Consider the following 57,671-nt stretch of genomic DNA (forward strand, 5'->3'; position numbering starts at 1 on the left):
GCAATAGGTGCCTGTTTCACCATGAATTCAAAACAGACCCTTATTCACCATTGTTGCGCGGTGTACAGAACCGGCGCTTTTCATCTTCCAGCATGAACGACGTCATCGTCTGCACACCTTCAAACTCAGCGTACTTGGTCCGCGCAATCTCAGCACGAGCACGCAACGTACCCTCTTCACTGTTGAAGACTTCCTTATACGCACCGCGCAGGGCGTGGATTTCTTCGCGAGAGAAGTTGCGGCGCTTCAAACCAATCAGGTTCAGGCCTGCAAGACGCGCACGATCACCAATCACAGATCCATAAGGGATCACATCAAACTCAACACCAGTCAGACCGCCAATGATGGAATGAGCACCCACACGGCACCACTGACGTACAGCAGACAGGCCGCCAAAGATCACATGATCTTCAACTTCAACATGCCCGGCAAGCGTCGCGTTGTTGGCAAGAATAACGTTGTTTCCCACAATGCAATCATGCCCGACATGAGTACCCATCATGAACAGGCCGCCATTCCCAACACGCGTCACACCACCACCGCCGGCAGTGCCAGGGTTCATGGTGGAGTGCTCGCGGATCTGATTGTCTTCACCGATTTCCAGTAGCGTATCTTCACCGGAAAACTTCAGATCCTGAGGCTGATGCCCCAAGCTGGCAAACGGGTAGACCTTCGACCGGGCGCCGATCGTTGTCCGTCCAGCGATCACCACATGGGAAACAAGCTCTACATCATCGCCAAGGGTTACCTTGGGACCCACCATGCAGTAAGGACCGATCTTGACATTCTCTCCAAGTACGGCCCCATCCTCGATAATCGCGGCGGGATGAATCTGTTGCATCAATGACCTCAATTCGCCTCGTCAGAATCGACAAGCATTGCGCTGATTTCCGCTTCAGCAACCTTCTGCCCGTCTACCATTGCAACACCTTCAAACTTCCAGATGGTCGCGCGGTTGCGGACTTTTTTCACGTGAAAGTGCACCTGATCACCAGGAACCACAGGCTTGCGGAACTTACACTTATCAATGGTCATGAAGTAAACCAGAGAAGGCACATCTTTCTTTTCACGACCATGGACGCAAAGCGCACCAGCAGTCTGAGCCATTGCTTCGATAAGCAACACACCTGGCATTACAGGCTGGCTTGGAAAATGCCCCTGAAAATGTGGCTCATTGATGGTTACATTCTTAATACCAACACCTGAGTTGTCGCCGTCCATATCAACGATACGGTCAATCATCAAAAACGGATAACGATGGGGCAAAAGCTCCATAACCCGCATGATATCAGCGCTTTCAAGTGTTCTGGTCTCTACATCACTCATAATAATGCCTCAGCAATATCGGTTTGACTGGCATATGTCTCACTTGGAGCATCTGAGGATACGCCCTCCTCATTCACCAGCCAATCTAGTTAACTATCGGGATCAGATCCCGGGTCTAATCTGTTATTTCTTGCCGCCTTGAGCGGTCAGGCGGCGAAGCGCCGTCATTTCCTTGAACCACTCACGGATCGGCCGTGCCGGTACACCACCATAACGCCCACCTGGCGCCAGATCGTCGTGTACAGCACTCACGCCAGCAACTTGCGCGCCCATTCCAATGCGAACGTGCCCGGAAACACCGGTCTGTCCACCAAGAACCACATAATCCTCAAGGCTGGAACTTCCAGAAATCCCTACCTGAGAAACAATAACGCAATGTTTGCCGATATTAACGTTGTGACCAACCTGAACCTGATTATCAATCTTGGTTCCATCACCCACAGTCGTATCACGGTTTGCACCGCGGTCTATACAGGAGCCAGCGCCAATTTCAACATCATTTCCTAGCACAACTCGGCCCATCTGGGGAACCTTGATATGTCCACCTGGTCCCATCGCAAACCCAAAGCCATCCTGCCCTATGCTAACGTTTGGGTGAATAATGACACGGTCACCAAGCACTGCGTGCTGCAAACTGGAATTTGCTCCAATGGAGCAATTCTCGCCCAGCTGACAATTGGCAGCGATCACTGCATTGGGACCAACACAAGATCCAGCCCCAATCACCACATGCGCGCCAATGACAGCACCAACTTCAACAACAACACCTTCACCCAGCTGCGCGCTCTCATCAACAAAAGCACGCGGACTGACAGACGTCTCGCTGGTTACCGAAAGTGGCCGCATTGCGGTTGGGTAAAGCTCAGCCAAAACTTTCGCCAGTGAGCGGTACGGCTCCTTGGCGAGCAAAGGCACAACGCCGTCAGGCACCTTGTCGACGTGCTTTTTGCTCACGAGACAAGCTGTTGCCTTCGTGCTCTCAAGCTGATCCAGATATTTTGGATTATCGATGAACACAAGCGTTCCGGGAACGCCTTCATCCAGAGGAGCAACACCAGTAATGGCAAGCTCACTATCACCACGAACAATCTCCGCCCCAGCCCATTCAGCTACTTGTTTCACTGTTATTGATCGAGCTTCAGGGAAGAAAACCGGGCTAACTTCAGATTGATTTGATGGTTCTGTCATAGGATCCTACAAAAAAACGGCCGCCGAGGGTATCGGCGACCGATTATAATCAAATTTTCACTAGATCAGAAGCGTGTACCACCACTGAGCTTGAATACCTGCGTTTCATCAACATCGTTTTTGAGCACAGGCCAAGCAAAGTCAGCACGCAGCGGCCCAAACGGCGACTGCCACAACACCCCAACACCAACGGAAGCACGAAGATCGAAGTCTTCAGACTGGATACCTGTTCCAATAACAGAAGCCAATTCGCTATCCACGCCCCAGAGAGAGCCCGCATCAGCGAAGACTGCGCCCGACAAACCAAGTTCTTCAGGGAAGACTGGGAATGGGAACTGGCCTTCAACAGTACCTGCAACGTAGTATTTACCACCCAAAGCATCGCCACCGTTTTCATCACGAGGGCCATAACCATTGGTCGCAAAACCACGAATTCTGTCAGGTGAACCCTGGAACTGATCAGTCACGCGCAGACGGTTACCGATAGATTCGATGTAACCAGCAGAACCTTTCACAAAGCCAACAAGACCCCATTCAGCGTAAAGCTCTTCAAATGCACTGCCCTTAAACTGACCACGAACATACTGAGACTCTCCACCGAGGCCAGCAACTTCCTGCTCGTAGGAAGCAACATAACCGTCACGTGGGTTCAGGTTGTTGTCCAGAGTATTGTAGACGAGCGAGAAGCCCGCAAGTGAAGTCGTGTACTGCCCAAGGGAGTCACAAACACCAAGTGAAACGCCGTCAGCACACTCACCAACACCAATACCAGTAGAGTCACTACGTGTCAGATCGCGCTGGTAAAGCTTGTAGAACAGGTTAAGCGTCAGTTCGTCTTCGCGAAGCGGAAGGCCGAAGTTAATCGCACCACCAGTTGTCTGCTCTTCGTAAGCACGCGAGCTGTTCTGATCATATACACGGCGGTACACATCCAGACCTGCAGAGATACGACGACCCATGAAGAATGGCTCAACGAACTTGAACTCATACTTCTGGTTGTCGGTACCACCACCAACAGCGGCCTTAACGTACTGGCCACGACCAAGGAAGTTGCGCTCGGTGATGGAGATATCACCAATCACACCATCAGAGGTGGAGTAACCCACACCGAATGAAACTTCACCAGTTGGCTGTTCTTCAACATCCACGTTGATGATCACGCGGTCAGGAGCACTACCCTGCTGACGCGTAATGCGCACATTCTGGAAGTAACGCGTATTGCGCAGACGACGCTCAGCCTTATCCAGAAGGATACGGTTGTAAGCATCACCTTCAGCGAGATCGAATTCACGGCGGATCACATACTCACGTGTACGGTCATTACCACGAACGTTGATACGCTCAACATAAACGCGCGGACCTTCTTCGATCAAATAAGTGATCGAGACTGTCTTGTTCTCATAATCACGCTCACCACGAGGGCGAACCTGAGCAAACGCATAACCTGCCTTGGAAACTTCCAGAGTCAGAGCTTCAAGCGTCTTTTCAACTTCCAAAGAGTTGTAGGTATCACCAGGCTGAGTGCGCAGATACTGACGCATCGCCTCTGGGTCAACAGCAGACAAAGACGTATCAATTTCGATATCGCCGAACTCGTACTGCTCGCCTTCATCAACAGTGAAAGTCACGTAGAAGATGTTTTGCTCGCGGTCCAGATCGGCAACAGCGGAAACAACGCGGAAGTCAGCGTAACCCTTCTGATAGTAAAACTGACGCAAAGATTCCTCGTCTACGTCAAGACGATCAGGATCATAAACATCAGTCGTACGCAACCAGCCAAGGAAGCCACTTTCGCGGGTCTGAATCTGCTCACGCAAATAACCGTCGGAGAATGCCTGGTTACCGATGAAGGAAATACGGGCCACACCCGTTTTATCACCTTCTTCGATTTCAAAAACCAGATCCACACGATTGTTAGCGCGCTCAATGATCTTCGGCTCAACAGACGCACGATAGCGACCGGAGCGACGATAAGCTTCCAGAAGGTTCTGAGCATCAGACTGAACACGCGCACGTGTCAGCATGGATCGTTCAGAGGAACGAACAACTGATTGCAGAGCTTCGTCTGTCAGTCGTTTATTACCCTCAAAGGAGATTTTGCCGATAACTGGATTTTCTTTAACGTCAACAACAAGAGTACCACCGCGCTGCTCGATGGAAACATCAGCGAACAGACCAGTCGCATAAAGCGTGGTCAGGCTCTCGTCGATATCAATTGCAGAAAACGATTTTCCTGGACGGATAGTCAGGTAGTTGCGAACTGTTTCGCTTTCGATGCGCGTTGCACCGTTAACGACAATCTTGTTAACCACCGCGGCCTCGGCAACACCTGCTCCGATAAACGGAACACCAACCGGAGCAACTGTACTAGTAGCTGCAACGGCCATTGCCAAAAGCGACACACGTGACAGGTTCTTAAATGACTGCATAGAACTGCTATGCCTTTTATTTTCAGCCTAAAGTTGCATTAGTCCCCTGATCCTCAGATCACTAATGCGCCTCAGGGTAATGGATAGAATCTGAAACACCTAGGAACTTTGTACAAGGTTTTCAGAGTAAAGCAAGGCGACACAACTGGATTTAATGCAATTTGCCCAATCCTTTGCCCAACCTTTGGTTACGCAACTTACCTAAGAGCCGATTATCGACCGCAGATCATTCCAGGTCGCAAAAACCATTAGAAGCAGAACCAGAGTGATCCCTATCCGGAACCCGAAATCCTGCAGTTTTTCACTCAACGGCTTACCCCTTACGATCTCGATAATGTAGTACAGCAGATGCCCGCCATCCAGCATGGGAACAGGCATAAGGTTGAGTAAACCAATAGAAATTGACAAAACTGCGGTAAGGTTAATTAGCGGTAAAATACCATGGGTCGCAACTTGCCCGGAAATTTGCGCTACGCGAATCGGACCACCTAGTTGGTCCGGATCTTCTTTACCGAGGAAAAGACCGCCAATATAACCTAATGTCCTATCAAGAATGTACCATGTCTCTTTTACCCCTTCACCCACGGCTTCCAGTGGGCCAAAACGCTTGACTATGACATCTTCTTGGGAAGTATTTCGCTGAATTCCGAGAATTCCAACCTTCTGCGTATTGCCAAAACCATCACTGATTTCCTGTAGTTCTGGCGTTGCAGTAAGGCGCTCAACCGCATCCCCGCGCTCCACATCGATCTGCATGGGAACGCCCGCACTCGCCGTCACGACCCGCTGCACATCATTGAAACTTTCTACAGGATTGCCATCAATGGAGAGGATCAAATCTCCTGGCAAGATGCCGGCCATTTCTGCTGCACTACCAGGTCGAACCTGATCCACACGTGGCAATGTTTCGAATTTTCCTAAAAATCCAAACATTCCTGCAAAGATAAGAATAGCGAGGATAAAATTAGCAATAGGCCCTGCGGCCACAATTGCGGAGCGCTGCCACGGGTTCTTCGCAAAGAACGCAGTCCGGCGCATCTCCTCATCCATTTTGGCTTGCTCGTCACGGTCCGGCACGCTTGCAGCATTCTCATCCCCTGAGAACTTCACATAGCCACCCAGCGGAATGGCACAGACCTTCCAGCGCGTCCCATGCTTGTCATTGCGACCCAACAGTTCCGGCCCGAACCCGACTGAGAATGCAAGAACCTTCACCCCGCACCAACGCGCGACGAGGAAATGCCCTAGCTCATGGAAGAAAACCACCACAGTAAGCACAGCCAAGAAGGGAATGATGACTCCGAGCGAACCACCAACAACTGAACTCAGAACGTCCATGCGAACAGCCTTACCTTATTTTTTAAAGGAAGCGCCGGATTAGGCGGCCATCTTCCCAATAACTTCGTTTGCAACTCGACGCGCTACCTGATCCAACTGAAGAATCTCCTCCAGCTGATCTGAACAATCTAGCATATTTTGCGTATGAAGCCGATTCAGAACATCCTCAAGAAGCTCTGGGATCTGGAGGAAACCGATCTTCCGTCCAAGGAAGGCGTCCACCGCCACTTCGTCAGCTGCGTTAAAAATCGTCCCTGCTCCATCGCCAAGTTCCATCACTTTACGTGCAAGTGACAGCGCAGGAAAACGCTCAAAATCGGGCTTTTCAAAGTCCAGGCACCCAATCATCCCCAGATCGAGATCCGCAATCGGAGCTGTCTTTCGGGTTGGGTATGCCAAGCAATGAGCAATCGGCCCGCACATATCTGGAACAGCCATATGGGCCAATAATGACCCATCACAATATCTAACCATACCATGGACAATTGATTGTGGATGGACAACCACATCCAGCTGATCAGCAGTAATAGGGAACAGATGATAGGCCTCAATCAGCTCAAGTCCTTTGTTCACCATCGAAGCACTATCGATGGTAATCCGCTGCCCCATAGACCAGTTCGGATGCTTCAGCGCCACCTCAGGCGTCGCAACACGCATCTCTTCTAGCGTCGAAGTTCGGAACGGCCCACCGGAAGCTGTGACAATCACTTTGTCGACAGCTTTGGGGTCATCCTGCTCAAACACCTGAAAAATCGCATTATGTTCTGAATCCATTGGCAGCAGTTTGGAGCCATGCTTTTCAGCCAACTCACACACAATCGTGCCCGCACAGACCATGGTTTCTTTATTGGCAAGGGCGATATTGCTACCGGCCTTGATCCCCTCAATGGTCGGCTCCAGCCCTGCGGCTCCGACCATGGCAGAAACCAGCACATCCACCTTCTGGCTGGCCGCTTCCAGAACAGCCTCACGACCTGCAGAAACCTCTACGCCTGTGCCAGCGAGAGCTGCTTTAAGATCTTCGTATTTAGAAGCATCACCAATGACGGCGCGCTTTGCCCCGGTCTCTCTGCACGCCTTTGCAAGCGCATTAACATTACGGCCTGCAACAAGTGCATTGACGTCATAACGTTCAGGGCTGTGCGCAATAACTTTGAGCGTACTGGCTCCAACCGATCCGGTTGCTCCCAACACCGTGAGAGATTTTGTCATATCAACAACCCTTGCAAATCAACAGAACCGTGGGCAAAGCACGAAAATCAGCAGTATCAGGATGCAAACAGCATCAACCCTGCATTTGGATCAAACAGCTGACCGCCAAACACTACACCAACCACATAGGCAAACACAGCGGCGGCGACAAGACCATCAACGCGATCAAGCAACCCACCATGCCCGGGAATGAGGCGACTGGAGTCTTTCACCTTAAAGCGGCGCTTCATGGAACTTTCAAACAAATCTCCAAGCTGAGAGACTGCAGAAAGAACAACAGCAAGCCCAAACGCCCAGATCAGCTGAGAGCCACCGGCAACAGCAACAAAGCCCATTCCTAAAAGCGAAGAAAAGACGACGCCGCCAATAGCACCGCTCCAGGTCTTATTTGGAGAAACAGCAGGCCAAAGCTTAGGTCCGCCAAAGCTGCGACCACACACATAGGCCGCAATATCGGTCCCCCAGACCACAAGGAAGAGATAGATGATAAAGAACAGCCCTTCATCCCCTTCCCGTAGCGCCAGCAATGAAACAAATGTCAGGCCAGCGTAAACGTAGCCCTCACTCACCCAGCGCGCCGTCCGGTCAAAGCCACCAGCACCGTAAAGTACCGCAGCACCAGCAATCAGCGTTCCGGCAATCCAGAGCGGCTGCGCCTGAAAGTAACTAAAGCCAATGAAGAGAAGAAACAGATAGCCCAGCAGCACAACAGGTCGCTGAGCGTTTTGCAAAATGATCTTGTACCATTCCCAGTAAACAATCAGCATGCCAACAAGCACGAGGCCAGCAAACCAGAAACCACCTGCCCATGTTAGCGCCAGCGCGACAGGAGCAAGAATAACTGCAGAAAGAGCGCGTACCAGCAAATCAGGATTTGCATTTAGCACGCGCCGGATAATTCCTCCGGAAGCGCCTTCAGAATTGTTCTGATTGTTTTTGTCAGGCATTACGTCCCAGTCGCGTCAGAGCTCAAACCCCCATACCGCCGGTCACGGTTAGAGAACGCCAGCAAAGCATCATCAAAAGCATCTGAGTTAAACTCAGGCCAGGGCGTAGGAGCAAAATAAAATTCGGCATAAGCAGCCTGCCACAACAGGAAGTTGGAAAGTCGCTGCTCTCCACCTGTGCGGACTATGAGGTCTGGATCCGGAATATCACGGGTATCCAGACAAGTACTGACATCATCCTCCCCAATGTCAGCAGCTCTCAACTCACCAGCTTCCACGCGCTGCGCCAGTTGCCGTGCAGCTCGGACGAATTCGTCCCGCGCTCCGTAGTTAAAAGCAATAACCAGCACCAACCCTGTACAATGAGCAGTCTCTCGTTCCGCATCATTAAGCAGCGTCAGCATGGATTTATCGAGATTTTCTTTGGACCCGATGACACGAACTCTCACGTTAGTCTTGGTGAGTTCCTTAATGTCATCGCGCACAAACCGGCGCAGCAGTGCCAACAGGAACGAGACTTCCTGTTGCGGGCGCGCCCAGTTTTCAGAAGAAAAACTAAAAAGCGTCAGGTAGGAGATCCCGCGCTTTTGTGCGTGTTTAACGGCTTCGCGCAGTGTTTTCACACCGCGCCGATGCCCTTCGGTACGCGGAAGGCCTCGGCGAGTTGCCCAACGGCCATTACCATCCATAATGATGGCGACGTGACGAGGCACACTCAAAAGTCCGATTTCGGAATTTGCATCAATTGCCTCAAATTCAACGCTCGCCGCCATATAGCCCCCGCATGCAAACAGGATTAAACCTGCTTGATTTCCTGTTCTTTTTTGGCAAGTACAGAATCAACTTCACCAATAATGTCGTCAGTCATCTTCTGAACCATGTCAGAAGCTGAACGCGCATCATCTTCCCCCATCTCACCAGCTTTTTCGAGCTTTTTGATGGTTTCCATGCCATCGCGGCGAACATGACGTGCAGCGATCTTCGCTTGCTCGGCAAATTTATGCGCAACTTTGACAAGTTCTTGACGACGCTCTTCATTAAGCTCAGGAATTGGCAAACGCAGCACCATTCCGTCTACAACCGGGTTCAGACCAAGGCTGGATTCACGGATAGCTTTTTCAGTGGCCTGCATCATCGAACGATCCCAGACCTGAACAGAAATCATGCGCGGCTCTGGAACACTGACTGTCGCGACCTGGTTGATCGGCATTGGAGCGCCATAAGCCTCCACAGTGATTGTGTCCAGCATACTTGCAGAAGCACGACCAGTACGAAGACCAGCAAATTCATGCTTCAAAGCTGTGATCGCACCATTCATGCGGCGGTCAAGATCGTCATAGTCCAGCTCTGACATAATTTCCTCTTTCACCTATCATTTTAACGGACCGGCATTCCAAAACTAAAAACCGGCCCGGGTCAAAATCCGACAGTTAAGACACCAGCTGATGCCTGTTAGTCTTCAATGACCGTAAACAGCCCCTGCCCGCGCAGCACATTAACAAGCGCGCTGGAGGTCTTGATGGAAAAGACAACTACAGGAATAGAGTTGTCCCGGGCAAGTGCAATCGCGGTCGCATCCATGACTTTAAGGTTCTTTTCAAGAACTTCCCCCGGTGTAAGCGTGTCAAAACGCTTTGCATCAGGCTTAAGCTTAGGATCAGCGTCATAAACGCCATCAACACTGGTACCCTTGAGGAACACATCACACTGCATCTCTGCCGCACGCAGTGCCGCACCAGAATCAGTGGTAAAGAACGGATTGCCCGTACCACCGGCAAACAGAATAACGTCCCCGTCTTCCATGTAACGCTCTGCGCCGCGCTGAGTAAAGCTCTCACAAATCGACGGCACCGGAACAGCGGAAAGCACACGGGCCTGAATACCGCGCTGACGAAGCGCATCGGCAAGCGTGAGCGAATTCATAATGGTTGCCAGCATACCCATATGGTCGCCGGTCACACGGTTTGCGCCTTTGGCTGCCAGAGCCACACCGCGGAAGATGTTACCGCCACCAACAACAATGCCGAACTGGGCACCCAGATTTACAGCCTCTGAAATTTCCGCTGCTACCCGTTCAACCACCTTTGGATCAATACCAAAGTCCTGGTCGCCCATCAGCGCTTCCCCTGAAAGTTTCAGAAGAACTCGTTTCCAGCGAACACCCTCAGACATAGTAAACCTCTTTTCATGCATCCAGATACAAAGAGGGCGTCGACTGAGTCGACGCCCTCAATAAATTAGTTACCAGCAGCAGCAGCAACTTCAGCTGCGAAGTCTGATTCTTCTTTTTCAATACCTTCACCAAGGGCGATGCGAACAAAGCCGGTGAGTTTGATTGGAGAACCGATTTCTTTAGCTGTTTCTTCAACGGCCTTCTCTACAGTCAGATCAGGGTTGATAACGAAAGACTGCTTAACCAGTGTAACTTCTTCATAGAACTTACGCAGGCGACCTTCAACCATCTTCTCGATGATGCTTTCAGGCTTACCAGACTCACGAGCCTGTTCCATGTAAACAGTGCGCTCACGCTCAACAGCGTCTGCGTCCAGCTCATCAGTGTTCAGTGCCATTGGGTTGGTCGCTGCAACGTGCATTGCAATCTGTTTACCCAAAGCTGCCAGTTTGTCTGCATCACCTGCAGATTCAAGAGCAACCAGAACACCGATTTTGCCAAGGCCGTCACCAGCAGCGTTGTGCATGTAAGAAGCAACAACACCTTCGGAAACAGACAGACCAGCAGAACGACGAAGGGTCATGTTTTCACCGATGGTGCCAACAGCTTCCTTCAGTTCGCCTTCAACGCTCTTGTCAGAACCTGGGTAAGGTGCTGCAGCAAGCTTTTCAACGTCACCATCAACAGTAAGCGCGGTTGCAGCGATATCGCGAACCAGCTTCTGGAAGTTTTCGTTACGAGCAACGAAGTCTGTTTCGGAGTTAACCTCAACAACAACAGCTTTGTTGCCATCTGCTGCAACTGCAACAAGACCTTCAGCCGCAACGCGGCCAGCCTTCTTAGCAGCCTTTGCAAGGCCTTTGGTACGCAGCCAATCAACAGCTGCTTCCATGTCGCCACCTGTTTCTTTCAGGGCAGCTTTACAATCCATCATGCCAGCACCGCTTGTTTCGCGGAGCTCTTTTACCATAGCAGCGGTAATGCTCATCGTACGCCTCATGGACGGGAGTGTGTCATAAAAAAATCAGAGGAAGCCGACTTCCCTGCGGATTCATCCGATTTATCGCATAGCGACCGTGACCCTTCGCAGTAAAACAAACGAAAAATCACATAGAAACTGGAGGGGAAGCGCATAAATGCGCTTCCCGAGAGAAAACCTTAGCCTTCGCTCTTGTCAGCTTCAGCTGCAGGAGCAGCTTCTTCAGCAAGAACAGGCTCTTCAAGGAGTTCTTCAGATTCGCCGAGATCGATACCCATAGAACCGGATGCGCGTGCGATGCCGTCAATAGCAGCGCGTGCGATCAGGTCTGTGTAAAGAGTAATTGCACGACCAGCATCATCGTTACCCGGTACAGGGTAAGTAATGCCATCTGGATCACAGTTGGAATCCAGGATCGCAGCAACCGGAATGCCCAGACGACGAGCTTCCTGAATTGCGTTAGCTTCGCGGTTGGTGTCGATAACAAAGATTAGGTCGGGAATACCGCCCATGTCTTTAATACCACCAAGGTTGCGCTCAAGCTTCTGACGCTCACGGTCAAGGAACAGACGCTCTTTTTTGGTCATGCGGTTTGCATCACCACCGTCGAGCAGTTCTTCAACTTTACGCAGACGCTGGATGGACTGAGAGATCGTCTTCCAGTTGGTCAGCATGCCGCCGAGCCAACGAGCGTTTACGTAGTACTGAGCAGAGTTGCGAGCAGCTTCTGCAACAGCTTCCTGAGCCTGGCGCTTGGTACCAACCAAAAGCACGCGACCACCAGCAGCAACAGTGTCAGACACAGCTTTAAGAGCCTGGTGCAGAAGCGGAACTGTCTGACCAAGATCAAGAATGTGAATGTTGTTGCGAACACCGAAGATGTAGTTGTTCATCTTTGGGTTCCAGCGGTGCTTCTGGTGACCAAAGTGGACGCCTGCTTCAAGAAGCTGACGCATAGTAAAATCAGGCAAAGCCATGCCTTTATTCTCCTTAGTTTTCCGGTTTAATCCTCCGCAGGGCAGCACAACCGTGCAACTCTCTAACCGGATGGAGCTCGCCACAAGGACAAACCCCGCCCTGCGTGCGGGATGGGGCGCTTATAGAACCCCTTTTCAAGAAGATCAAGCACTCAAGGATTAAGATCAACACATAGGCCCGAATTAGTAAAACAGATGCTCTCCAGCCCTGTTTGCACAACTCCAAATTTTATCATCTCTACCACAGCAACCAGACACCAAACCAAACTGCGGGTATGCGCATTACATATTAGTAATTCCGAAAAGTTATAGTTAACAAAACATCAACAAAATGACTCAATTCGGACACATTTTAAAATGGCACCAAACAAACTGATAGTAGCAGCACTTGTGGCTTTGACATTGGGTGGCTGCGCCAAAACCGTCAAGCTCTCGGACATTGATGCAAAGACGGTCTCCAAATCCTCAGTAAAGCCCATCAAAAACCGACATGTGAGAGAAGGCCACATCAACACCCATGGCATCCAGCATGGTCTGCTGGGTATTGTTGTGACCACAGCCATGAATGCAGCCTCTGGCGCCTATGGCGAGATGGCCTCCATTCCCGCAGCGAAGCACGATCCACAAACCGCCATGCGCGACCGGTTGACCAAATATCTGCAGAGCACCCACAAGTTCCGCTTTAAGGGCACGATCAAGGGCCCATATAGCAAACCGATCATCAGCAAGGAGAAACGCGCAAAAGCTCTCACAAAGCTCGCCAGAGAAACCGGTTACTCTGGTTATTACTTGGATGTATCGACAGTCACCTATCAGTCAGAAATGCAGGGCGCAGGCTGGTTCGCAAATCTCGCTTATCGCTACCGCGGACGCGCACTCCTGGTTTCCGCCAAGGATGGCAAAATCCTCGCTGCCTCAACCTGCAACGTTACTGATCATGCCGATTTAACTGATCTGGCTGAGAAAGGACAAAAGAGCGTAGACCGCTTCGCCAAAAACCTTGGTTACTCCTGCGCTGAACAGGTCATACAGAAAATCTTTTAGTATCGGAGCAGCTGGCATGAACACCAATAAACGCAACATGCTCTAAAATAGAAAACCCCGCCGAACATCTTCCGCGAGGTTCTTTTTTGCCTATACCGAAGCATCCTAGGACATCTGGACGTCCATCACGCCCGGTAGGGTTTTCAACGCACCAGACAGTTGCGGTGAAAGCTGATAATTGCCGGGGAGTTTGACCTCCACTTCGCGCTGACCGTTATCCAGCAGCACAACGCAGCTCACGTCACCATCACCACCGCGGCGCAGCTGGCGTTGCAGGCTCTGGATCGGCTCACTAGATCCGAGGAAAATCCGCAGGGTTCGATGTACCCTGCCCGCCACTTTCTCCAGCGGCTCTACCTGTGAAATGCGAACACTGACTTCCTCATCGCGCATATCTGCCTGCACCAGCAGCACAACAGATTGCCCCGGCTCCAGCAAATCGCGGCACTGGTTCAGTGTCTCAGAGAACATCACCGCTTCATACTGCCCGGTCGGATCAGAAATACGAACGATGCCCATCTGGTTGCCAGTACGGGTCTTACGCTCCTGCTTTGCCGTCACAGTTCCTGCAAGGCGCCCCGCAGAAGACCCAGCTTTCACAGAGCGTTCAAAATCTTTCCAAAGCTGCACGCGCAACTTGGTAAACAGCTCGCGATACTCATCAAGCGGATGGGCGGAAATATAAAAGCCTACCGCTGCATATTCTTTTTGCAGCCGTTCGGATGGAAGCCACGGATCCGTCGGGTTGAGGATCAAAGACTCAGGCGCATTGTCTCCGCCAAAGAAGTCGTTTTGACCGGACGTCTTGTTCTGTTCTGTTCGCTGCGCCATGCCGATGATGCGATCCAAACCATCAAGCAACTGCGCACGGTTCGAATTAAGTTCATCAAAGGCACCAGCGGCAATGAGGTTCTCGATTGTGCGTTTATTGAGAACCTTTGGACTTATGCGCGTCGCAAAGTCACCCAGATCCTTAAACGGCTCATCTCCGCGCACCTCGACAATATGCTCAACCGCCTGCTCGCCCACACCTTTGATCGCGCCCATGGCGTAAACAATCTTGCCATCCAGCACATCAAAATGAACACCGGACTTATTGACAGAAGGCGGCACCACCTCGATGCCCATACGCACCGCTTCCTGACGGAAGTCACTCAGCTTATCTGTATTGCCCAGATCAAGCGTCATGATACCAGCAAGGAACTCAACTGGATAATTCGCTTTCAGCCATGCGGTTTGATAGGCCACAAGCGCATAAGCAGCCGCGTGGGATTTGTTAAAGCCGTAGTTCGCGAACTTGGCCACCAGATCGTAGATCATCCCGGCCTGGTTTTTATCCACCTTCTGCGCAACTGCCCCCTCAACAAAGCGGGCACGCTGGATCTCCATTTCAGCAGCAATCTTCTTACCCATCGCACGGCGCAGCAAATCCGCTTCGCCAAGAGAATAACCAGACAGCACCTGCGCGATCTGCATCACCTGTTCCTGATAAACGATAATGCCGTTTGTCTCAGTCAGGATTGGTTCCAGCAACGGATGGAGATAATCAGGCTCCTGCTCGCCATGTTTTACCGCGTTGTAGATCGGGATATTATCCATTGGGCCCGGGCGATAAAGCGCCACCAGAGCAATGATATCCTCAAACCGGTCAGGCCGCATACCAGCAATAGCTCGGCGCATGCCCTGACTTTCCAGCTGGAACACACCAACCGTCTCACTGGCAGCCAGAAGCTTATAGGTCGCAGGATCATCAATCGGTATTTCTTCGATCTTAACTTCAATGCCGCGCTTCTTGATATGCGAAACCGCAGTATCAATAACCGTCAGCGTCTTCAGACCCAAAAAGTCAAATTTGACCAGACCGGCAGCCTCAACCCATTTCATGTTGAACTGAGCAACGGGCATGTCTGAGCGAGGGTCTCGGTACAGTGGGACCAACTGCTCCAGCGGGCGGTCACCAATCACCACGCCCGCCGCGTGGGTGGACGCGTGACGATAAAGGCCTTCCAGCTTTTGCGCCATCTTCAAAAGGCGGTCGACAACCTCCTCCTGCTTAGCAGCTTCACGCAGCCGTGGTTCCTGCTCCAGCGCCTCAGGCAGCGTGCACGGGTTGGCCGGGTTGCCGGGCACCAGTTTACTTAGGCGATCCACCTGACCATATGGCATCTGCAGCACACGGCCCACATCACGCAGCACAGCCTTGGCCTGCAGCGTTCCGTAAGTGATGATCTGCGCCACCTGCTCGCGGCCATACTTGCGCTGCACATACCGGATTACTTCTTCACGGCGGTTCTGGCAAAAGTCGATATCAAAATCCGGCATGGACACACGGTCCGGATTCAGGAAGCGTTCGAACAGCAACGAGAACCGCATCGGATCAAGGTCAGTAATGGTCAGCGACCACGCAACCAGCGACCCTGCACCGGAACCACGCCCCGGTCCCACAGGAATATCTTCGTTCTTCGCCCACTTAATGAAGTCTGCAACGATCAGGAAGTACCCAGGGAACTTCATGCGGATAATGATGCCGAGCTCATAATCCAGACGATCCCAGTAATCTTTCTCTTCAAGATCCGGCGCCAGACCATGCAAATCAAGACGCGCTTGCAAGCCTTCCTTCGCCTGCCGCGTCAGCTCTTCCGCCTCGGCACGCTCTGCTTCTCCAGCATCAGCATCCGCACCTGCAAAGCGCGGCAGGATAGGATCTCGCTTCAGCGGGCGATAATGACAACGCCGCGCAATCGTCACAGAGTTCTCAAGCGCCTCCGGAAGATCGGAGAACAGCTCCATCATCTGCTCACGGGTTTTGAAACAATGATCCGGAGTCAGCTGGCGGCGGTCGGTCTCGACAAGAACACGGCCTTCGGAAATCGCGATCAGCGCATCGTGCGCTTCATAGTCATCCGGGTTAGGGAAATAAGCCTCGTTGGTCGCAACAATTGGAATATTCAGGTCATAGGCAAGGTTCAGGAGCGCAGGCTCAACATCTTCCTCACCTTTCATGTTGTGGCGCTGCAATTCCACATAAAGACGATCGCCAAATGTGGCTTGCAAAAGTTCCAGACGAGACTTGGCAAGATCAACATGGCCTTCTCGCAGCTGCGAGTTGATCGGACCGTCACTGGCACCAGTCAGCGCAATCAGACCATTGGACTTGTCCAGCACACGTGAAAGAGGAACATTGGCTTTGAACCCAGGCTCTGTATCAAGAAAGGCTCTTGAAACAAGGTCCATGAGGTTTTCATAACCTGTCTCATTCACCGCGAGAAAAACCAGATCGCTGACGGCTTCATCTCCAACCGCATCAGGCTGGTCTTCAAAGTTCACCGATATCTGACAACCGATGATTGGCTGCATACCCGCGCCAAATGCCTTTTCAGAAAATTCGAGCGCCCCGAAAAGGTTCCCGCTGTCAGTGATAGCCAGCGCCGGCTGCTCATCCTTGGAAGCAAGATCAAGCACTTTTCCAATTGGTAGAGCCCCTTCCAGCAAAGAGTAAGCCGAGTGAACACGGAGATGGACGAAACCTGGAGATGACATCTGGAGCCTTTTGGTTCGCAAGGTATGTGCGACAGTAGCACCTCATTTGGAGGACCCAAAAGCAAAATGCAATTGCCTGGCAAATCGCACCACCGGTTATCCCGAGTTTCCCAACCTCTCTTCCTCAGTATTTTCTAAGGAAGCATCCGGGTCAGTGCATCACCCCACATCAGGCAGCTGCTTGCAAAAAGAACGATAGAACCGAATGCTGCTGCTTCACGAAGTACAAATGACATAACAAACATCCTTATTTTGAACCCTATTTGTATCTGTTATGTTCTATCAATGTTCTCATTCTTTCAACCCTTAATTTGGCTGGGTCAAACTCATAGTTAATGAGTGGTATACGCATTACTCCCCCAACATCACCAGACAAACACAGCAAAGTATTTCCCTCAGCAACTCAATAAGTTGCTGAATCAATCAGCGTTAACGCCGCAGGTAAATATCGCGGAACACCAGCCTCGCTTGAACGATCAGACAGAGAGAACAACAGGTATCAAAACAAGAACATCCCCTCAAAACAAAAATGCCAGCGAACAGGTCGCTGGCATTTGATTCTCAATGGAACGCACTCTCATTTCCAATTTAAGGAAGCTCGACCACCTTGCCTTCGCGCAGTGTAATCCGTCGGTCCATCTGTTTTGCAATTTCCAGATTGTGGGTTGCCAGCAAGGCCGCCACACCGGAGGCACGAACCAGCGCAGTCAGCGCCTCAAACACATACTGCGAGGTGTTCGGATCAAGGTTCCCCGTTGGCTCGTCTGCCAACAGAACTCGCGGTGCATTAGCAACCGCACGCGCAATCGCAACACGCTGCTGCTCACCACCGGAAAGCTCCGCCGGACGATGAGTTTCCCGCTCAGATAAACGCATATAAGAGAGCAGCTGGCGTGCGCGCTCTTCTGCATCCTGACGTTTCAGTCCACAAATCATCTGCGGCAACGCAATGTTTTCCAGCGCAGTAAATTCAGGCAGCAACTGATGGAACTGGTAGACAAAGCCCACCTCAGTCCGCCGAATGGCTGTGCGCGCATCATCATTGAGCTTGGAACATTCCCGCCCGCCAATCAGCACCTCACCGCTCTGCGGCATTTCCAAAAGGCCAGCCAGATGCATCAGCGTAGACTTACCTGCGCCGGAGGGCGCCACGAGCGCAACCATTTCCCCTTCATAGAGGTTAAGGTCAGCGCCCTTCAGAATTTCCAGTTTGCTGTTGCCCTCAACATAACCTCGGACAACATTCTTCAAACTCAGAACAGGAACGCGTTCCTCACCCTTAAGCGAAACACCAGCAACCGGTTTTGTTGGTTTATTCATCATTCGTAGCGCAAAGCCTCAACAGGATCGAGCCGGGCTGCGCGCCAGGCAGGGTAAATCGTAGCAAGCAGGCTCAAGACCAAAGCCATAATAACAACACTGGTCGTCTCGCTTGGATTCATTTCAGCCGGCAGCTTTGAAAGGAAGTAAAGCTCAGGCGAGAACAGCTCGGTTGAAGTGAGCCAGGAAATCCCCTGCCGAATGCTCTCAATGTTCCAGCACACCACAGTACCCAGAATAAACCCGGCAAACGTGCCGATGGTTCCAATGCTGGCTCCTGTGATGATGAAAATCCGCATCACGGCACCGCGGGTAGCACCCATGGTACGCAGCACGGCAATGTCACGGCCCTTGTCTTTTACCAGCATGGTCATGCCGGAAATGATGTTCAAAGCGGCCACAAGAACAATCAGCGTAAGGATCAGGAACATCACGTTACGCTCAACCTCAAGCGCTGAGAAGAACGTCATATTGCGCTGACGCCAGTCAGAAACGAACACAGGACGCCCGGCCTCTTCTTCAATGACAGGTCGCAGCGGACCAACAGCATCCGGGTCATCAGCATAGACCTCAATGCCCGTCGCCAGACCTTCCTTGTTGAAATAGAGCTGCGCCTCATCAAACGGCATGAATGCAATCGTGCCATCATACTCGCTCATGCCAATCTGGAAGATCGCAGAGACGGGATAGCCCTTCACCCGCGGGGTCATCCCCATCGGCGTGATGCTGCCACGCGGAGTAATCACGCGCACCGTATCACCAACAGTAACACCCAACTGGCGCGCGAGACGGGAGCCAATGGCGACACCTTCGCCATCATCAAATCCATCCAGCGTTCCAAGCAGAACGTTCCCGGATACCAGATCCAGCTTATCAAGATCAGCCTTGTGAACACCACGGAACAAAGCACCCAGATCAGCGCTTGGTCCGGAGATCATCGCCTGCCCTTCAACAAACGGCATTGCAAAATCAACACCGTCGATGCCAGCCAGCTTGACCGAGGTCGCCTCATAGTCATTGAGCGGGCTATCGATGGGCTGCACAAGCACGTGCCCGTTGATACCGAGGATTTTGGTCAGCAGCTCCGTGCGGAACCCATTCATCACCGCCATAACAATGATCAGAGTTGCGACGCCCAAAGTGATGCCCAAAAAGGACAGGCCGGCAATAATAGAAATGAAAGTTTCTTTGCGTCTGGAGCGCAGATAGCGCCCTGCCAGCATCCACTCAAAGGGTGCAAACCACCGGTTCTTTCCGGGATGAGCCGCCTGAATCTCTGCCGTCATACTAGACTATTCTCCGTTTCCGCCTGTTCAACTACCCCGTGGAATATAGGGAGCATGAAGAGCAAGTGCCATAAGCTCTGGCAAAAAGGCCCGGCAGCGGAAAGGCCGCCGGCACCTAACATACCATTGAAGCTGTTGAGTTACCCCAAGCTTCGCTGATATCAGCCTTTTAAGGCAGAAATCAGTTTGTTGACAGCCGCTTCCGGGGTCAACATTTCGCGATCACCAGTTGCACGGTCTTTGACTTCCACTTCACCAGTCTTCAGACTACGAGGGCCAACAACCAACTGATACGGCAGACCAATCAGATCCATGCTTGCAAATTTCTGGCCTGCACTGGTCTTGCGGTCATCATAAAGAACCTCAACGCCAGCCTTTTCCAGCTCTGCGTAAACGCTCTCACAAACTTCATCGCACTCAGAACCAACCTTCATGTTGATCAAACCAACATGGAACGGCGCAACTTCTTTTGGCCAGACAATGCCATCATCATCATGGCACGCTTCAATGATCGCACCCAGCAGACGAGATACACCAATGCCATAGGAACCCATATGAACAGGCTGTTCCTTGCCTTCAGCAGTCATCACCTTCGCGCCCATAGGCTCGGAGTATTTGGTGCCGAAGTAGAAGATGTGGCCAACTTCGATACCGCGTGCAGAAACCTTTTTGTCTTCTGCAACAGCCTCAAAGGCAGCTTCGTCATGCATCTCATCAGTGGCAGCGTAAGGCGTGGTCCACTGCTCAATAATGCCGGAAAGGTCACCATTGAAATCAATGTCTTCCGCCGGAGTTGGCAGGCCAAGAATATCCTTATCAAGGAACACTTCGCTCTCACCAGTAGACGCCAGCACGATGAACTCGTGAGACAGGTCGCCGCCGATCGGACCAGTGTCCGCCTTCATAGGAATTGCAGTCAGACCCATGCGGGCAAAGGTGCGCAAATAAGCGACGAACATGCGGCGGTAGGCTTCTGTTGCCCGCTCTTTGTCCAGGTCGAAGGAATAAGCATCCTTCATCAGGAACTCACGACCGCGCATCACGCCGAAACGAGGACGCACTTCATCGCGGAACTTCCACTGTATATGATAAAGATTCAGCGGCAGGTCCTTGTAGGAGCGCACGTAGCTGCGGAAGATGTCAGTGATCATCTCTTCATTGGTTGGACCAAAGAGCATTTCCCGTTCATGACGGTCTTCAATGCGCAGCATTTCTTTGCCGTATGCATCATAGCGGCCACTTTCGCGCCACAGGTCAGCAGGCTGAATGGTTGGCATAAGCAGCTGGACAGCACCGGAGCGGTTCTGCTCTTCTTCAACAATACGCTGAATCTTGTTGAGCACACGGTGGCCAAGCGGCAGCCATGCATAAATCCCGGCTGACTGCTGACGGACCATACCCGCACGCAACATCAGGCGGTGCGATACGATCTCGGCTTCTTTCGGAGTTTCCTTCAAAATAGGCAGGAAATATCGGGACAAACGCATTAGTTTAACTCTTCAGGTTTAAAGGCACGCAAGCTCTGGCTCACCACCAAACATCATTTCTATGTCTTCTTAGCAAGCAGAACGCCTGTTGTAACTGCCAACATGGCTATATGCCAATTTTCTAAGACATATTTCCCCATACACGCAGCTTTTTGCCTACACCTTTGGGTTCAACTCATGGAATCTCCGAAAAATTATAGCTAAAATTTTAGGCAAGCAAAAAATTGCGGCGAATTGATACAAAATGATGACAAACTAATGTGATTACGTTAGTGTCTGTTCAACAACAAAAACAACACCCTTAAGCGGTGTTGCAAGGTATCGCGATCTTTAGTCTTGGGAGGAAGGTTCTCGGGCGCCCGTTTGGTTGCAGCCGGCACTCTACGCAAGTGCAAAGAGAACATTTAGACGCGGAACTCGTTCTAACAGCAAGGCTTCGGCCTTGCTTTTTTTTCGCCAATTTCTGCCGTTTTCACTGAATGGAATTCTATGAATGACGCATTCAGGTTACTCATATCAAAATACCCAGCAGATCCTGAACACAGCAGAGACAATTGCCTTTTCCAACACTCCCCTCTAAACGCAAAAAAGCGATTCCTGAGAATCGCTTTTTTGGCACTTGATGGTTTTGCTCTGTAACTCGCTGATTTTACGCCACACAATTGATGTGCAAAACCAAAATCAGGAAGGAGCGTTGCCCATTAATTGATCAACAAGTGGAAACAGATGCGCACCAAGTCCGGACTCAAGGAACCAATAGAAGGCAACGAACACAATTGTCGTTACAATCGTGTTGATGATCACCTTCTTCAACATCTGAGGATTCTTGGGCGCGCTCTCAGTCGTTCCCGGAACCACTTCGCCCTCTTCCGCCTGAGTGCGAACACCAAACGGTAAAATGGCCAGGAACAAAATCCACCACATCATGAAGTAGAGTGCAACGAGTAGCGGCGTAGCCATAAATGTGCTCCTGGAACGTTCTTGTTTCTTCTGCGGCTGGTCACCTTACTCTTGTATCACAAAGCAACCAGTGCACTACAGGTTTTTACCTACAAGAATTAGGCCCGAACCGAAAGCCTTCCAGTTTTCTCAAACCACAAGTCTTTCACTGCAAACTTAAGCCTGTTCCAACTCGGTCAATGTTCCAAGAAAATCTTTTGGGTGCAAAAACAACACCGGCTTGCCATGTGCGCCAATCTTCGGCTCACCATCACCCAGAATACGGGCTCCATTGGCAACCAGCTGATCGCGTGCAGCAAGAATGTCATCAACTTCATAACAGATGTGATGGATACCACCTTGCGTGTTACGCTCCAGAAACTTGGAGATCGGAGAGTTCTCGCCAAGCGGCTCCAGTAGTTCGATCTTCGTGTTCGGAAGCTCGATAAACACGGTCGAAACACCATGCTCCGGCTGCGCCACTTTTTCTGAGGCAATGCCGCCAAGTGCATCGCGATACACTTTCAGGCCTTCTTCCATATCCAACACGGCAATCGCAACGTGGTTCAATCGTCCAATCATGACGGTCCTCCCAATAACCCTTTGTTCTAGAGCGCGTTCCATTCGATTGCACACAATCAAATGACAAGAAGCTGCTCAAACAAAATGTCAGAGCACAGCACGTATCTGCAGATGAACGCCTATGAGTTCTAAGGAACAGATTTCATTCACAAAGTCCATTGGATCAAAAGTCAAAGGCCGCAGATGATATGCTCATTTGCGGCCTTTGATTATCTCGAAAAATGTGCCTGAGGATCAGACGCGTTGCACCAATGCCTTACAAAGCGGCTTCTTGCCCCAATGCTCAACAACAGCATAGCGGCCCGCCCGTCTGGCAGCTTCCCGCACCAGTTCCACATCACGGCGGCGGCTCTTTGGAATGGAGATCACCGCACCATAAACGGCATCACGAACGGCGTCCTCAAACGGAGTCCCGTTCTCAGTCTCATCCGGCATCCCAAACAAAACCACGTCGATATCGCCAAGCAACTCGCCGCGACCATCCACGATCAGCGAAACCGTCACGCAGCCGCCATAAGAAAGCTTCCGGCGTTCCTGAACACCAGTTTCTTCTGGCGCAGCAATCAAATGGCCATCGCGAACCAGAATACCGGCAGGCGCTTCATCAATGACCTCAAGCCCACCCGGATGCAGGCGCACCATGTCGCCATCACGGATGATCTTAACGTCCTTCACGCCCTTGCTGACAGCAAAGTCCTTATGACACTGCAGGTGCAGCGGCTCACCGTGAACAGGCAAAACCTTCTTCGGGCGTACAAGATTGTAAACCTGATCCAACTCACCACGACGCGGATGGCCAGACACATGCACTAGCGCGTCACGGTCTGTCACCACCTGCAACCCTTCGTGGGTTAGCTGGTTGATAATGTTGGAAACAGCCTTTTCGTTACCTGGAATGGTACGGCTGGAGAAGATAACCATATCCCCCGCAGACAGCGCGACCTGGCGGTGTTGATCGCCAGCAATGCGTGCCATAGCAGCACGTGCCTCGCCCTGAGACCCGGTGCAAAGAGCGACGACTTTATCACGCGGCAAAGATCCATAAGTCTCTTCATCACGGAACGGCGCCAGCCCATCAAGATAGCCCAGATCACGTGCAATCTCGACGGTACGCTGCATAGAGCGGCCAATCACAACAATCTCACGCTCTGCCGCCATTGCCGCTTCAGCAACTGCACGCATACGTGCAACGTTGGAGGCAAACGTGGTCACAGCAACGCGGTTCCGTGCCTCTTTGATGATCCGTGTCAGTTCTTCCTTCACATCCGCTTCACTGGGGCTGACCCCGTCACGGACTGCATTGGTGCTGTCACAGACAAAGACATCCACGCCTTCATCTCCCAGTTCACGCAAACGCTGAAGGTCGATCGCTTTACCAATGCCCGGTGTCAGATCGATCTTCCAGTCACCGGAATGCAACACCAGTTGACCACCAACACGAATAGCCAGAGCACACGGCTCCGGGATCGAGTGGGTCATAGTCACCATCTCAATATCAAAGATACCGGCTTTGAAACGATCTCCCTGATTAACAACGGTCACCGGAATCTGATAATCTGCACCATCACCAATCAGCTTGGCTTCCAGAAGGCGAGCAGTGAACTCAGTCGCATAGACCGGCAGTTCCAACCGCTTCCAAAGATAGGACAATGCGCCGTAATGATCTTCATGAGCATGCGTGATGACGATGCCATCAATACGGGAACGCTCTTCTTCCAGAAAACGAATATCTGGCAGAACAAGATCAACACCCGGCATCTCCGGTCCGGCAAATGAGACACCAAAATCAACAATCAGCCAGCGACGGTCGTCCTCAGGTCCATATCCATAAAGACCAAGGTTCATTCCAATTTCGCCAACACCGCCCAAAGGCAGGAATACGAGCTCTTGAGTGCTCGACATCTAAGACTCCTTCAAAGCGTATTCCGAAAAATGCTTCCATTTTCGAAAACAAGAATACGCGTATAAACTCTAGAGCGCGTTCCGTTTGATTGGCTTCAATCAAGCGACAAGAATTCGCTCAAACAAAAGAACTGAGAGCGAGATGCGTCAATACGAATGAACGCAACTTGCTCTACGTCCCGACAGACATGTGGCTTCAATGATCAAAAAAGCCAGCAGAACATGCTTTGCACGTCTTCAGGAAAAGAAAACATCTCCGGCTGTCACCAGCCGCTCGCCCCCATGATCCATTTTTACGATCAGGCGGCCCATTTGATCGATGTCCATAAAGACACCGGAAAACTCTTCATTGCTCAGGCGGACACGGATCGGTTTCCCGCGCCCTACGGCGCGTCGCAGCCATGCAGATCTGATCTCTTCAAACCCACTGGCAGCTTTCCACGTTTCCAGCCATCGTGCAAAACTTTGTGCAAGAGCATCAAAGACCTGTTGCGGCTCACACATGTACCCCATGCTGCGTAAATCTGTAACAGCATAATCACCCAGATCCGGATGATGAGACACGTTGACGCCAAAACCGCACACAAGGCACAGCTCACCATTAGGCCCACTTTCGCTCTCAAGCAATATGCCAGAGACTTTTTGTCCGTCGATGAGCACATCATTCGGCCACTTCAGCTGCACCAGATTGTGCGCACCGGTTGCCCGTTCAATAGCCTCTCCAAGAGCAAGAGCAGCCACAAAGGGCAGCTGAACGATCTTCTCGTTCTGTACACCTACGCGCAGCAAAACCGAGGCAAACAGATTGCCGGTCTCCGAAGTCCACGCCCGTCCACGACGCCCGCGCCCGCTCAACTGAATATCGGAGCGGACCCACAGATTACCCGGGTGCCCTTCCCGTGCCTTGTGTAGGCCGTGGGTATTGGTAGACCCGATCTGGTCGTAGTACTCAAAACAAAAGCCCGGTGCAGATCGCACCGGGCCTTCGTCTTTTAATTGTCCAAGGTTCATCATAGGAAACTAGAATAGAACGCCAGCCGCATTGGCAGCCGCATTCATGATTGGTTCCGGCATGATGAAGAACAGTCCGACAACTGCGCTGGAAAGACCAAGCACAATTTTCATTTCACCGGACATTGGCAGGAATTCGCCAGTTGCATCATCAAAGAACATGACCTTGATCACACGCAGGTAATAGTAAGCAGCCACAACGCTGGTCACTAGACCAATCACGACCAATGGAGCAAGACCTGCATCCATCGCAGCGATGAACACGTAGAACTTACCAAAGAAGCCGATGAGTGGTGGCAGACCGGTCAGGGAGAACATGATCACTGCAAGCAACACTGCCATTGGCAAGTTGGTCTTGGAAAGACCAGCAAGATCGGAAATCTCTTCAACCATACCTTCCTTGCGGCGCATGGACAGGATGCAAGCAAACGCACCCAGTGTCATCGCAAGGTAAGCTGTCATGAACACGATCAGACCGTGGACACCAGCTTCAGTACCAGCTGCCAGACCAACCAGAGCGTAACCCATGTTACCAATGGAAGAGTATGCCATCAGACGTTTGATGTTCTTCTGACCAATCGCAGCAAAGGCACCAAGACCCATGGATGCAATAGCGATGAACACAACGATCTGCTGCCAGTCAGTGGTCACATTGCCCAAAGGCTCAACCAGCACACGGATCAGCATACCGAACGCAGCAATCTTAGGTGCTGCAGCAAAGAACGCAGTAACCGGTGTTGGTGCACCCTCATAAACATCCGGGGTCCACATATGGAATGGAACCGCAGAGATCTTGAAGGCAATACCTGCCAGCATGAACACGATACCAAACACCAGACCAAGGGATGCGCGATCGTCTGTCAGAGCAGCTGCGATGCCAGTAAAGTCAGTGTGGCCGGTAAAGCCGTAGATGAAGGACATACCGTAAAGCAGCATACCGGAAGACAACGCCCCAAGGACGAAGTACTTCAGGCCAGCCTCAGTAGAGCGAACAGAGTCACGGTTAATCGCAGCAACCACGTAAAGAGCCAGAGACTGCAGCTCAACACCCAGATACATGGAGATCAGATCGTTGGCTGAAAGCATCAGCATCATACCAACGGTCGCGATCACGATGAGGATCGGGTATTCAAAGCGGTCAAAGTTCTGAGAACGTGCGTAAGCAACGGACATCGCAATCGCAAAGCCGGACCCGATCAGCACCAGTATCTTCATATACTGGGAGAAAGCGTCCTGTACGAATGCGCCGTCAAATGTTGTGCCGTAATGCGGGCTCACCAGCAGGATCAGACCCGCAACAGTAAGCAACGCAACGCAGATACCCGTTACCAGCGGAGTGGATTTCTCTCCACCAAAAGCTCCAACCATCAGCAGGACCATTGCGCCGAGAACCAGAAGGATCTCGGGCAATACCGGCATTAGATCAGGAATAGCTAGAAGCTCAGCATTCATGAGTGCACGGTCCCCTGTTAATGGCTAGACACTGCAGCGGCTGCATGGGCAAGACCCCCTGCATCAAGCGCGGCATTGTAGTTTTCGATAAGGGCACCAACGGACGCGGACGTCACATCCAGCACGGCTGCTGGGTAGAACCCGAAGAAGATAGTCAAAATGATCAGCGGAGCAAGGATCAGCTTCTCACGACCTGTCAGGTCCAGCATGGACTTGAGGCTTTCCTTTTCCAACGCACCAAACACAACGCGGCGGTAAAGGAACAGAGCGTAAGCAGCGGACAAGATCACACCAGTCGCAGCGAAGAACGCCACCCAGGTGTTCACCTGGAACACACCAATCATTGTCAGGAACTCACCCACGAAGCCGGCGGTACCTGGCAGACCAACGTTTGCCATGGTGAAGATCATGAACGCCACCGCATAACGAGGCATGTTGTTCACAAGACCACCATAGGCCGTAATCTGACGGGTGTGCATCCGGTCATAAATCACCCCAACACACAAGAACAGTGCACCAGAGATCAGACCGTGAGCCAGCATCATGAAGATTGCGCCTTCAATACCCTGCGCATTGGCAGAGAAGATACCCATGGTCACGAAGCCCATGTGAGCGACGGATGAATATGCAATCAGCTTCTTGATGTCTTCCTGCGCCAGCGCCACCAGTGAGGTGTAGATGATCGCCACAACAGACAGCGTAAAGATGAACGGTGCGAACATATCACTGGCGATTGGGAACATTGGCAATGAGAACCGAAGGAACCCATAACCACCCATCTTCAGCAGGATCGCAGCCAGAACAACAGAACCAGCAGTCGGCGCTTCCACGTGAGCATCTGGCAACCAGGTGTGAACCGGCCACATTGGCATCTTCACCGCAAAGCTTGCAAAGAAGGCCAGCCACAACCACGTTTGCATCGCTGCCGGGAATTCGCTCTCATTAAGAAGAGTTGGAATATCCAGCGTACCAGCCTGCCAGTACATGGCCATGATAGCCGCCAGCATCAGCACAGAGCCGAGCAAGGTGTACAGGAAGAACTTGTAGCTTGCATAAACGCGGCGCGGGCCACCCCATACACCGATGATCAGGAACATCGGAATAAGGCCAGCTTCAAAGAACACGTAGAACAGAACCAGGTCCAGCGAACAGAACACACCGATCATCAGTGTTTCCAGTACGAGGAAAGCGATCATGTATTCCTTGACGCGGTTCTGAATGCTTTCCCAGCTCGCCAGAATACAGAGCGGCATAAGGAAAGTAGTCAGGATCACGAACAGCATGGAAATGCCGTCAACGCCCATATGGTAGGTGAAGGTTTCACCAAACCAGTTGTGCTTCTCCACCATCTGGAAGCCAGGGTTCTCGTTGGTGAACCCGCCCCAGATGAACAAGGAGACGATAAATGTGAAACTCGTCGTAATCAGCGCAACACGCCGAATATTCGTTTTCGCATCTGGGTCATCCCCCCGCACCAGAAGGATGAAGAACACACCGACCAGTGGGAGAAATGTAGTGATGGAAAGGATGGACCAGTCGTTCATTAATGAACTCCCCCACCGGAGAACATGGCCAGGGTCACGAAGAAGGCAACCCCGATCAACATGGCAAATGCGTAGTGATAGATGTAGCCAGACTGTAGACGAACAACCCAACCGGTAACCTGCTGAACGCGTGAGGCAACACCGTCAGGACCAAGTCCGTCAATCACAGTGCCGTCACCGCGCTTCCACAGGAAGCGGCCAAGAGCCAGGGAAGGTTTCACGAACAGGAAGTCATAAAGCTCATCAAAGTACCACTTGTTCAGGAGGAACAGGTACAGAGGCTTATGACGCTCTGCCAGAGCCTTCGGCATATCTGGTTTAGCGATGTAGAAGAGGTAAGCAAGAATGAAACCACCAGCCATTGCAAGCCATGGGGAAAGCTTCACAAGCCAATGGACGTGATGCATTTCTTCAATGACTGCGAGCTCACTGTTCGTACCGCCAAAGACGTTCTTCCAGAAATGAAGGTAGTCGTGACCGATGAACGCTTCCTTGAACACCATACCGGCAAAAGCTGCACCAAGTGCAAGCAACAGTAGCGGCACAAGCATAACCCATGGGCTCTCATGGATGTGTTTCATCACATCAACTGAAGCTCGAGGTTTACCGTGGAAGGTCATGAACACCAGGCGCCAGCTGTAGAAACTGGTCATCGCAGCTGCAAGAACTGTTGCCCAGAAGGCATAGGATGCAAACATGTTGTGACCGACATAAGCAGCTTCAATAATCGCATCTTTGGAGATGAAGCCAGCTGTACCGATGTAGGTGAACGGAATACCGAAACCAGTCAGGGCTAGTGTACCAATCATCATGGTCCAGTAGGTCCATGGAATGTGCTTACGCAACCCCCCCATCTTACGCATGTCTTGCTCGTCAGACACAGAGTGAATAACGGAGCCAGCGCATAAGAACAGCAGTGCTTTAAAGAACGCGTGCGTGAACAGGTGGAAGATACCAACACCAAACGCACCAACACCCAGCGCCACGAACATGTACCCCAGCTGAGAACAGGTGGAATATGCAATCACGCGCTTGATGTCGTTCTGCACACAGCCAATGGTCGCAGCAAAGAAGGCAGTCGTCGCACCAACGAAGGTCACAACCGTCAGAGCTGTTGGCGCAAGTTCAAAGACTGGAGCAAGACGCGCAACCATGAACACACCAGCCGTCACCATGGTCGCTGCATGGATCAGCGCGGAAACAGGCGTTGGGCCTTCCATCGCATCCGGCAACCAGGTGTGAAGCAGGAACTGAGCTGACTTACCCATGGCACCCATAAAGAGCAGCAGGCAAATAACTGTCAGTGCCGCTTCAGGCATCAATTCATACCCAAGGAAATTCAGAACAGGCTCTTTGCTTTCAAGAAGAGAAGGGCCGCTGCTGAAAATCGTCGTGAAGTCGATGGAACCGTACAGGTAGAAAACACCGAAGATACCCAGAGCAAAACCAAAGTCACCCACGCGGTTAACAATGAAGGCTTTCATCGCAGCCGCATTGGCAGAAGGTTTTTTGTACCAGAATCCGATCAACAGGTACGATGCCAGACCAACGCCTTCCCAACCAAAAAACATTTGCAGCAAGTCATCAGAGGTGACCAGTGCCAACATTGAGAAGGTAAAGAAAGACAGATAAGCAAAGAACCGCGGACGATCCGGATCGTGGTGCATGTACCCGATAGAGTAGATGTGAACCACACAGGAAATGGAGTTCACAACCACCAGCATCACTGCGGTGAGTGTGTCGACCCGGATTGTCCAGTTAACCGACAGATCCCCAGAGGTGATCCAGCGGAAGATTGTTACAATCTGAGTGCTCTCCGACCCAATGCCGAATTGAAAAAACACCACCCAAGACAAAAGGGCTGCGACAATCATAAAGCCGCTGGTGATATACTCGCTGGCTTTGACCCCAAGCCGATTGCCGAACATTCCGACAATCAGGAAGCCAAGCAACGGCAGAAAAACGATTGCTGAAAACATCCGCCCCTCAGCCTTTCATCATATTGATGTCTTCCACGGCAATAGAGCCGCGGTTACGGAAGTAAACAACCAGAATAGCAAGACCAATAGCCGCCTCTGCTGCTGCAACGGTAAGAACCAGGAGCGCAAAGATCTGACCAACCATGTCCTGCATGAAGTAGGAAAATGCCACCAGGTTGATATTAACTGCGAGCAATAAAAGCTCGATAGACATCAGGATCACGATGACGTTCTTTCGGTTGAGAAAGATGCCAAAGATCCCGATGGTGAATAGGATCGCTGCGACCCCGAGATAGTGCGCTATGCCAATTTCCATGGGCGCCTCTCAGTGCTCCCCGTTTTCTATTCAAACTCCGAAGAAGGAACCCTCAAGAGGAAGGCCTTTTCTCCGGTACGAATTAATGGTGAAGACCCGTTACAAACGCGCCTTACAACCCCTTGCCTCTTTCAACTTTGACCACTTCGATCGAAGTTTCAGGACGACGGGCATTCTGTTCAGAGATATTCTGACGGCGTACACCCGGCTTATGGCGGAGGGTCAATACAATCGCACCGATCATTGCAACCAGCAGCACCAGACCAGAAATCTGGAACCAGTAAATGTAGCGGGTGTAAAGCAATTCACCGATAGCGGCGATATTTTGTGTCTGCTCAACAGGAGGTGTCGGGGCGGACCCTTCACCTAACATGCCAGGAGCGATGTACCAGCCACTGACAACCATCAAGAGTTCAGCCAGCAGAATTGCACCAATCAGCGCGCCGATTGGCAAATACTGCAAGAACCCCTGACGCATTTCGGCAAAGTCAACATCCAGCATCATGACCACGAACAGGAACAGCACCATGACCGCCCCCACGTAGACAACAACCAGAAGCATCGCCAGATACTCGGCACCAATCAGTACAAACAACCCAGCTGCATTAAAGAAGCACAGGATGAGGAACAGCACTGAGTGAACCGGATTGCGAGAAGCAATCACCATGAAGGCAGAGGCCACCGCAAGTGCGGCAAACAGATAGAAAAACAGGGCCTGCAAAACCATTTTTAGGTTGCCTTTGTCCTATTGTCTCGCCCGGTCAGTGCAAAGCCCCAACCGGACACAATCCACTCCCGTTACCTTAACGGTACGGAGCATCCAATTCGATATTGCGAGCGATCTCACGCTCCCAACGCTCCCCATTCGCAAGCAGCTTGTCCTTGTCGTAGAACAGCTCTTCCCGCGTCTCGGTCGCAAATTCAAAGTTCGGGCCTTCCACGATCGCATCCACCGGACACGCTTCCTGACAGAACCCGCAGTAAATGCACTTGGTCATGTCAATGTCGTAGCGAGTGGTACGGCGTGTCCCGTCATTACGACGAGGTCCAGCTTCAATCGTAATGGCCTGCGCAGGGCAGATCGCTTCACACAGCTTACAAGCAATGCAGCGCTCTTCTCCGTTCGGATACCGGCGCAAGGCGTGCTCACCGCGAAAACGCGGGCTTACAGCACCCTTCTCAAAGGGATAGTTAATCGTCGGCTTTGGCTTGAAGAAGTAACGCATGGCAAGAAAAAACGCCGATACGAACTCCTTCAAAAGCAACGACTTTGCGGCCTGTCCCAGTCCCATAGCCTTTACAGCCCTTTCTTGATCGAACATGCCACCGGCATGGAAGATCGATTACAATCCAAGAGAACCAAGGAGCACTTCCAAGAAGTCATACTAGGTTCTCGTTACCCTTTCCTCTCGAATTAAGGAGCAATGCTAGCTCCGGCGAGATATCCGATAATCGGAATCCCGATTATCGTCAGGGTAAAAATGACTTTGCGGATCGTCGGTTCCGCCAGCTCAACCCAACCTTTCTCAGCTGGGTTGCGCTCTTTTCCTTTGTTGATGGCTGCCTCCATAAATCCAAGAAGGAGACGGTAGTTCAGCCATCCAAGGTAAATTCCCATTACACCGCCGATTAACCCGGCGATGGAAATCATGCTCCGAACCCACCCACTGGTGGGGTCCAGCCCATGAACATCAGCACGAAGGCCACGATGAACACCATTGCCAGTGACAGCGGCAGGAAGACTTTCCACCCCAGACGCATCAGCTGGTCATAGCGATACCGCGGGACCATTGCTTTCGCCATGGAGATGAAGAAGAACACCAACAAACTCTTGAGCAGGAACCAGACGACACCAGGCACCCAAGTGAATGGTGCAATATCCAATGGAGGCAGCCAACCGCCCATGAACAGGATGGTCATCAGAGCACACATCAAGGAGATCGCCACATACTCACCCAACATGAACATCATGTAAGGGGTAGAGCCGTACTCAACCATGAAGCCTGCAACCAGTTCGGATTCCGCTTCTGCCAGATCGAATGGAGGACGGTTTGTTTCAGCAAGTGCGGAAACAAAGAACACCACGAACATCGGGAACAGCGGCAACCAATACCAGTTCAAGATAGACAACCATGGAACGCCCAGCATGTGAGCAAGCCCGCGAGCTTGCTGCGCATAAACGATTTCGGTCAGGTTCAACGAACCAACACAGAGCAGAACAGTTACGATCACGAAACCAATAGACACTTCGTAAGAAACCATCTGAGCTGCAGAACGCAGAGCTGACAGGAACGGGTATTTGGAGTTGGAAGCCCAACCACCGATGATCACGCCGTAAACTCCAAGGGAGCTGATCGCGAACACATACAAAATACCCACGTTGATGTTTGCAATCGCCCAGCCATCAGCGACCGGAATAACCACCCAAGCTGCAAGGGAGAGAACCACTGTGATCAGCGGTGCAAACAAAAACAGAAACTTATCAGATCCCGACGGGATCACTGGCTCTTTCAAAACGAATTTCAAAAGATCCGCAAAACTCTGTAGCAAGCCCCAGGGGCCAACAACGTTAGGACCACGACGGATCTGGACAGCAGCCCAGATCTTACGGTCACCGTATAGAATGTAAGCAACGATCAGCAGCAGCACGACCATCAAGAGCACGCTCTGGAAGAGCATGATGATCAGCGGCCAGCCATAATCCCAGAAAAAAGCTTCCATGCTCACCGTCCCCTTATTCCGCCGCCTCAGCTCGGCGCTGCATGGCAAGTGCAGAACACTCGGCCATCACCGCTGAAGCTCGGGCAATCGGGTTGGTTAGATAAAAATCACTGAATGCCCGTGCGAAACCGGCACCATTCATGTCACCACCGCGTGCGGCAAGCTTGGAAACATCCGAAGCAATACCGGTCGCGATGCAATTTACATTCGCCATATGAGGAACTGCCTCAACAACAGCACCGCGCAACTGCGCAAAACTGTTGAAGGAAAGCGGCTTACCAAGTGCACCGGAAAGCGCACGAATGATTGCCCAGTCCTCACGTGCATCACCAGGAGGGAATGCAGCGCGGTTTGCCAGCTGTACACGGCCTTCCAGGTTCACAAAAGTACCTGGTTTTTCGGTGTAAGCAGCACCTGGCAAAATAACGTCAGCGCGGTGCGCGCCGCGGTCACCGTGGGTGCCGATGTAAACAACAAACGCATCCCCGAAGGAAGCCATGTCCAGTTCATCTGCACCAAGCAGGAACACAACATCTACGTCGCCTTTGGCAGCTGCGTCTTGAATACCACCAGTATCCAGACCACCCTCACCCGGAACAAGTCCGATATCTAGACCGCCAACACGGCTGGCAGCAGTGTGAAGAACGTTAAAGCCGTTCCACTCATCGCTCACAGCACCAACGTTTTCAGCAAGCTTGGCAGCAGCGGCCAGTACAGCAGCACCGTCTTCACGGGCAATCGCGCCTTCACCAACGATGATCATTGGATTTTTAGCGTTCTTCAGAACCTCTGCAAATGCGTTCTTGCCAGAAGCAACGTCCGCCAGAGTGTCTGGACCAGCACCGAGGTAATCCACGTCGTAGGTCAGATCCGCAGGTTGGCCAATCAGACCAACTTTTGCACCGCCATGACGCCAAACCTTACGGATGCGGGCATTGAGAACTGGCGCCTCAACACGTGGGTTAGCACCCACGAGCAGAATTGCATCCGCGTCTTCAATACCTTCCACGGAAGAGTTAAACAGATAGGTTGTCCGACCAAGAGACGGATCAAGCTGTGCACCATCCTGACGGCAATCCATGTTGGCAGAACCAACACTCTCCATCAGAGCCTTCAGAGCAAACATTTCTTCAACAGTAGCAAGATCACCAGCGATCGCAGCAGTTTTAGCACCACCAGCCGCTTTCACCTTTGACGCAACCGCATTCAGAGCGTCAGTCCAGCTCGCAGGAGCCAGCTTGCCGTTCTGCTTCACGTATGGGCGATCCAGACGCTGTGTCTTCAGACCATCCCAGATAAAGCGGGTTTTGTCGGAGATCCATTCCTCGTTCACCTCTTCATTGAGGCGAGGCATGATGCGCATGACTTCTTTACCGCGTGTATCCACACGGATAGCGGAGCCAAGAGCGTCCATCACGTCGACGCTTTCTGTCTTCACCAGTTCCCAGGGGCGAGCATTGAACTCGTATGGGCGGGAAGTCAGAGCACCAACCGGGCAAAGGTCAATCACGTTGCCCTGCAGCTCGGAGGAAAGCGCTTCTTCAAGATAAGTGGTAATCTCGGCGTCTTCACCGCGGCCAATCAGGCCCAGTTCAGAAACACCGGCAACCTCGGTCGTAAAGCGAACACAGCGCGTGCAGTGAATGCAGCGTGTCATGATCGTTTTCACAAGCGGACCGACATATTTATTTTCAACTGCGCGCTTGTTTTCCGCATAACGGGAACTATCTACACCGTAAGCCATGGCCTGATCTTGAAGATCACACTCACCGCCTTGGTCACAGATAGGGCAGTCCAGCGGGTGGTTGATCAGGAGAAACTCCATCACACCTTCACGCGCTTTTTTCACCATAGGAGATTTTGTAAAAATCTCTGGTGGCTGGCCTTCTGGTCCCGGACGCAGATCGCGCACGCCCATTGCACAAGAGGCAACCGGCTTTGGCGGTCCACCCTTTACTTCTACAAGGCACATGCGGCAGTTGCCGGCCACTGAAAGCCGGTCATGAAAACAGAACCGAGGAATTTCCGCGCCGGCCTCTTCACAGGCCTGCATAACGGTATATTCCGCAGGAACTTCAATTTCTTTGCCGTCGACGACAAGCTTGGTCATGCGTTGGCATCCTCACCCTTAGCTTCTTTAGCCCGATAAGCTTTAAGAAGCTCAGTCACTTCAATTCCATCGATGGTCATGCCCTCAAGCCGGCAGCTTTTGAGTTTAGCGCCAGCCAGATTGGCATTTTCAAGGATCAGCCCAGAAAGATTGGCTTTCTCGACTGACCAACCCGAAAGGTTTGCATCAAGGATAGACCAGCCTGAGAGATTAGCGTCGTTGATGCGGCTACCGGACAGATTCACATTCGTGAAAGAACAACCAGACAGATTGCAATCCACAAACAAAGAACCGGAAAGGTCGCTTTCGCTCACATTCAGACGTTTTTTCTCATTGCTGATCTTCACATCCCCTACTCCGCTGCAATCTTGTCGGTCGGTGTGCGCTGCGTAGCAACGTATTGATCGATCCGATCTTCAATCACAGGGCGGAAGTTTTTGATCAAACCCTGAATAGGCCATGCAGCCGCATCACCAAGCGCGCAGATCGTATGACCTTCCACCTGCTTGGTTACTTTGAACAGCATGTCGATTTCTTCATAAGAGCTCTCGCCCTTGACCATCCGCTCCATCACGCGCCACATCCAGCCCGTACCTTCACGGCACGGCGTGCACTGACCGCAGCTCTCGTGTTTGTAGAAGTAGGATAGACGGGCAATCGCTTTGATGATGTCCGTGGAGTTGTCCATCACGATCACAGCAGCTGTACCCAGAGAAGAGCCAACTTCGCGCAGACCGTCAAAGTCCATCTTGGCATCGCGAATTTCTTCGCCCTTCACACAAGGAACAGAAGAACCACCCGGAATAACCGCCAGCAGATTGTCCCAGCCACCGCGGATGCCACCGCAGTGCTTTTCAATCAGCTCCTTGAATGGAATACCCATGGATTCTTCAACGGTACAAGGTTTGTTCACGTGTCCAGAAACACAGAACAGCTTTGTACCAGCGTTGTTTTCGCGGCCAATTCCGGAGAACCATGCACCACCACGACGCAAGATGGTCGGAGCAACAGCAATGGATTCCACGTTGTTCACTGTGGTTGGGCAGCCATAGATACCCATGTTCGCAGGGAACGGAGGCTTCAGACGCGGCTGACCTTTTTTACCTTCAAGACTTTCCAGCAGTGCAGTTTCTTCACCGCAGATGTAAGCCCCTGCACCGTGGTGCACGTAGATATCAAAGTCATAGCCGTTCTTGTTGTTCTTGCCGATCAGGCCAGCATCATATGCCTGATCAATCGCAGCCTGCAGACGCTCACGTTCACGAATGAACTCGCCGCGCACGTAAATGTACGCCGCAATTGCACCCATCGCGAAACCAGCAAGCAAACAACCCTCAACCAGATGATGAGGATCGTGACGCATGATTTCACGGTCTTTACAGGTACCCGGCTCGGACTCATCTGCATTGACCACGAGATAGGCCGGACGACCGTCGCTTTCCTTCGGCATGAAGGACCACTTCAGGCCAGTCGGAAAGCCCGCACCACCACGACCACGAAGACCGGAAGTCTTCATTTCGTCGATGATCCAGCTGCGACCTTTATCAATAATGTCTTTGGTACCAGACCATGATCCACGCTGACGAGCCCCTTCGAGCCCCCAGTCATGTAGACCATAGATATTGGTGAAGATACGATCGGAATCGTTCAGCATCGCTTACCCCTCACCTTTCGCTTTGGCTTCCTGAGCTTTGCGGTGGCTCTCCAAGAACTCCGCAACACCAGCCTCAGCTGGACGAGGAACACCAGTATAACCAGCACCGCCAGTATTCAGAGCAGCACCTGCATGCTGCCGTGACGCTGCATCGGAACCGTCAACAACGATAGCTTCCTGAGGCGCACCTTTTGTGGTGTCCTCAATGTTCAGCAATGTGGTTGGACCACCCTCCGGCGCCGCAAAGATACGGTCAACACCCAGAGGACCCGGCAGAACCGGCTTTCCACCTGCAATGTCATCAAGAAGCTTTTCAAACTTCTCAACATCCAGATCCTCATAGAAGTCTTTGAAGATCTGCACCATCGGCGCATTTACACAAGCACCAAGGCACTCAACCTCTTCCCAGGAGAAGTTTCCATCTTCGGAAAGGGTATGAGGGATCTCGGAGATCTTGCTTTTACAAACTTTGATAAGCTCTTCAGAACCACGCAACTGACAAGGGGTCGTACCACACACCTGAATGTGTGCTTTTTTACCGACCGGCTGCAGCTGGAACATGGTGTAGAAGGTTGCCACTTCCAGAACACGGATGCGAGGCATATCGAGCATTTCAGAGATCACACGGATCGCTGGCTCGGTCACCCAACCAACCTGCTCCTGCGCACGCCACAGAATTGGCACGACAGCAGATGCCTGACGCCCTTCTGGATAACGCGCGATAACTTTATTCGCCCATTCCAGATTTTCTGGAGAGAACTCAAAAGAATCTGGTTGTTCGTGATGAAGACGACGCACTGACATTATCGGTCAATCTCCCCGAATACGATATCTAGAGAACCCATTACTGCAGCTACATCAGCTAACATGTGACCTTTGCACATATAATCCATTGCCTGCAAATGGGCAAAACCCGGAGCCTTAATTTTACAGCGGTAAGGCTTATTGGTTCCGTCAGAGATAAGATAAACACCGAATTCGCCTTTTGGCGCTTCAACGGCTGCATAAATTTCACCTTCGGGGACTTTGTAACCCTCAGTGTAAAGCTTGAAATGATGGATCAGAGCTTCCATAGAGCGCTTCATTTCATTGCGCTTCGGAGGAACCACTTTACCATCGGTTGAAGAAACAGGGCCAGTTTCCTTACCCAGCATCTCCAGACACTGCTTCATGATGCGAACAGATTGACGCATCTCAAACATCCGGATCAGGTAACGATCGTAACAGTCACCGTTCTTACCGACTGCAATGTCGAATTCCATTTCATCATAGCACTCGTAAGGCTGCGACTTACGCAGATCCCACTTAGCACCAGAACCACGGACCATCACACCGGAAAAGCCCATTGCCCAGGCATCATCAAGATCAACAATGCCGATATCAACGTTACGCTGTTTGAAGATACGGTTGTCAGTCAGAAGGCCTTCGATGTCGTCAAGGGTTTTGAGGAACGGATCACACCAGTTCCACATATCCTCAAGCAATTGAGCAGGAAGATCCTGATGCACACCGCCTGGACGCACATAAGCTGCGTGCATACGGGCACCACAACCGCGTTCATAAAAACCCATAAGCTCTTCGCGAGGCTCAAAACCCCACAGCGGCGGCGTCAACGCACCAACATCCAACGCCTGCGTGGTCACATTCAGAAGATGTGATAGCAAACGCCCGATTTCTGAATAAAGCACACGGATCAGCTGACCGCGCTTTGGCACTTCAATGCCCAGCAAACGCTCAACAGCAAGAGCATAAGCATGCTCCTGATTCATGGGTGCTACATAGTCCAACCGGTCGAAGTAAGGCACAGCCTGAAGATAGGTCTTGTGCTCGATCAGCTTCTCAGTACCCCGGTGCAGCAATCCGATATGCGGGTCAACGCGAATGACCACCTCACCGTCCAGTTCAAGAACCAGACGCAGCACACCGTGCGCCGCAGGGTGCTGCGGACCAAAGTTAATATTAAAGTTTCGTACCTGAGCCTCAGCCATTCTCTACCCGTGCCTCAGTTCGATGCTTTTTCATCACCAGGAAGCACATAGTCAGTACCTTCCCATGGTGAGAGGAAATCAAAACTACGGAATTCCTGTGTAAGCTGCACAGGTTCATAAACAACACGCTTCTTGGTGTCATCGTAACGAACCTCTACATAACCCGTCAGAGGGAAATCCTTGCGAAGCGGGAAGCCGTCAAAACCGTAGTCAGTCAGCAAACGCCGCAGATCCGGGTTACCGGTGAACAGAATGCCGTACATGTCGTAGGCTTCACGTTCAAACCATTCAGCACCCTTGAAAATGGAGATGACAGAAGGAACCGGAGTGGCCTCATCTGTCTGAACCTTCACGCGAACGCGCAAGTTCTGAACGGGGGAAAGCAGGTGGTACACAACGTCGAAACGTTTTTCCCGAGCTGGCCAGTCCACACCGCAAATATCAACCAATGCCACAAAGCCGCACCGCGCGTCATCGCGCAGGAAACGCAAAACATTGATAATCTGATCATGGGACACATTAAGAGCAAGATCGCCATAAGCAACCGACCAGCTTTTAACTTTGTCTCCAAGCGTTAGCTCGATAAATTCACCGAGTTCGCTAAGCGTCTCGTCCATTACCTTGTTTCCTATAGGTTGGACATCTCACAAATGGCAAGGGAACCCCATGCCAGCAATGTCGATAAGGCCGCGCACCGCGAAGATGCACGACCTGTAAATTATCTCTCAATCGTACCCGTGCGGCGGATCTTCTTCTGCAGCAGCAGCACACCGTAAAGCAGCGCTTCAGCAGTTGGAGGACAACCCGGCACATAGATGTCAACGGGAACAACCCGGTCACAACCGCGTACAACAGAATAGGAATAGTGGTAGTAACCGCCGCCATTCGCACACGATCCCATGGAGATCACATAGCGAGGCTCAGGCATCTGGTCGTAAACCTTGCGCAGTGCAGGCGCCATTTTGTTGGTCAGCGTACCCGCAACAATCATCACGTCAGACTGACGTGGGGAGCCACGAGGAGCAAAGCCGAAACGCTCTGCGTCATAACGCGGCATCGACATCTGCATCATTTCCACTGCACAACAGGCAAGACCAAACGTCATCCACATAAGCGAACCGGTACGTGCCCACTGAATCAAGCTTTCACTGGAAGTAACCAGAAAACCCTTATCAGAAAGCTCGTTGTTCACATTCATGAAGAACGGATCATTCTCGCCCACTGGGCGACCTGTGTTGGGATCAATGATCCCTTTTGGAGCTTCAGAGACAAGAGGCTTGGAGCCGTCAGAGATCAATCCCATTCCAGCGCTCCCTTCTTCCATTCATAGATGAACCCAATCGTGAGCACGCCCAGGAAGATCATCATGGAGACGAAGCCAAACCAGCCCAGCCCACCATAAGCAACAGCCCATGGGAAGAGGAAAGCAACTTCGAGATCAAAGATGATGAAAAGGATCGATACCAGATAAAACCGGATGTCGAATTTCATACGCGCGTCATCAAAGGCGTTAAAGCCACACTCGTAAGCAGAAAGCTTCTCAGAATCTGGATTCTTGAAAGCAACGATAAACGGGGCAATGAGAAGCGCGAGGCCAATAACGAGGGCAACACCGATAAAGACGACAATCGGGATGTACTCCCTGAGGAGGTCTTCCATTTGTATATCCGTCCCTGGACGTAACAGGTCATGCGACCAATAAAACTCTTGGTGCACTGCACACACGGCAGAAAGTAGGGCGTAAGATTTGGAAGGACACCCTAGGATCCAGTGTATCTAGTCGCACCGCAACGCACGATTAGCTTAGCCCCACCATCTGCGCAAGACCTTACAACGGAGTAAATCGGGTCGGAAAGAGTGCCTTACGCCACGAGAAGATCACATTCTCGAGAGGCGGGCACTAAAAAGCCGCTAAAAACCTAGAGATATATATTATGAGTAAAATACTCATATTAAAATAGAAAAATGACGTTTTCTAACAATTGCTTGGGAAAACTACTCAAGACTTAAAATCGGACAATAAAATTGGTGCATTTTCCTGCGTAGTTCTGCGTAAATAGTCAAAACGTCTCAATTGAAGAGTCGCAGGGCAATACCCATGGGCCACCATAATGCGCTTTATTTTAAGCCCCTGCCCACTAAAGCTTGTCCGCTAAATCTGCCATATCCGGCAGCTCCCCTACCCTAAATATAAGACAGCAAAGCTTCAGCAGGAAACATGGGTAGATAATGCAATGAAATCCAGAGAAGATGAGCCAGAATACACGAAAGCACGGTGCGCTATTTAAAGCGAACACCGTGCTTTTCGTAGTAAATGAAAGTGGCGCGAGTGACGGGACTCGAACCCGCGACCTCCGGCGTGACAGGCCGGCACTCTAACCAACTGAGCTACACCCGCTTGGGTCAGCAACGTTGTGTCGTTGTTGGTGGCGCTGATTTACGGCGGGGGCGGGTCCAAGTCAAGCGAAGTTGGATCGACTTTGCGAGTTTTTCCTGAATAACTTGTTTTCACTGTGAAAATCGGCCTCGAAATGCGTTCAGATGTGGAAAACAGGACTGCATATCACCCATTTTATCCCCTTCTGGACTCAAGGACTTTTTGGCTAGCCCTGAAAAATATCTTATTCGTCATCAATGAAAATTTGAAAACCGCCTCAAAAAAGTCAAATCTCGTAATTCTACTTAGCTTGGGGCGGCTCCTGCGATAAACTCAGGAACAATCATCTCAATCAAAATACAAAAAAGTCGACAGTCCATTTCATTTCAAGGACCGGTTTTATGGGCACATTTTTCAAAGCGCTTGCTCTTGCAGCAACAACAGCTGTCGCAATCCCCTCACCCACCCAGGCTGATACAGGGGACTTCATCATCGGGCTCGGTGTAAGAGCGATCGGAAACACGATCATTGATCACACCGCAGCTCAACAACCAACCCCGCATGTCGTCACCGCTCAATCGCAGCAGGCGCGCAGCATTCCCCGCATCCCAACTCAGCAAACAGTGGCTCTCAGCCGCATTCAGTTGAAAGACGTCCAGTATCGCCTGAACTTGCTGGGCTACAACGCCGGTTTCCCTGACGGCGTAGCTGGTAAGCGCACCTTGCGCGCAATAGGCAGGTTTCAAAGCACCCTTGGTTACGTGGCAACTGGGCGGCTCACACAGTCTCAATTAGAAGAGCTTTACACCCGCACTCAAAAGAAGCGCTATCAGAAGACCCAGATTGATCAGGCGCAACCAACACCAGCTCAACCACCTCTGCCCCAATCCAATCCCGGTGGGTACTCTGAGGCAGAAAAAGCAACGGTCAGAATCCCAAAAGAAAACAAGCTTGCGCTGGACCCTAAAAATCCGCCCAACATTTACGGACTGATCACTGGCATGCGCAGTGACGAAACCGCAGGCTTTCTAAAAACAGAAGGCTATGAAGAGTGTGTAGAGACAACCGGACTGACCATCTGCAAGAAAGCCACCAAAAACCTCGAGGAAACTGTCAGCGTCAATAAGGTTGGAAACATCATCTATGGAGTGAGCCGCACTGTGACCTTCAAGACCGCCGCCCCAAGATCTGCAGTCCTCACAAAGCTAGCAGAGGCCTACCCAAACCTCACCCGCTTCAAAAAGATGGCAACATCCAGCTCTAAAACCTGCTTGGAGCAATACGCAGGCGATGGAAGCAGCTTGTTAGCACCAATAGACGCCAACCCATCCGACCCTGAAACGCTTCTGACGCTCACCGAAAACTGCCGCAACTTCTACGCCATCGAACTGGAAGGCAACCGCAACCTCAAATCCATGCGTATCACTCTCTACGACGGCCACCCCATTCAACAAGCAGAGGAAGAGCAAACCGGTATCTTCCAAACCAAATCCGAAGCCGCAGATGAGCTGAAGTTCTGAACTCCATCCTCCTTTGTATTGGCCTCATACCTCCCGAGGCCAATACAGCAGATCACCCCAAGCTCCATCCTAAGGATTACCTCCCCACAACCGAGAGATTATTCCTGCTGCATACACAGTTAAAGTAGCCTCAAAAATGCATTTCTGCTCACCCGCAAATTTGTCCTTTTGGGAGCTCCAAAATGTTGAGAGTAAAAGCACTGGCTCTGCTGCTGGCCGCACTGTGCCTGATCACCACCCCCGCCCTTTCTGAGAAGCTATACAAGCTCAAAGAATTTAAACCTGACGTCTCATATACAGCAGCGTCATACTCCGTTTCGTTCCTCGCCAAAGAAATCGAAGCAGCAAGCTATGATGCCAATGGACATCTGGGGTACATCCTCGTCGCATCAGATTCAGCAGATAACCTCGTCATCTCTACATGGCAGTCCAATGTTGAAATACCAAAAGATTTTATCGACCGGGGCAAAGCTCGCAGCGTATCCATTGCAAAGATCGACAACACTCACTTCATCACGCCCGTCATTGACGGTAGCAACAAGCTCAGAGTCATTCTCTGGAAGATTACAGGAAACGGGACCATCACATATCGTGGCTTTCGCTCCGGCCCGGAAGTTACAGAAGTCACTTCTGCAAGTTCTGGCTCTGCTGCTATGGTCGTCGCTCAACGAAAGAACGGCACCTTGTTTGCACAAGCCTTCAAATTAAAGCAAGCAGAAGACATCCCAACTGAGAAAGCACTCGACCGTCGCGGCATTTATGAATTTGCCGGCTCAGCTACCCAACTCACCATGAGCGACGGAACTGCAAACCTTCTCGCCTTCCGTGATGAGGATGGAAAACTGCGAGTTACTCGCCTTCGCAAACGTCAGAACGCATCTGTGATCGAACGCGGCCCAACACTTGTAAGCATGGGCCAAATCCAGAAAGCTGCGATTACCGCTGCCGATGGCACTCCAAATGGCCGATGGATCACCCTATCAACAAGCAAAGGCCCCAGCGAGTTCAAAACCGGGCATCGATGCTTAGGTCAGACCATACATAAAGAACCCCATGGGCGTGGCAAGCTAATCGAATGGGATATTGGAACCGACAGCACCCAGTACCTCCGCCGAAGGGCTGAGCGTGAGTTTCAGGGCAGCGGAGGCGTCGCAAAGGAAGTCGCCGTAGAAGTAATCAGCAATGGCAACTATCTGGTCAGCAGCCACCTGGGCTTTGACACCTTCTGCAAACGAAACCCGAAAAACCGTGGCAAGCAGCGAATGGAAGTCCACCTGTGGGATCACGCCGGAACCACTTATGACAAAGACGCCTCAGGTCGCATCAACGGCAAATACTACGACGTCGCCATCGCCGAGTTTCGCCCTATTCAGAACTACAATGCAAACTTCGTTGTAGCCCTCATCGGCGAAAACCAACAGGTCAAGCTGTCCATCTGGGGTGTGAAGTAGCTCAACTCTGATCCATCAAAACAGATCAAGAATCTCAAGACAGAGAAGGCAGCCTCCCATCGGAAGCTGCCTTTTCTACATCAGCCAAACCTCAGATATCTGCTTCAGCATCATTTCTAAGGTCCGATACCTTAAATCATTGCCTGAAACGCACCCACTAACATGAAATGCATTCACCGCAAACCGACATAAAACAACAGATACGCTTCAATTATGACCGATATCTTCGAGATATCAGCAATAAGATCTCTCAACTTAAGAGTGAAATACTTAATTTATTTCAACTTACATTTTTTAGAGTTTGAGATAAATTTACTGCAAGTGGGCCTTTCCCGCCTTTCCTTCGATTTTTTATGTGTGCAAGGCAACAAAATGCGCAAATTGACAAAGCTTACATCCGCTCTCTGCCTCTCTTTAGCAGTCAGCGCCACCACCGCTCGTGCAGGCTCTGAGGATTTCATCTTCGGCCTTGGCGCAGGCATTATTGGTAGCGCTATTGTAAATGGCGCCAAAAAGAATGCGCCAGCTCAGACGCAGAAACGAACAACACGGAAAAGAACTAACTTTTCAGCAGAGACACAGGACATCCAGTTACGCCTGAACATGCTGGGCTTTGATACTGGAACACCAGACGGCGTTTCAGGCCGCCGCACGCGCAACGCCATACGCCAGTTCCAAATTTCCATCGGCGCTTATGCAAATGGCAAGCTCGATAACAGACAAATTGCCAAGCTCTATGAGCTGACAACACCACAACAGCCAGCAGCGCCAACACCGGTCGTAGCCTCTGCCCCAGCGCCGGTTGCAGCCACGGCCCCAATACCGGTGGCGATCGTTGCACCAACGCCGGTAGTAGCACCGGTTGCAACAGCCGCACCATCGCAGCAAATCAACATTACAATACCTGTCACCCCCGGCTCAAACGCAACCAACAACGCTCAGGTGGTAAATGTCACTCCAAACGTGTCTCCCAAAAACGAGACACAAGTCGCGGTGACCACCTCGAAGCATCCCGCTCTTGATCCGGCCAACCTTCCGTCAATTCACGGCTTAACCGTTGAGCGCTTTGAGCATGATGTAAGAGGCCTTCTGGAAAAGGTCGGATATCAAGGGTGCTTAGTTGATGAGACAAAGACAGTTTGTACGCTCGAGAAAGACACGCTCTCTGAAACCGTAAGCGTGCTCACCCAGGACGAGAACATCTACGGCCTACAGCGTGAAGTCAGCTTCAAAAACCCAGCTCCCCGCGCTGCAATCATGGGCAAGCTGCTGGACGCCTACCCTGTCCTCACTCACTTAGAGAACATGACCGCCACCGAGGACAAAACCTGCCGCATTACATACGTCAACAACAGCGGTGAACTCCTGAAGGAAGCTCTGGATAAACCATCCAACGCAGAAGCTCTTCGCCAGCTGTCGGACAGTTGCACCGACTACCATAGCCTGGAGGTCTTTGGAGAAGACACCGTGAGCGGCCTGCGCCTTGTATTTTACAGCAGCAAGCCAATCAAAGAGGCGATTGAAAACCGCAAGGGTGCGTTCCAGATCTCTTCAAAGCCAGCACAAGACCTGACTTTCTAATAGATACAGCCCAACGAAAGCAAAAAAGGCAGCCTCCTCAGGGAAGCTGCCTTTTATTTTGCATCAAAGCTTTAAGAAGCTCACCAACCCTGGCGAATACGCACGATCAGGGCTGTCATGAAGCCAAAGATCATGTGACCAACCAGAGACGCCCATGTCAGCTGAATGAAGCCGAGGAACGGTGGAAGACCAGCAAAGATGTGTGCCATGATGTAAAGCGCGAACACCCAAAGACCAACGCCATAGCAAAGGCCAACAACCCACCATGGCAGCGGCGGGATGATCACACGTGCCAGCGGACGAGCAATATAGAGGTATCCGATAGGATAGAAGACGACGCCAACCACGGCGTGAATAACTTCTGCCCAGAAAAGGCTTCTGAAACCAAAGACAGACTGCACAAGAGCAGCTGGCTGTAGTGGACCACCAACCCAGAACGGCGTGATATAGCGCGCCCAGATCTCCCAGCTCACATCTGCAACGATGCCTGCCAGAAGGATGGTGACCAGAGTGTGCCACACAAGTGGCGGACAGATGGGGTGCTTATGACTTGAACCACTCATACGGCGCATGCCTCCACGTAGTTATACTTGTTTGCCACGCGGAGTTAAAAACCATCTCAGTCATGCAAGCTGTTATCTACGGCACACTTAGCAACGCAATTACAGCTCTTGAGCAAGTCCTACACGATTGTTTCCAACCGAACACCAGGATTTCACTCATTAAACGGCAAAGCAGCTCTCGAAAAATTGACGAAAAGAGAGCGCACTCCGCGAATAAGCTCCACAGGCTATTGCAGCAAGCTTAACGATAAGATCCTGAGATCACCCTTTGGTTTTTGCTCAGATTGGCGCCCTGCCCTACAACCTTAAGAAACCAATTGCCGAAACACCCCCTTAAGCTTAACAGCCCTGTCCTCGGTAATTTTCAGGAGTGCGGACAACAAAAAAGCCTCCGCGGAACTCCGGGAGACTTGAAATCCTCTGAGAGGAATGGTGGGCGATGAGAGACTCGAACTCCCGACATCTTCGGTGTAAACGAAGCGCTCTACCAACTGAGCTAATCGCCCATCCTGGAGCGTTGAACATCCTCTTAGAGAGAATGGTGGGCGATGAGAGACTCGAACTCCCGACATCTTCGGTGTAAACGAAGCGCTCTACCAACTGAGCTAATCGCCCCCGCAGGGTGGTACGCCGTGTGGCGTGGGGAGCTATTTAGCTGCCCTCCCTACCCTTGGCAAGGCCTGAGATTGAAAAAAACGACATTACCAGCAAAAAACTTGGAACCGCCATCCACCCTGTGAATTACCTGATTAAACAAAGGCTTGTCGTCACAGCAAAAAACCGGCAACCCATCAGAAATGAGCGCACAAAAAAAGCCCCTGCTGCTCCAATGAACACCAGGGACTTTTAAACCCAAAACGAACAAGCCCAATTAGGCGTTGACCGCGTCCTTCAGGCCTTTACCAGCTTTAAATTTCGGCGTCTTGGAAGCCGGAATCTGAATGGTTTCGCCTGTGCGTGGATTACGGCCTTCAGTTGCCGCACGAGCGGAAACGGAAAAGTTGCCAAATCCGATGATCCGAACTTCATCGCCGCTCTTCAGGGTTTCAGTGATTGCTTCGAAAGATGCTTCTACTGCTTCGCCTGCCTGTGCTTTGGTCAAGCCAGTTTTTTCCGCAACGGCCCCGATCAGATCATTCTTGTTCATGACAGTCCCTTTCTAAAATAACGTGGGGAATGCTTTAGATTCGCGCTGCACTCCTGAATCGGACATTCGTGCGAAATTGCGTTCAAATCAAGCCGCGAACCGCAGAAAACGGCCATTTTCTGTGTAGTATCAACCAAAAAAAGCCCCGGAACTTGTCCGAGGCTTTTGTATCCACAAGCAGACGCTCTGGTTCAGTGTGCGACGACCCCTGAACCCTTGTCATCTTTGACCAATGCTTCGGAGCTGGACTTTTCTTCCTCTTCGCTCCATTCGATGGCTTCAGGCATACGAACAAGAGCATGTTCAAGCACTTCGTCCATGCGAGCGACTGGAATAATTTCCAATTCGTTTTTCACATTGTCAGGAATATCAGCCAAATCCTTGGCGTTATCCGCAGGGATCAGAACCTTCTTAATGCCGCCACGCAGAGCAGCCAGAAGCTTCTCTTTCAGACCACCGATTGGCAGCACGCGACCACGCAGTGTGATCTCGCCTGTCATCGCCACATCACGACGAACCGGAATACCGGTCATCACGGAGATAACAGTAGTCGCCATGGCGATACCAGCAGATGGACCATCCTTTGGAGTAGCCCCTTCTGGCACGTGCACATGCAGCTCGCGCTTTTCAAAGAGCGGAGGCTCAATGCCGAAGTCTTCAGAACGAGAACGAACGTAAGAGGCAGCAGCAGAGATGGACTCTTTCATCACATCACGCAGGTTACCAGTTACGGTCATCTTACCCTTACCTGGCATCATGACGCCTTCAATGGTCAGCAACTCGCCGCCCACTTCAGTCCATGCCAGACCGGTGACAACACCAACCTGATCTTCGTCTTCAACCTGACCGAAGCGGAAACGAGGCACGCCGAGGTATTCCTCAATCAGCTCTTCATCCACTTTGATGGTCTTCTTGTCGTTGACCAGAATATCCTTCACAGCCTTACGGGCCAGAGTGCTCATCTCACGCTCAAGGTTACGCACACCAGCTTCACGGGTGTAAAGACGGATAGTCTTCTGCAAAGCGCCATCAGACACTTCAAACTCACCATCCTTCAGACCGTGGTTCTTCACAGCCTTTGGCAACAGGTGACGACGACAGATCTCGATCTTCTCATCTTCAGTGTAACCAGCAATACGGATGATCTCCATACGGTCCATCAGTGGACCCGGAATGTTCAGCGTATTGGCTGTGGTCACAAACATGACGTCGGATAGGTCGTATTCCACTTCGAGGTAGTGATCCATGAAGCTGCCGTTCTGCTCCGGGTCAAGAACCTCAAGCAGAGCAGAAGACGGATCGCCACGGAAATCCATGCCCATCTTGTCGATCTCATCGAGCAGGAACAGCGGGTTGGACTTCTTCGCTTTCTTCATGGACTGAATGACTTTACCCGGCATGGAGCCGATGTAAGTGCGGCGGTGACCGCGAATTTCAGCCTCATCACGCACGCCACCAAGAGACATGCGTACAAATTCACGTCCAGTTGCTTTCGCGATAGATTTACCAAGAGACGTTTTACCTACGCCTGGAGGGCCAACAAGACACAGGATAGGACCGCGCAGCTTGTTTGCGCGCTTCTGCACTGCAAGGTACTCCACAATGCGTTCCTTGACCTTCTCAAGGCCAAAGTGGTCGGTATCCAAAACCTTCTCAGCAAGCGTCAGATCATGCTTAACCTTGGACTTCCTGCTCCACGGAATGCCGATCAGCCAGTCAAGGTAGTTGCGAACCACAGTCGCTTCCGCAGACATCGGGCTCATCTGCTTGAGCTTCTTCAGCTCAGCATTCGCCTTCTCGCGAGCTTCCTTGGACAGCTTCGTCTTCGCAACGCGCTCTTCCAGCTCAGCAAGTTCATCACGGCCATCTTCACCATCGCCAAGCTCTTTCTGAATGGCCTTCATCTGCTCATTCAGGTAGTACTCGCGCTGGGTTTTCTCCATCTGGCGCTTCACGCGGGAGCGGATGCGCTTTTCCACTTGCAGAACGGAGATCTCGCTCTCCATCATGCCCAGCACCTTCTCAAGGCGCTCAGTGACAGCCACAGTGCCAAGCAGTTCCTGCTTGTCCTGAATCTTCACAGCAAGGTGGGATGCAATGGTATCAGCAAGCTTCGAGAAGTCGTCAATCTGATTAACGGCGCCGAGAACCTCAGGAGACACCTTTTTGTTCAGCTTTACATAGTTCTCGAACTCGGAAATCACTGAACGGCCAAGAGCCTCGATCTCAACTTCGTCACCGCCAGCTTCATCAAGAATAACGGCTTCCGCTTCATAAAGGTCTTCGCGATCAGTGAACTTGCCAATTTCGGCACGAGCTCCACCTTCAACCAAGACCTTTACGGTGTTATCTGGCAGCTTCAGCAGCTGCAAAACTGTTGCAAGGGTACCGACTTTGTAAATCTGATCGGTATCCGGATCGTCATCCGCCTCGTTCATCTGGGTCGCAAGCAAAATCTGCTTATCAGACTCCATCACCTCTTCCAGAGCACGGATCGATTTCTCGCGCCCTACAAACAGCGGCACGATCATATGAGGGAATACGACGATGTTGCGCAGTGGGAGAACAGGAAAAACAGAGTTTTCTGTCTCTTCTTCCGGGCGCATTTCATTGTCAGCCATCTCTATTCCTTTCAAATTGCAGCTTTCCAACGAAAGCTACGAAAAAGCGCAACATAAAAATCGACTAAGGCCCTTAGGGCATTCGTAGAATTTCGAGGGCCGAATTCACTCGCCCCTAAACGGGCACAAACAAATTCGCCAAGCTGCGAACTAGACCTATTAGGTGGAGACACCGCCTCCAAGTGTCAAGCACTCCGCTTCCAAGTCTTTCAGCGATCTGTTGATATTATAAGCTTTTTTCCTGTTATCAGGAGCGTATAACACCGTTTGGTCGCCCTCACACTTAAGCTGGAACACCATCCTTCCCGGTCTTGGTTCGCCTTTACGCAGAACACTCATACGCATCATCATGCTAGACGCATGAGACAAAAAATGGGCGGCACTTTTTTCAAGAAGTTACCGCCCAAATTAAACTCAATACCTGTGAGCGAAGCCTACTGGCTCATCAGTCCCCATCGCCTTACGCGCTGGTTGCTGAATTCTCCGCACGATCCTCGTAAATGTACAAAGGACGCGCATCGCCGTCGACCACCTCACCGGAAATCACCACTTCCTTCACACCCTTAAGGCCAGGAAGCTCGTACATGGTTTCCAGCAGAATTGCTTCCAGAATAGAACGCAGTCCGCGAGCACCGGTCTTACGTTCAATCGCACGTCGGGCAACTGCCTTCAGAGCGTCTTCATGGAAGGTCAGCTCTACGTTTTCCATTTCGAACAAACGCTGATACTGCGCAACAAGCGCATTCTTAGGTTCACTCAAGATGGACACCAAAGCGTCTTCATCCAGATCTTCAAGAGTTGCAATAACCGGCAAACGGCCAACAAACTCAGGAATAAGACCAAACTTCAGCAGATCTTCAGGCTCAAGCTCTGAGAACAACTCACCGGTCTTGCGATCTTCAGGTGCAAGCACAGAAGCAGCAAAGCCGATAGAGGTTTTGCGACCACGGTCAGAAATGATCTTGTCCAGACCAGCAAATGCACCACCGCAGATAAACAGAATGTTTGTTGTATCTACCTGCAGGAACTCCTGCTGCGGATGCTTACGACCACCTTGCGGCGGAACAGAGGCAACAGTCCCTTCCATGATCTTCAGCAGTGCCTGCTGAACACCTTCACCAGAAACGTCACGGGTGATGGATGGGTTTTCTGCTTTACGGGTAATTTTGTCCACCTCATCGATGTAGACAATACCGCGCTGCGCACGCTCAACATTGTAGTCTGCGGACTGAAGCAGCTTCAGAATAATATTTTCAACGTCTTCACCAACGTAACCCGCTTCAGTCAGCGTGGTTGCGTCAGCCATCGTAAACGGAACATCCAGAATTCGGGCGAGCGTTTGTGCCAGATGGGTTTTACCACATCCGGTAGGACCAACCAGAAGGATGTTGGACTTAGCAAGTTCAACATCATTGTTCTTGGAGGCGTGATTCAGGCGCTTGTAGTGGTTATGAACCGCTACAGACAGAACCTTTTTGGCTCGGCCCTGACCAATCACGTAATCATCAAGAACACCACGAATTTCCTGAGGTGTCGGAATCCCATCACGAGACTTCACCAGCGAAGATTTGTTTTCTTCGCGAATAATGTCCATGCAGAGCTCGACACACTCATCGCAGATGAATACGGTCGGACCCGCAATCAGCTTACGGACCTCATGCTGGCTTTTTCCGCAAAACGAGCAGTAAAGCGTATTCTTGCTGTCGCTGCCGCTGGCTTTGCTCATGAGATATAACCCCGCATCGTTTCAAGGGACACTGCCCCTGTTAGAATTCTTAGTTCGACAGCGATACTTTCGCCGCGACGTTCTACTGACTTATCGCGTTTTGTGTTCCGCTTCCAGAGGGAAGCTTTGGAAATCACTAATAGCCATTCTCTTATGCGATATTTGGCTCGCAATAATCAACATTCCTTTAAGCCCCGCACGCAAAGTTCATTCCCTGTTAAAAAAACTTGCGCGCGAGTTACTTTTAAAAACCGGCTTTAAGCTGGTTCGATAACGTTCAAGCTCTCACGATTTTCGATAACGTTATCAATCAGACCGAACTCTTTCGCCGCATCTGCACTCATAAAGTTATCACGTTCAAGCGCTTCTTCAACAGCATCAAGAGTCTGACCCGTATGATCAACATAGATCTCATTAAGGCGACGCTTCAGCTTCAGAATTTCCTGTGCATGCAGCATAATGTCTGCCGCCTGCCCGCGGAAACCACCGGAAGGCTGGTGAACCATGACGCGGCTGTTCGGCAAAGAAAAGCGCATACCCTTTTCACCAGCAGCCAAAAGCAAGGAACCCATGCTTGCAGCCTGACCGATACAAAGAGTAGAAATCTTCGGACGGATAAACTGCATAGTGTCATAAATAGCAAGACCACTGGTCACAACACCACCCGGGGAATTGATATAAAGTGCAATTTCTTTGTTCGGGTTTTCCGCTTCCAGATAAAGCAACTGGGAACACACCAGTGTAGCCACAGTATCTTCCACAGGACCGGTCAGGAAGATAATGCGTTCCTTCAACAACCTTGAGAAGATATCATAGGCCCGCTCACCCCGGTTGGTTTGCTCTACAACCATCGGCACCAGGCTGTTCGTGAAATACTCAACAGGATCGGTCATGCGTCATCCATTTTAAATATGCAGAAAGCTTAAGTAAGCTCGGTAACTTATCCGGCATTCCGGTAAGCCTGCAAGAAACTTATGTCGAAAAAAGCGCCACGCCCACCCACGGGATGTCGCCCTTGTCTTAAAGGCACTTGCCAAAAGGTAAAGCCACAAGGTTTATGGAGTGTTTCCATAAGACCCCCTAGTCTTATCCCAATTATAAGGGAGCTTAAAGACCACATTGGGCCTATGCACTTAAGACGGCTTCAGATATTTCGGCTTTCCACCTCAAAATTCAAGATGTCAAAAAAGAAAAAGGGGGCACAAGGCCCCCTTTCCGAAATTCTTGGGTAATCCCAACAATTATGCTTCGTCTTCGTCCTGAGCCATCAGCTCTTCTTTAGACACAACTTTGTCGGAAACTTTCGCGAGTTCCAGAATGTAGTCCACAACCTTCTCTTCATAGATTGGGGCACGCAGGGACGCGAGAGCCTGTTCGTTGTTCTTGTAGAATTCGAACACCTGCTGCTCCTGACCTGGGAACTGACGAACGCGGTCGAACAGAGCCTTCTGAACTTCTTCGTCGGTAACCTGAACTTTGTTCTGCTCACCAACTTCAGAAAGAACCAGACCCAGGCGTACACGACGCTCAGAGATCTTACGGTATTCAGCTTTAGCTTCGTCTTCGGTTGTTTCTTCGTCTTCGAAGGTTTTACCGGACTGCTGCATGTCAGCTTCAACCTGCTTCCAGACACCGTCGAATTCTGTTTCCAGAAGTTTCTCAGGCAGCTCGAAGGAGTACTCTTCGTCCAGCTTGTCCAGCAGAGCGCGCTTTACTTTCTGACGGGTAGCTGCACCGAACTGGCTTTCAATCTGGCCACGAACGATTTCTTTCAGCTTCTCAAGGGATTCAAGACCCAGCTTGGTTGCCATTTCATCGTCAATGGAAACTTCGCCAGCAGCTTCAATGCCTTTAACGTCGATGTCGAAGGTAACTGCGCGACCAGCAAGGTTTGCTGCGCCGTATTCTTCAGGGAAGGTCACGTCGATGACTTTCTTGTCACCGATTTTCATGCCAACGATCTGCTCTTCAAAGCCAGGAATGAACTGACCAGAACCCAGAACCAGCTGACCGTTCTCATCTTCACCACCTTCAAATGGCTCGCCGTCAAGCTTGCCGAGGTAATGCATGGTAACGCGGTCACCGTCTTCAGCAGCAGCACCTTCTTCGCGCGCTTCAAATGGACGGTTGCTTTCTGCGATCTGCTTGACCTGCTCGTCAACTTCATCTTCAGAAATTTCAACGATTGGGCGTTCAAGTTCAATCGCAGAGAAATCTACGATGTCGAACTGAGGCAGAACTTCATAGGAGATGGTGTAAGCGAGATCTGCTTCACCAGCCAAAACTTTCTCAGCATCATCGTCAGAAAGATCGATTTCTGGCTGAAGAGCAGGCTTTTCTTTGCGCTCTTCAATGGTCTTAGCAGTGGTTTCGTTGATCAGGTTACCGATCAGCTCACCCATTGCCTGACGGCCATGAACTTTCTTGAGATGAGAAACTGGAACTTTACCCGGACGGAAGCCGTTAATGTTTACCTTTGACTTCATGTCATTAAGATATTCATCGAGGCGGGTCGCCAGATCCGTCGCCGGGATAACGACTTTGAGTTCGCGCTTTAGGCCCTCGGCCAGGGTTTCTGATACCTGCATGGTCTTTGCTTCGTCCTTGATTTAGGACGCGTACCGACAAACCAATATGGTTTGTCCCAGCACGGTAAACATAACACCAATTTCGAAGAGGGGAAAACGCTTCGGGAGAAAATCCCTTAGCTCTTATCCGCCTGACGAAAAGGTGAGCATAAACCGAACCTCGACAACGCCCTCAACTTTTCCGTTTCCGATAAGCTACGGTCGTTTATTTATGCACCGTATCACCGGGGATATGGTGCGGCTGGAGGGACTCGAACCCCCACGGTCTCCCGCTAGAACCTAAATCTAGTGCGTCTACCAATTTCGCCACAGCCGCGTTGGAGGGGTAGCTAAATGGGAACCCAAGAGAAGTCAACCACCTAATACGCTGTTTATGCCCAGTTCTCGGTTTTCCACGCCATTTCTACCTATGAAACTGTGCATTACGACAATCCGGGGCTTATTTCTCAAGCAGGAGATCGCCTCACATCCTTTTTCTTATCTGGCTCGTGCATTGCCAGCCAGTAAGCCACTCAGCTCACTCACAAAGTGGCGTCAGAACCCGCTGCATAAAAGCTGCACCTTTTTCTGTCAGATACAACTCCCGGCGGCGACCATCCGTTTTATCCGCCTCAACACGGGCATAGTTATGTCCACCACGCACATCCTTGTGCCCCTCGCACCAGTAATAGATGTTGCGGGTCGCGGTTCCTGATTGATAACCAATCTTCTTTTGAAGACCATGAGGATGGATCGTCACCCCCTCCTCCTGATGGACGGCAATTTCAAGCAATGTCAAAACCGTCGAGACCTGCATCTTGGCATCATGGTCTTTGAACGGTGCCAGCGCCTCGATGATCTGGCGGAGTGCTGCAGCGTGCTGTGTCGTCTTGCTCATAAGAATATCCGTAATAATCGTCCAGAGGGCGAGTACGACCACACGTTTTACGCGCAATCCTCACCTCTCTCTCGCATGCCTATCGCTTTGTCTGTCTCACTAAAGGATACGCATCACGTTTGGCAGATTATTTATCACAAATATTGATGATTCCCACCAGATATCTCAGAGGAGAACCCCACTCTTTGGGTCAAAAACCTCTAAAAATCACCCAGGAACTGCACAAGCTCGGTGATCACATCCGGAATATGCGCAACCAGATCTTCGGCAATGAGCCCTTCCCCAGCGATTTCAGCAGCTCGGCCATGCACCCAAACGCCTTTTGCAGCAGCCTCATAACCGCCAAGGCCTTGCGCCAGGTATCCGGCAATCACGCCCGCCAGCACATCACCAGATCCAGCTGTCGCAAGCCACGGCGTACCGCTGGCGTTGATGGACACATGACCATCAGGGTCTGCAATAACCGTATCAGCACCCTTCAACACGACCACAGCCCCCGCGCGCTTCGCAGCCTTCTTGGTGCGCTCAACTTTGCAATCAGTCGAGGTGGGATCATGTAGTTCAGGAAACAACCGGCGAAACTCACCCTCATGAGGTGTCAGCACAACACGCCCAGCGCAGTCAGAATCCGCAATATACGCAAACAAATGCTCTGGCTTTTCCTCAAAGGACATGAGCGCGTCCGCATCCAGAACCACACCGCGATCCCCGGAAAGGCACTCAGCAACCCGCTCCTGCGTCTCGCGGCCAATACCGGCTGCCGGTCCGATCACCACGGAGTTAAGCCGCTCGTCCTCCAAAATACGCTCAAAATCGGCAATACGCTCAGCCGGGCGGATCATGATACTCGTCAGATGCGCTGCATGGACCAGAGCCGCCTGCTCCCGCGCCACCACAGTCACAAGCCCGCTACCTGCCCGCTGTGCAGCCAACGCCGCAAGACGGCTCGCACCGGTGGCAAACTTGGGACCACTCACAACAACAGTGTGTCCCCTCTTATATTTGTGCCCAGCCACAGCCGGTTGATCGGGAAGATCTCCCCAGATCTTATCGCAGTTGTAAAACGCGGTTGGACCAACCTTCTCAAGAACAGCATCCTCCAGACCAATCTGCTCAATAACAATTTCGCCGCAATGCCCCCGGCCTGGATAAAGGTAATGCCCCGGTTTGGCGCGAAAGAACGTCACAGTCATATCCGCATGCACAGCCTCACCCAGCACAGCCCCACTGCGGCCACTCACGCCAGACGGCAAATCAACTGCGACACATTGCGCCGGACTGTCATTTATCAGCTGCACAAGCGCCAGAACTTCATCATCAAGAGGACGAGAGAGGCCCGCACCAAACAAAGCATCAACAATGAGGTCGTCTTCGCCCAGCTCTTCCAGCGCAGCCCGCATGTTATCCATTGAGGTTAAATCAAGATCCATCTCGTCATAGGCAAGCTCTGCATCACCTTCGAGAGTTTCCGGATCACACACCAGCCCGACAGAGACATTAAAGCCTTCATTGTCAGCAAGTTGCGCAACAACAAAGCCGTCTCCACCGTTGTTTCCGGGGCCGCAGAACACAAGGACCCGCGAATAAGGATGCAAAATCTGGCGCATCACCTCAAACACAGCCTTGCCCGCATTATGCATCAATTCAATACCGGGAAAGCCACCCTCAATGGTCAGGCGATCTGCCTTCTTCATCTGCAATGGTGTCAACAACTCATGCATAAAGCTCTCCATTTCCCTATTCGTCAGGCTCTGAGAAATTTATTACCCATTATCC

49 protein-coding genes and 4 tRNA genes (1 of these 53 only partly in view) are annotated in these 57,671 nt (G+C 51.4%); 4 read left to right on the forward strand and 49 right to left on the reverse strand.

Annotated elements, in window-relative coordinates:
• The 13 genes from lpxI to rpsB form a co-directional block, all read right to left on the reverse strand.
• Positions 1–23 carry the 5' portion of a UDP-2,3-diacylglucosamine diphosphatase LpxI gene (gene lpxI, locus PsAD26_RS17395; protein ID WP_063311473.1) on the reverse strand. Its footprint begins 847 nt before the window's first position, so only the first 23 of its 870 coding nucleotides appear in the window; its start codon is at positions 21–23; its stop codon lies beyond the left edge, outside the window.
• Between the two features lie 17 nt (positions 24–40).
• Positions 41–841 (reverse strand): acyl-ACP--UDP-N-acetylglucosamine O-acyltransferase, encoded by an 801-nt coding sequence (lpxA, locus tag PsAD26_RS17400; protein ID WP_063311474.1) that lies wholly within the window; start codon positions 839–841, stop codon positions 41–43.
• 8 nt (positions 842–849) lie between these two features.
• Positions 850–1,326 (reverse strand): 3-hydroxyacyl-ACP dehydratase FabZ, encoded by a 477-nt coding sequence (fabZ, locus tag PsAD26_RS17405; protein WP_063289006.1) that lies wholly within the window; start codon positions 1,324–1,326, stop codon positions 850–852.
• Positions 1,327–1,449: 123 nt separating this feature from the next.
• On the reverse strand, positions 1,450–2,514 hold the full coding sequence (lpxD, locus tag PsAD26_RS17410; protein ID WP_063311475.1) for a UDP-3-O-(3-hydroxymyristoyl)glucosamine N-acyltransferase: 1,065 nt from the start codon (positions 2,512–2,514) through the stop codon (positions 1,450–1,452).
• Between the two features lie 65 nt (positions 2,515–2,579).
• Positions 2,580–4,943: an outer membrane protein assembly factor BamA gene (gene bamA / locus PsAD26_RS17415; protein ID WP_063311476.1), complete on the reverse strand. Its 2,364-nt coding sequence runs from the start codon at positions 4,941–4,943 to the stop codon at positions 2,580–2,582.
• 201 nt (positions 4,944–5,144) lie between these two features.
• Positions 5,145–6,281 carry an RIP metalloprotease RseP gene (gene rseP / locus PsAD26_RS17420; RefSeq protein WP_063311477.1) on the reverse strand — a complete coding sequence of 379 codons (1,137 nt, stop codon included), beginning with the start codon at positions 6,279–6,281 and terminating at the stop codon, positions 5,145–5,147.
• A gap of 39 nt (positions 6,282–6,320) precedes the next feature.
• Positions 6,321–7,493 carry a 1-deoxy-D-xylulose-5-phosphate reductoisomerase gene (gene dxr / locus PsAD26_RS17425; protein ID WP_063311478.1) on the reverse strand — a complete coding sequence of 391 codons (1,173 nt, stop codon included), beginning with the start codon at positions 7,491–7,493 and terminating at the stop codon, positions 6,321–6,323.
• Between the two features lie 56 nt (positions 7,494–7,549).
• Positions 7,550–8,440, reverse strand: a complete 891-nt coding sequence (locus tag PsAD26_RS17430) for a phosphatidate cytidylyltransferase (RefSeq protein WP_063311479.1) — start codon at positions 8,438–8,440, stop codon at positions 7,550–7,552.
• On the reverse strand, positions 8,440–9,213 hold the full coding sequence (locus tag PsAD26_RS17435; protein ID WP_063311480.1) for an isoprenyl transferase: 774 nt from the start codon (positions 9,211–9,213) through the stop codon (positions 8,440–8,442). The genes PsAD26_RS17430 and PsAD26_RS17435 overlap by 1 nt, the downstream gene beginning before the upstream one ends.
• Positions 9,214–9,236: 23 nt before the next feature.
• A complete protein-coding gene (gene frr / locus PsAD26_RS17440; RefSeq protein ID WP_063299532.1) occupies positions 9,237–9,794 on the reverse strand; it encodes a ribosome recycling factor in 558 nt (185 codons plus the stop codon).
• A gap of 98 nt (positions 9,795–9,892) precedes the next feature.
• Positions 9,893–10,612, reverse strand: coding sequence for a UMP kinase (pyrH, locus tag PsAD26_RS17445; RefSeq protein WP_057465535.1), 720 nt, complete (start codon positions 10,610–10,612; stop codon positions 9,893–9,895).
• A 65-nt stretch (positions 10,613–10,677) separates the two neighbouring features.
• Positions 10,678–11,601: a translation elongation factor Ts gene (gene tsf / locus PsAD26_RS17450; protein WP_063289013.1), complete on the reverse strand. Its 924-nt coding sequence runs from the start codon at positions 11,599–11,601 to the stop codon at positions 10,678–10,680.
• A gap of 170 nt (positions 11,602–11,771) precedes the next feature.
• Positions 11,772–12,569, reverse strand: coding sequence for a 30S ribosomal protein S2 (gene rpsB, locus PsAD26_RS17455; RefSeq protein WP_057465538.1), 798 nt, complete (start codon positions 12,567–12,569; stop codon positions 11,772–11,774).
• Between the two features lie 357 nt (positions 12,570–12,926).
• Between rpsB and PsAD26_RS17460 the strand changes: the two genes are divergently transcribed.
• On the forward strand, positions 12,927–13,613 hold the full coding sequence (locus PsAD26_RS17460) for a hypothetical protein (protein ID WP_063311481.1): 687 nt from the start codon (positions 12,927–12,929) through the stop codon (positions 13,611–13,613).
• A 105-nt stretch (positions 13,614–13,718) separates the two neighbouring features.
• Here PsAD26_RS17460 and dnaE read toward each other — a convergent pair whose 3' ends face one another.
• From dnaE to PsAD26_RS17585, 25 genes are all read right to left on the reverse strand, one after another.
• On the reverse strand, positions 13,719–17,153 hold the full coding sequence (gene dnaE / locus PsAD26_RS17465) for a DNA polymerase III subunit alpha (RefSeq protein WP_063311482.1): 3,435 nt from the start codon (positions 17,151–17,153) through the stop codon (positions 13,719–13,721).
• Between the two features lie 588 nt (positions 17,154–17,741).
• A complete protein-coding gene (locus PsAD26_RS17470) occupies positions 17,742–18,473 on the reverse strand; it encodes an ABC transporter ATP-binding protein (RefSeq protein WP_063289363.1) in 732 nt (243 codons plus the stop codon).
• Positions 18,473–19,696 (reverse strand): lipoprotein-releasing ABC transporter permease subunit, encoded by a 1,224-nt coding sequence (locus PsAD26_RS17475; RefSeq protein WP_084403745.1) that lies wholly within the window; start codon positions 19,694–19,696, stop codon positions 18,473–18,475. The genes PsAD26_RS17470 and PsAD26_RS17475 overlap by 1 nt, the downstream gene beginning before the upstream one ends.
• Before the next feature lie 224 nt (positions 19,697–19,920).
• On the reverse strand, positions 19,921–21,246 hold the full coding sequence (gene proS / locus PsAD26_RS17480; RefSeq protein WP_063311484.1) for a proline--tRNA ligase: 1,326 nt from the start codon (positions 21,244–21,246) through the stop codon (positions 19,921–19,923).
• A gap of 681 nt (positions 21,247–21,927) precedes the next feature.
• Complete coding sequence (locus PsAD26_RS17485) at positions 21,928–22,206, reverse strand: DUF1467 family protein (protein WP_057465597.1); 279 nt, start codon at positions 22,204–22,206, stop codon at positions 21,928–21,930.
• Between the two features lie 156 nt (positions 22,207–22,362).
• Positions 22,363–22,767 (reverse strand): methylmalonyl-CoA epimerase, encoded by a 405-nt coding sequence (gene mce / locus PsAD26_RS17490; RefSeq protein ID WP_063311485.1) that lies wholly within the window; start codon positions 22,765–22,767, stop codon positions 22,363–22,365.
• 234 nt (positions 22,768–23,001) lie between these two features.
• Positions 23,002–24,669 carry a ribonuclease J gene (locus tag PsAD26_RS17495; RefSeq protein ID WP_063311486.1) on the reverse strand — a complete coding sequence of 556 codons (1,668 nt, stop codon included), beginning with the start codon at positions 24,667–24,669 and terminating at the stop codon, positions 23,002–23,004.
• A gap of 237 nt (positions 24,670–24,906) precedes the next feature.
• On the reverse strand, positions 24,907–25,647 hold the full coding sequence (locus tag PsAD26_RS17500; protein WP_208860436.1) for a biotin--[acetyl-CoA-carboxylase] ligase: 741 nt from the start codon (positions 25,645–25,647) through the stop codon (positions 24,907–24,909).
• Between the two features lie 42 nt (positions 25,648–25,689).
• Positions 25,690–27,132, reverse strand: coding sequence for an NADH-quinone oxidoreductase subunit NuoN (gene nuoN, locus PsAD26_RS17505; RefSeq protein WP_057465600.1), 1,443 nt, complete (start codon positions 27,130–27,132; stop codon positions 25,690–25,692).
• Between the two features lie 17 nt (positions 27,133–27,149).
• Positions 27,150–28,676, reverse strand: coding sequence for an NADH-quinone oxidoreductase subunit M (locus PsAD26_RS17510; protein WP_063311487.1), 1,527 nt, complete (start codon positions 28,674–28,676; stop codon positions 27,150–27,152).
• Positions 28,676–30,655, reverse strand: coding sequence for an NADH-quinone oxidoreductase subunit L (nuoL, locus tag PsAD26_RS17515; protein WP_063301141.1), 1,980 nt, complete (start codon positions 30,653–30,655; stop codon positions 28,676–28,678). Before nuoL ends, PsAD26_RS17510 begins: the two co-directional genes overlap by 1 nt.
• 7 nt (positions 30,656–30,662) lie before the next feature.
• Positions 30,663–30,971 (reverse strand): NADH-quinone oxidoreductase subunit NuoK, encoded by a 309-nt coding sequence (gene nuoK, locus PsAD26_RS17520; protein ID WP_057465603.1) that lies wholly within the window; start codon positions 30,969–30,971, stop codon positions 30,663–30,665.
• A gap of 112 nt (positions 30,972–31,083) precedes the next feature.
• Positions 31,084–31,698 carry an NADH-quinone oxidoreductase subunit J gene (locus PsAD26_RS17525; protein ID WP_063311488.1) on the reverse strand — a complete coding sequence of 205 codons (615 nt, stop codon included), beginning with the start codon at positions 31,696–31,698 and terminating at the stop codon, positions 31,084–31,086.
• 76 nt (positions 31,699–31,774) lie between these two features.
• Positions 31,775–32,263, reverse strand: coding sequence for an NADH-quinone oxidoreductase subunit NuoI (gene nuoI / locus PsAD26_RS17530; RefSeq protein ID WP_057465605.1), 489 nt, complete (start codon positions 32,261–32,263; stop codon positions 31,775–31,777).
• Between the two features lie 122 nt (positions 32,264–32,385).
• Entirely contained in the window at positions 32,386–32,622 is a 237-nt protein-coding gene (locus PsAD26_RS17535; RefSeq protein WP_057465606.1) for a hypothetical protein, read from the reverse strand.
• Positions 32,619–33,692, reverse strand: coding sequence for an NADH-quinone oxidoreductase subunit NuoH (nuoH, locus tag PsAD26_RS17540; RefSeq protein ID WP_063297416.1), 1,074 nt, complete (start codon positions 33,690–33,692; stop codon positions 32,619–32,621). Before nuoH ends, PsAD26_RS17535 begins: the two co-directional genes overlap by 4 nt.
• Positions 33,693–33,705: 13 nt before the next feature.
• Positions 33,706–35,802, reverse strand: a complete 2,097-nt coding sequence (nuoG, locus tag PsAD26_RS17545) for an NADH-quinone oxidoreductase subunit NuoG (protein WP_063311489.1) — start codon at positions 35,800–35,802, stop codon at positions 33,706–33,708.
• The gene (locus PsAD26_RS17550; RefSeq protein WP_063311490.1) at positions 35,799–36,149 is read right to left on the reverse strand and encodes a pentapeptide repeat-containing protein; all 351 of its coding nucleotides are present in this window, start codon (positions 36,147–36,149) and stop codon (positions 35,799–35,801) included. Before PsAD26_RS17550 ends, nuoG begins: the two co-directional genes overlap by 4 nt.
• Positions 36,150–36,154: 5 nt before the next feature.
• On the reverse strand, positions 36,155–37,456 hold the full coding sequence (gene nuoF / locus PsAD26_RS17555; protein WP_063289021.1) for an NADH-quinone oxidoreductase subunit NuoF: 1,302 nt from the start codon (positions 37,454–37,456) through the stop codon (positions 36,155–36,157).
• Positions 37,457–37,459: 3 nt separating this feature from the next.
• Positions 37,460–38,260 carry an NADH-quinone oxidoreductase subunit NuoE gene (gene nuoE / locus PsAD26_RS17560; protein ID WP_063311491.1) on the reverse strand — a complete coding sequence of 267 codons (801 nt, stop codon included), beginning with the start codon at positions 38,258–38,260 and terminating at the stop codon, positions 37,460–37,462.
• Entirely contained in the window at positions 38,260–39,444 is a 1,185-nt protein-coding gene (locus tag PsAD26_RS17565) for an NADH-quinone oxidoreductase subunit D (RefSeq protein ID WP_063311492.1), read from the reverse strand. Before PsAD26_RS17565 ends, nuoE begins: the two co-directional genes overlap by 1 nt.
• A 14-nt stretch (positions 39,445–39,458) precedes the next feature.
• Positions 39,459–40,061, reverse strand: coding sequence for an NADH-quinone oxidoreductase subunit C (locus PsAD26_RS17570; protein ID WP_063289024.1), 603 nt, complete (start codon positions 40,059–40,061; stop codon positions 39,459–39,461).
• 101 nt (positions 40,062–40,162) lie between these two features.
• On the reverse strand, positions 40,163–40,747 hold the full coding sequence (locus tag PsAD26_RS17575; RefSeq protein WP_057465614.1) for an NADH-quinone oxidoreductase subunit B: 585 nt from the start codon (positions 40,745–40,747) through the stop codon (positions 40,163–40,165).
• On the reverse strand, positions 40,738–41,103 hold the full coding sequence (locus tag PsAD26_RS17580) for an NADH-quinone oxidoreductase subunit A (protein ID WP_057465615.1): 366 nt from the start codon (positions 41,101–41,103) through the stop codon (positions 40,738–40,740). The genes PsAD26_RS17575 and PsAD26_RS17580 overlap by 10 nt, the downstream gene beginning before the upstream one ends.
• A 662-nt stretch (positions 41,104–41,765) precedes the next feature.
• Positions 41,766–41,842, reverse strand: a tRNA-Asp gene (locus tag PsAD26_RS17585).
• A 380-nt stretch (positions 41,843–42,222) separates the two neighbouring features.
• On the opposite strand from PsAD26_RS17585, the gene PsAD26_RS17590 reads away from it, so the two are divergent.
• The 3 genes from PsAD26_RS17590 to PsAD26_RS17600 all read left to right on the forward strand — a co-directional run bounded on the left by PsAD26_RS17590 (position 42,223) and on the right by PsAD26_RS17600 (position 46,373).
• A complete protein-coding gene (locus PsAD26_RS17590) occupies positions 42,223–43,341 on the forward strand; it encodes a peptidoglycan-binding domain-containing protein (RefSeq protein WP_063311493.1) in 1,119 nt (372 codons plus the stop codon).
• A 182-nt stretch (positions 43,342–43,523) separates the two neighbouring features.
• Entirely contained in the window at positions 43,524–44,792 is a 1,269-nt protein-coding gene (locus PsAD26_RS17595) for a hypothetical protein (protein WP_063311494.1), read from the forward strand.
• A 372-nt stretch (positions 44,793–45,164) separates the two neighbouring features.
• Positions 45,165–46,373, forward strand: a complete 1,209-nt coding sequence (locus tag PsAD26_RS17600; protein ID WP_063311495.1) for a peptidoglycan-binding domain-containing protein — start codon at positions 45,165–45,167, stop codon at positions 46,371–46,373.
• A gap of 80 nt (positions 46,374–46,453) precedes the next feature.
• Here the strand turns inward: PsAD26_RS17600 and PsAD26_RS17605 are convergent, their stop codons facing one another.
• The 11 genes from PsAD26_RS17605 to PsAD26_RS17665 all read right to left on the reverse strand — a co-directional run bounded on the left by PsAD26_RS17605 (position 46,454) and on the right by PsAD26_RS17665 (position 57,616).
• Complete coding sequence (locus PsAD26_RS17605) at positions 46,454–46,936, reverse strand: hypothetical protein (protein WP_063311496.1); 483 nt, start codon at positions 46,934–46,936, stop codon at positions 46,454–46,456.
• Positions 46,937–47,366: 430 nt separating this feature from the next.
• A tRNA-Val gene (locus tag PsAD26_RS17610) sits at positions 47,367–47,442 on the reverse strand.
• A gap of 33 nt (positions 47,443–47,475) precedes the next feature.
• A tRNA-Val gene (locus PsAD26_RS17615) sits at positions 47,476–47,551 on the reverse strand.
• 256 nt (positions 47,552–47,807) lie between these two features.
• Positions 47,808–48,083, reverse strand: a complete 276-nt coding sequence (locus PsAD26_RS17625) for an HU family DNA-binding protein (protein WP_008546789.1) — start codon at positions 48,081–48,083, stop codon at positions 47,808–47,810.
• Positions 48,084–48,274: 191 nt separating this feature from the next.
• Complete coding sequence (gene lon, locus PsAD26_RS17630; protein ID WP_063311498.1) at positions 48,275–50,704, reverse strand: endopeptidase La; 2,430 nt, start codon at positions 50,702–50,704, stop codon at positions 48,275–48,277.
• Between the two features lie 460 nt (positions 50,705–51,164).
• A complete protein-coding gene (clpX, locus tag PsAD26_RS17640) occupies positions 51,165–52,430 on the reverse strand; it encodes an ATP-dependent Clp protease ATP-binding subunit ClpX (protein WP_057461785.1) in 1,266 nt (421 codons plus the stop codon).
• A gap of 257 nt (positions 52,431–52,687) precedes the next feature.
• Positions 52,688–53,323 carry an ATP-dependent Clp endopeptidase proteolytic subunit ClpP gene (gene clpP, locus PsAD26_RS17645; RefSeq protein ID WP_057461786.1) on the reverse strand — a complete coding sequence of 212 codons (636 nt, stop codon included), beginning with the start codon at positions 53,321–53,323 and terminating at the stop codon, positions 52,688–52,690.
• Between the two features lie 348 nt (positions 53,324–53,671).
• Positions 53,672–55,018 (reverse strand): trigger factor, encoded by a 1,347-nt coding sequence (tig, locus tag PsAD26_RS17650; RefSeq protein WP_063297429.1) that lies wholly within the window; start codon positions 55,016–55,018, stop codon positions 53,672–53,674.
• 233 nt (positions 55,019–55,251) lie between these two features.
• Positions 55,252–55,334: transfer RNA gene (locus PsAD26_RS17655), tRNA-Leu, on the reverse strand.
• A gap of 201 nt (positions 55,335–55,535) precedes the next feature.
• Positions 55,536–55,952: a hypothetical protein gene (locus tag PsAD26_RS17660; protein WP_208985743.1), complete on the reverse strand. Its 417-nt coding sequence runs from the start codon at positions 55,950–55,952 to the stop codon at positions 55,536–55,538.
• Between the two features lie 143 nt (positions 55,953–56,095).
• The gene (locus tag PsAD26_RS17665) at positions 56,096–57,616 is read right to left on the reverse strand and encodes an NAD(P)H-hydrate dehydratase (protein ID WP_244278266.1); all 1,521 of its coding nucleotides are present in this window, start codon (positions 57,614–57,616) and stop codon (positions 56,096–56,098) included.
• Positions 57,617–57,671: the final 55 nt, after the last annotated feature.

It is taken from the genome of Pseudovibrio sp. Ad26 (assembly GCF_001623285.1).
Classification (GTDB): domain Bacteria; phylum Pseudomonadota; class Alphaproteobacteria; order Rhizobiales; family Stappiaceae; genus Pseudovibrio; species Pseudovibrio ascidiaceicola.

What these genes read in the sequence shown, in the direction of transcription:
- PsAD26_RS17510 (WP_063311487.1), bottom strand. Translation starts at nt 28,676, where the DNA reads ATGAACGACTGGTCCATCCTTTCCATCACTACATTTCTCCCACTGGTC.
- nuoF (WP_063289021.1), bottom strand. Translation starts at nt 37,456, where the DNA reads ATGCTGAACGATTCCGATCGTATCTTCACCAATATCTATGGTCTACAT.
- lpxA (WP_063311474.1), bottom strand. Translation starts at nt 841, where the DNA reads ATGCAACAGATTCATCCCGCCGCGATTATCGAGGATGGGGCCGTACTT.
- rpsB (WP_057465538.1), bottom strand. Translation starts at nt 12,569, where the DNA reads ATGGCTTTGCCTGATTTTACTATGCGTCAGCTTCTTGAAGCAGGCGTC.
- rseP (WP_063311477.1), bottom strand. Translation starts at nt 6,281, where the DNA reads ATGGACGTTCTGAGTTCAGTTGTTGGTGGTTCGCTCGGAGTCATCATT.
- PsAD26_RS17460 (WP_063311481.1), top strand. Translation starts at nt 12,927, where the DNA reads ATGGCACCAAACAAACTGATAGTAGCAGCACTTGTGGCTTTGACATTG.
- nuoH (WP_063297416.1), bottom strand. Translation starts at nt 33,692, where the DNA reads ATGGAAGCTTTTTTCTGGGATTATGGCTGGCCGCTGATCATCATGCTC.
- fabZ (WP_063289006.1), bottom strand. Translation starts at nt 1,326, where the DNA reads ATGAGTGATGTAGAGACCAGAACACTTGAAAGCGCTGATATCATGCGG.
- nuoN (WP_057465600.1), bottom strand. Translation starts at nt 27,132, where the DNA reads ATGAATGCTGAGCTTCTAGCTATTCCTGATCTAATGCCGGTATTGCCC.
- PsAD26_RS17600 (WP_063311495.1), top strand. Translation starts at nt 45,165, where the DNA reads ATGCGCAAATTGACAAAGCTTACATCCGCTCTCTGCCTCTCTTTAGCA.
- mce (WP_063311485.1), bottom strand. Translation starts at nt 22,767, where the DNA reads ATGATTGGACGATTGAACCACGTTGCGATTGCCGTGTTGGATATGGAA.
- tig (WP_063297429.1), bottom strand. Translation starts at nt 55,018, where the DNA reads ATGCAGGTATCAGAAACCCTGGCCGAGGGCCTAAAGCGCGAACTCAAA.
- PsAD26_RS17605 (WP_063311496.1), bottom strand. Translation starts at nt 46,936, where the DNA reads ATGAGTGGTTCAAGTCATAAGCACCCCATCTGTCCGCCACTTGTGTGG.
- dxr (WP_063311478.1), bottom strand. Translation starts at nt 7,493, where the DNA reads ATGACAAAATCTCTCACGGTGTTGGGAGCAACCGGATCGGTTGGAGCC.
- PsAD26_RS17525 (WP_063311488.1), bottom strand. Translation starts at nt 31,698, where the DNA reads ATGGTTTTGCAGGCCCTGTTTTTCTATCTGTTTGCCGCACTTGCGGTG.
- PsAD26_RS17565 (WP_063311492.1), bottom strand. Translation starts at nt 39,444, where the DNA reads ATGGCTGAGGCTCAGGTACGAAACTTTAATATTAACTTTGGTCCGCAG.
- PsAD26_RS17485 (WP_057465597.1), bottom strand. Translation starts at nt 22,206, where the DNA reads ATGGCTACGCCGCTACTCGTTGCACTCTACTTCATGATGTGGTGGATT.
- PsAD26_RS17475 (WP_084403745.1), bottom strand. Translation starts at nt 19,696, where the DNA reads ATGCTGGCAGGGCGCTATCTGCGCTCCAGACGCAAAGAAACTTTCATT.
- clpX (WP_057461785.1), bottom strand. Translation starts at nt 52,430, where the DNA reads ATGAGCAAAGCCAGCGGCAGCGACAGCAAGAATACGCTTTACTGCTCG.
- PsAD26_RS17435 (WP_063311480.1), bottom strand. Translation starts at nt 9,213, where the DNA reads ATGGCGGCGAGCGTTGAATTTGAGGCAATTGATGCAAATTCCGAAATC.
- PsAD26_RS17590 (WP_063311493.1), top strand. Translation starts at nt 42,223, where the DNA reads ATGGGCACATTTTTCAAAGCGCTTGCTCTTGCAGCAACAACAGCTGTC.
- bamA (WP_063311476.1), bottom strand. Translation starts at nt 4,943, where the DNA reads ATGCAGTCATTTAAGAACCTGTCACGTGTGTCGCTTTTGGCAATGGCC.
- nuoI (WP_057465605.1), bottom strand. Translation starts at nt 32,263, where the DNA reads ATGGGACTGGGACAGGCCGCAAAGTCGTTGCTTTTGAAGGAGTTCGTA.
- tsf (WP_063289013.1), bottom strand. Translation starts at nt 11,601, where the DNA reads ATGAGCATTACCGCTGCTATGGTAAAAGAGCTCCGCGAAACAAGCGGT.
- PsAD26_RS17495 (WP_063311486.1), bottom strand. Translation starts at nt 24,669, where the DNA reads ATGTCGAGCACTCAAGAGCTCGTATTCCTGCCTTTGGGCGGTGTTGGC.
- nuoG (WP_063311489.1), bottom strand. Translation starts at nt 35,802, where the DNA reads ATGACCAAGCTTGTCGTCGACGGCAAAGAAATTGAAGTTCCTGCGGAA.
- PsAD26_RS17535 (WP_057465606.1), bottom strand. Translation starts at nt 32,622, where the DNA reads ATGATTTCCATCGCCGGGTTAATCGGCGGTGTAATGGGAATTTACCTT.
- nuoL (WP_063301141.1), bottom strand. Translation starts at nt 30,655, where the DNA reads ATGTTTTCAGCAATCGTTTTTCTGCCGTTGCTTGGCTTCCTGATTGTC.
- PsAD26_RS17570 (WP_063289024.1), bottom strand. Translation starts at nt 40,061, where the DNA reads ATGGACGAGACGCTTAGCGAACTCGGTGAATTTATCGAGCTAACGCTT.
- PsAD26_RS17665 (WP_244278266.1), bottom strand. Translation starts at nt 57,616, where the DNA reads ATGCATGAGTTGTTGACACCATTGCAGATGAAGAAGGCAGATCGCCTG.
- PsAD26_RS17470 (WP_063289363.1), bottom strand. Translation starts at nt 18,473, where the DNA reads ATGAATAAACCAACAAAACCGGTTGCTGGTGTTTCGCTTAAGGGTGAG.
- PsAD26_RS17595 (WP_063311494.1), top strand. Translation starts at nt 43,524, where the DNA reads ATGTTGAGAGTAAAAGCACTGGCTCTGCTGCTGGCCGCACTGTGCCTG.
- nuoK (WP_057465603.1), bottom strand. Translation starts at nt 30,971, where the DNA reads ATGGAAATTGGCATAGCGCACTATCTCGGGGTCGCAGCGATCCTATTC.
- frr (WP_063299532.1), bottom strand. Translation starts at nt 9,794, where the DNA reads ATGTCAGAGCTGGACTATGACGATCTTGACCGCCGCATGAATGGTGCG.
- dnaE (WP_063311482.1), bottom strand. Translation starts at nt 17,153, where the DNA reads ATGTCATCTCCAGGTTTCGTCCATCTCCGTGTTCACTCGGCTTACTCT.
- lpxD (WP_063311475.1), bottom strand. Translation starts at nt 2,514, where the DNA reads ATGACAGAACCATCAAATCAATCTGAAGTTAGCCCGGTTTTCTTCCCT.
- PsAD26_RS17625 (WP_008546789.1), bottom strand. Translation starts at nt 48,083, where the DNA reads ATGAACAAGAATGATCTGATCGGGGCCGTTGCGGAAAAAACTGGCTTG.
- lon (WP_063311498.1), bottom strand. Translation starts at nt 50,704, where the DNA reads ATGGCTGACAATGAAATGCGCCCGGAAGAAGAGACAGAAAACTCTGTT.
- PsAD26_RS17580 (WP_057465615.1), bottom strand. Translation starts at nt 41,103, where the DNA reads ATGGAAGACCTCCTCAGGGAGTACATCCCGATTGTCGTCTTTATCGGT.
- PsAD26_RS17430 (WP_063311479.1), bottom strand. Translation starts at nt 8,440, where the DNA reads ATGCCTGACAAAAACAATCAGAACAATTCTGAAGGCGCTTCCGGAGGA.
- PsAD26_RS17575 (WP_057465614.1), bottom strand. Translation starts at nt 40,747, where the DNA reads ATGGGATTGATCTCTGACGGCTCCAAGCCTCTTGTCTCTGAAGCTCCA.
- proS (WP_063311484.1), bottom strand. Translation starts at nt 21,246, where the DNA reads ATGCGTTTGTCCCGATATTTCCTGCCTATTTTGAAGGAAACTCCGAAA.
- nuoE (WP_063311491.1), bottom strand. Translation starts at nt 38,260, where the DNA reads ATGTCAGTGCGTCGTCTTCATCACGAACAACCAGATTCTTTTGAGTTC.
- pyrH (WP_057465535.1), bottom strand. Translation starts at nt 10,612, where the DNA reads ATGTCTGAGGGTGTTCGCTGGAAACGAGTTCTTCTGAAACTTTCAGGG.
- clpP (WP_057461786.1), bottom strand. Translation starts at nt 53,323, where the DNA reads ATGACCGATCCTGTTGAGTATTTCACGAACAGCCTGGTGCCGATGGTT.